Source organism: Candidatus Nitrospira salsa (assembly GCF_965152625.1).
Genome location: NZ_CBCUCO010000002.1, coordinates 516827 through 574497 on the forward strand (window position 1 = coordinate 516827; position 57671 = coordinate 574497).

Annotated in this window: 46 protein-coding genes and 1 tRNA gene (2 of these 47 running past the window's edge); 8 read left to right on the plus strand and 39 right to left on the minus strand. The window is 47.1% G+C overall.

What is annotated here, in order from left to right; genetic code table 11:
• The 9 genes from ACWQXP_RS04155 to lepA all read right to left on the minus strand — a co-directional run.
• Window positions 1-151, minus strand: the 5' portion of a protein-coding gene (locus ACWQXP_RS04155) for a trypsin-like peptidase domain-containing protein (RefSeq protein WP_454061583.1). The gene continues 1223 nt to the left of window position 1, outside the view; 151 of the gene's 1374 nt are visible here — the first part of the coding sequence; its start codon is at window positions 149-151; its stop codon lies beyond the left edge, outside the window.
• A 61-nt stretch (window positions 152-212) separates the two neighbouring features.
• A complete protein-coding gene (gene plsY / locus ACWQXP_RS04160) occupies window positions 213-824 on the minus strand; it encodes a glycerol-3-phosphate 1-O-acyltransferase PlsY (protein ID WP_454061584.1) in 612 nt (203 codons plus the stop codon).
• A 31-nt stretch (window positions 825-855) separates the two neighbouring features.
• Entirely contained in the window at window positions 856-1473 is a 618-nt protein-coding gene (gene pgsA, locus ACWQXP_RS04165) for a CDP-diacylglycerol--glycerol-3-phosphate 3-phosphatidyltransferase (RefSeq protein WP_454061585.1), read from the minus strand.
• An 85-nt stretch (window positions 1474-1558) separates the two neighbouring features.
• Complete coding sequence (gene kdsA / locus ACWQXP_RS04170) at window positions 1559-2398, minus strand: 3-deoxy-8-phosphooctulonate synthase (protein WP_454061586.1); 840 nt, start codon at window positions 2396-2398, stop codon at window positions 1559-1561.
• A 26-nt stretch (window positions 2399-2424) separates the two neighbouring features.
• Window positions 2425-4026, minus strand: coding sequence for a CTP synthase (locus ACWQXP_RS04175; protein ID WP_454061587.1), 1602 nt, complete (start codon window positions 4024-4026; stop codon window positions 2425-2427).
• A gap of 16 nt (window positions 4027-4042) precedes the next feature.
• Complete coding sequence (kdsB, locus tag ACWQXP_RS04180) at window positions 4043-4843, minus strand: 3-deoxy-manno-octulosonate cytidylyltransferase (protein WP_454061588.1); 801 nt, start codon at window positions 4841-4843, stop codon at window positions 4043-4045.
• Window positions 4833-5855, minus strand: a complete 1023-nt coding sequence (rfaE1, locus tag ACWQXP_RS04185) for a D-glycero-beta-D-manno-heptose-7-phosphate kinase (RefSeq protein WP_454061589.1) — start codon at window positions 5853-5855, stop codon at window positions 4833-4835. Before rfaE1 ends, kdsB begins: the two co-directional genes overlap by 11 nt.
• A complete protein-coding gene (gene lepB, locus ACWQXP_RS04190; RefSeq protein WP_454061590.1) occupies window positions 5816-6565 on the minus strand; it encodes a signal peptidase I in 750 nt (249 codons plus the stop codon). Before lepB ends, rfaE1 begins: the two co-directional genes overlap by 40 nt.
• Before the next feature lies 1 nt (window position 6566).
• Complete coding sequence (lepA, locus tag ACWQXP_RS04195; RefSeq protein WP_454061591.1) at window positions 6567-8381, minus strand: translation elongation factor 4; 1815 nt, start codon at window positions 8379-8381, stop codon at window positions 6567-6569.
• A gap of 92 nt (window positions 8382-8473) precedes the next feature.
• Here lepA and bioA point away from each other — a divergent pair, with 92 nt between their 5' ends.
• Entirely contained in the window at window positions 8474-9835 is a 1362-nt protein-coding gene (bioA, locus tag ACWQXP_RS04200) for an adenosylmethionine--8-amino-7-oxononanoate transaminase (protein WP_454061592.1), read from the plus strand.
• 451 nt (window positions 9836-10286) lie between these two features.
• On the opposite strand, the gene ACWQXP_RS04205 is transcribed toward bioA, so the two are convergent.
• The 7 genes from ACWQXP_RS04205 to ACWQXP_RS04235 form a co-directional block, all read right to left on the minus strand.
• Complete coding sequence (locus ACWQXP_RS04205; protein ID WP_454061593.1) at window positions 10287-11996, minus strand: ArnT family glycosyltransferase; 1710 nt, start codon at window positions 11994-11996, stop codon at window positions 10287-10289.
• Between the two features lie 538 nt (window positions 11997-12534).
• Window positions 12535-13881 (minus strand): tetratricopeptide repeat protein, encoded by a 1347-nt coding sequence (locus tag ACWQXP_RS04210; RefSeq protein ID WP_454061594.1) that lies wholly within the window; start codon window positions 13879-13881, stop codon window positions 12535-12537.
• A gap of 216 nt (window positions 13882-14097) precedes the next feature.
• On the minus strand, window positions 14098-14685 hold the full coding sequence (locus ACWQXP_RS04215) for an SET domain-containing protein (protein WP_454061595.1): 588 nt from the start codon (window positions 14683-14685) through the stop codon (window positions 14098-14100).
• Between the two features lie 31 nt (window positions 14686-14716).
• Window positions 14717-15289, minus strand: a complete 573-nt coding sequence (locus ACWQXP_RS04220) for an SET domain-containing protein (RefSeq protein ID WP_454061596.1) — start codon at window positions 15287-15289, stop codon at window positions 14717-14719.
• Window positions 15290-15492: 203 nt separating this feature from the next.
• Window positions 15493-16938: an oligosaccharide flippase family protein gene (locus tag ACWQXP_RS04225; RefSeq protein ID WP_454061597.1), complete on the minus strand. Its 1446-nt coding sequence runs from the start codon at window positions 16936-16938 to the stop codon at window positions 15493-15495.
• A 22-nt stretch (window positions 16939-16960) separates the two neighbouring features.
• Window positions 16961-18268 carry a phenylacetate--CoA ligase family protein gene (locus ACWQXP_RS04230; RefSeq protein WP_454061598.1) on the minus strand — a complete coding sequence of 436 codons (1308 nt, stop codon included), beginning with the start codon at window positions 18266-18268 and terminating at the stop codon, window positions 16961-16963.
• 20 nt (window positions 18269-18288) lie between these two features.
• Complete coding sequence (locus tag ACWQXP_RS04235; RefSeq protein WP_454061599.1) at window positions 18289-20799, minus strand: glycosyltransferase; 2511 nt, start codon at window positions 20797-20799, stop codon at window positions 18289-18291.
• A gap of 408 nt (window positions 20800-21207) precedes the next feature.
• Between ACWQXP_RS04235 and ACWQXP_RS04240 the strand changes: the two genes are divergently transcribed.
• The 3 genes from ACWQXP_RS04240 to ACWQXP_RS04250 all read left to right on the plus strand — a co-directional run bounded on the left by ACWQXP_RS04240 (window position 21208) and on the right by ACWQXP_RS04250 (window position 26149).
• Window positions 21208-21414, plus strand: coding sequence for a hypothetical protein (locus ACWQXP_RS04240; RefSeq protein WP_454061600.1), 207 nt, complete (start codon window positions 21208-21210; stop codon window positions 21412-21414).
• 330 nt (window positions 21415-21744) lie between these two features.
• Window positions 21745-21933 (plus strand): hypothetical protein, encoded by a 189-nt coding sequence (locus ACWQXP_RS04245; protein WP_454061601.1) that lies wholly within the window; start codon window positions 21745-21747, stop codon window positions 21931-21933.
• 334 nt (window positions 21934-22267) lie between these two features.
• Complete coding sequence (locus ACWQXP_RS04250) at window positions 22268-26149, plus strand: response regulator (RefSeq protein WP_454061602.1); 3882 nt, start codon at window positions 22268-22270, stop codon at window positions 26147-26149.
• A 29-nt stretch (window positions 26150-26178) separates the two neighbouring features.
• On the opposite strand, the gene ACWQXP_RS04255 is transcribed toward ACWQXP_RS04250, so the two are convergent.
• The 17 genes from ACWQXP_RS04255 to ACWQXP_RS04335 all read right to left on the minus strand — a co-directional run bounded on the left by ACWQXP_RS04255 (window position 26179) and on the right by ACWQXP_RS04335 (window position 48934).
• Window positions 26179-27672, minus strand: a complete 1494-nt coding sequence (locus ACWQXP_RS04255; protein ID WP_454061603.1) for an antibiotic biosynthesis monooxygenase — start codon at window positions 27670-27672, stop codon at window positions 26179-26181.
• A gap of 15 nt (window positions 27673-27687) precedes the next feature.
• On the minus strand, window positions 27688-28737 hold the full coding sequence (locus ACWQXP_RS04260) for a cobalamin B12-binding domain-containing protein (RefSeq protein WP_454061604.1): 1050 nt from the start codon (window positions 28735-28737) through the stop codon (window positions 27688-27690).
• 514 nt (window positions 28738-29251) lie between these two features.
• Complete coding sequence (locus ACWQXP_RS04265; protein ID WP_454061605.1) at window positions 29252-30184, minus strand: J domain-containing protein; 933 nt, start codon at window positions 30182-30184, stop codon at window positions 29252-29254.
• A gap of 224 nt (window positions 30185-30408) precedes the next feature.
• Window positions 30409-31497: a hypothetical protein gene (locus tag ACWQXP_RS04270; RefSeq protein ID WP_454061606.1), complete on the minus strand. Its 1089-nt coding sequence runs from the start codon at window positions 31495-31497 to the stop codon at window positions 30409-30411.
• 199 nt (window positions 31498-31696) lie between these two features.
• The gene (locus ACWQXP_RS04275; protein ID WP_454061607.1) at window positions 31697-33451 is read right to left on the minus strand and encodes a DEAD/DEAH box helicase; all 1755 of its coding nucleotides are present in this window, start codon (window positions 33449-33451) and stop codon (window positions 31697-31699) included.
• A 168-nt stretch (window positions 33452-33619) separates the two neighbouring features.
• The gene (locus tag ACWQXP_RS04280) at window positions 33620-34420 is read right to left on the minus strand and encodes an SAM hydrolase/SAM-dependent halogenase family protein (protein WP_454061608.1); all 801 of its coding nucleotides are present in this window, start codon (window positions 34418-34420) and stop codon (window positions 33620-33622) included.
• A 1-nt stretch (window position 34421) separates the two neighbouring features.
• Complete coding sequence (gene greA, locus ACWQXP_RS04285) at window positions 34422-34898, minus strand: transcription elongation factor GreA (RefSeq protein ID WP_454061609.1); 477 nt, start codon at window positions 34896-34898, stop codon at window positions 34422-34424.
• Window positions 34895-38164 carry a carbamoyl-phosphate synthase large subunit gene (gene carB / locus ACWQXP_RS04290; protein ID WP_454061610.1) on the minus strand — a complete coding sequence of 1090 codons (3270 nt, stop codon included), beginning with the start codon at window positions 38162-38164 and terminating at the stop codon, window positions 34895-34897. The genes greA and carB overlap by 4 nt, the downstream gene beginning before the upstream one ends.
• A 5-nt stretch (window positions 38165-38169) precedes the next feature.
• A complete protein-coding gene (locus ACWQXP_RS04295) occupies window positions 38170-39048 on the minus strand; it encodes a M48 family metallopeptidase (RefSeq protein ID WP_454061611.1) in 879 nt (292 codons plus the stop codon).
• A 30-nt stretch (window positions 39049-39078) separates the two neighbouring features.
• Entirely contained in the window at window positions 39079-40053 is a 975-nt protein-coding gene (gene sppA, locus ACWQXP_RS04300; RefSeq protein ID WP_454061612.1) for a signal peptide peptidase SppA, read from the minus strand.
• Between the two features lie 280 nt (window positions 40054-40333).
• Complete coding sequence (gene carA / locus ACWQXP_RS04305) at window positions 40334-41521, minus strand: glutamine-hydrolyzing carbamoyl-phosphate synthase small subunit (RefSeq protein WP_454061613.1); 1188 nt, start codon at window positions 41519-41521, stop codon at window positions 40334-40336.
• 25 nt (window positions 41522-41546) lie between these two features.
• Complete coding sequence (locus ACWQXP_RS04310) at window positions 41547-42104, minus strand: DUF4149 domain-containing protein (protein WP_454061614.1); 558 nt, start codon at window positions 42102-42104, stop codon at window positions 41547-41549.
• A complete protein-coding gene (locus tag ACWQXP_RS04315; protein ID WP_454061615.1) occupies window positions 42105-43391 on the minus strand; it encodes a dihydroorotase in 1287 nt (428 codons plus the stop codon).
• Window positions 43392-43489: 98 nt separating this feature from the next.
• Complete coding sequence (locus ACWQXP_RS04320) at window positions 43490-44416, minus strand: aspartate carbamoyltransferase catalytic subunit (RefSeq protein WP_454061616.1); 927 nt, start codon at window positions 44414-44416, stop codon at window positions 43490-43492.
• Window positions 44417-44430: 14 nt separating this feature from the next.
• Window positions 44431-44979 carry a bifunctional pyr operon transcriptional regulator/uracil phosphoribosyltransferase PyrR gene (pyrR, locus tag ACWQXP_RS04325; RefSeq protein WP_454061617.1) on the minus strand — a complete coding sequence of 183 codons (549 nt, stop codon included), beginning with the start codon at window positions 44977-44979 and terminating at the stop codon, window positions 44431-44433.
• Window positions 44980-45689: 710 nt separating this feature from the next.
• Window positions 45690-47468 (minus strand): hypothetical protein, encoded by a 1779-nt coding sequence (locus tag ACWQXP_RS04330; RefSeq protein ID WP_454061618.1) that lies wholly within the window; start codon window positions 47466-47468, stop codon window positions 45690-45692.
• A 125-nt stretch (window positions 47469-47593) separates the two neighbouring features.
• A complete protein-coding gene (locus ACWQXP_RS04335; RefSeq protein ID WP_454061619.1) occupies window positions 47594-48934 on the minus strand; it encodes a glutamate-5-semialdehyde dehydrogenase in 1341 nt (446 codons plus the stop codon).
• 259 nt (window positions 48935-49193) lie between these two features.
• Here ACWQXP_RS04335 and ACWQXP_RS04340 point away from each other — a divergent pair.
• Window positions 49194-49269 (plus strand) — tRNA-Phe (locus ACWQXP_RS04340).
• 181 nt (window positions 49270-49450) lie between these two features.
• On the opposite strand, the gene ACWQXP_RS04345 is transcribed toward ACWQXP_RS04340, so the two are convergent.
• A complete protein-coding gene (locus ACWQXP_RS04345) occupies window positions 49451-49729 on the minus strand; it encodes a type II toxin-antitoxin system YafQ family toxin (protein ID WP_454061620.1) in 279 nt (92 codons plus the stop codon).
• Between the two features lie 3 nt (window positions 49730-49732).
• Window positions 49733-49993: a type II toxin-antitoxin system RelB/DinJ family antitoxin gene (locus ACWQXP_RS04350; RefSeq protein ID WP_454061621.1), complete on the minus strand. Its 261-nt coding sequence runs from the start codon at window positions 49991-49993 to the stop codon at window positions 49733-49735.
• 308 nt (window positions 49994-50301) lie between these two features.
• Between ACWQXP_RS04350 and ACWQXP_RS04355 the strand changes: the two genes are divergently transcribed.
• Both ACWQXP_RS04355 and ACWQXP_RS04360 read left to right on the plus strand, forming a co-directional pair.
• Window positions 50302-50970 carry an SOS response-associated peptidase gene (locus tag ACWQXP_RS04355; protein WP_454061622.1) on the plus strand — a complete coding sequence of 223 codons (669 nt, stop codon included), beginning with the start codon at window positions 50302-50304 and terminating at the stop codon, window positions 50968-50970.
• A gap of 163 nt (window positions 50971-51133) precedes the next feature.
• Window positions 51134-52117, plus strand: coding sequence for a hypothetical protein (locus ACWQXP_RS04360; RefSeq protein WP_454061623.1), 984 nt, complete (start codon window positions 51134-51136; stop codon window positions 52115-52117).
• A 72-nt stretch (window positions 52118-52189) separates the two neighbouring features.
• Here the strand turns inward: ACWQXP_RS04360 and ACWQXP_RS04365 are convergent, their stop codons facing one another.
• A complete protein-coding gene (locus ACWQXP_RS04365; RefSeq protein ID WP_454061624.1) occupies window positions 52190-52945 on the minus strand; it encodes a transglycosylase SLT domain-containing protein in 756 nt (251 codons plus the stop codon).
• Window positions 52946-53415: 470 nt separating this feature from the next.
• On the opposite strand from ACWQXP_RS04365, the gene ACWQXP_RS04370 reads away from it, so the two are divergent.
• The gene (locus ACWQXP_RS04370; RefSeq protein WP_454061625.1) at window positions 53416-53961 is read left to right on the plus strand and encodes a hypothetical protein; all 546 of its coding nucleotides are present in this window, start codon (window positions 53416-53418) and stop codon (window positions 53959-53961) included.
• Window positions 53962-53995: 34 nt separating this feature from the next.
• Here ACWQXP_RS04370 and pelG read toward each other — a convergent pair whose 3' ends face one another.
• The 3 genes in view from pelG to ACWQXP_RS04385 are tightly spaced (at most 54 nt apart) and all read right to left on the minus strand, a layout consistent with a single transcriptional unit that may run on beyond the window.
• Window positions 53996-55366 carry an exopolysaccharide Pel transporter PelG gene (gene pelG / locus ACWQXP_RS04375; protein WP_454061626.1) on the minus strand — a complete coding sequence of 457 codons (1371 nt, stop codon included), beginning with the start codon at window positions 55364-55366 and terminating at the stop codon, window positions 53996-53998.
• Entirely contained in the window at window positions 55330-56877 is a 1548-nt protein-coding gene (gene pelF, locus ACWQXP_RS04380) for a GT4 family glycosyltransferase PelF (protein WP_454061627.1), read from the minus strand. The genes pelG and pelF overlap by 37 nt, the downstream gene beginning before the upstream one ends.
• A 54-nt stretch (window positions 56878-56931) precedes the next feature.
• Window positions 56932-57671 carry the 3' portion of a hypothetical protein gene (locus ACWQXP_RS04385; RefSeq protein ID WP_454061628.1) on the minus strand. The gene runs 286 nt beyond the window's last position, so only the last 740 of its 1026 coding nucleotides appear in the window; its start codon lies off the right edge, out of view; it ends in the stop codon at window positions 56932-56934.

Genomic DNA, 57671 nt, shown 5'->3' on the forward strand with positions numbered 1-57671 from the left:
CAGCAAGCGCAGCGATCGAATTCTGGATATCTTCCAGAACTTGTAGCCCTCGTATTTCGGATTCGCTTGGGTGATCGTTACCGAATGCGAAGCTTGAGGTCAGCAAGACGAATAGGCACGAAAAAATCATGAATGTAGATCTGTTTTTCATGAATCTCATAAGAATCCTTGTATATTTACCATTTGCATAATGTCTGATAAGTAATATTATGTCAACTAGAATGAATAGTGAGCTTACCTTCGGTTCCAGAAAGCAACCGACTAATATTGTCTTTATGTCGAAAAATTACAAGAAAACTAATTCCAAGAGAAAACAAGAGGAAGAAAAATGATTGTGAGAAGACGAAATATGTAAAGAGTGGAAGCGTTAGGAATGCCGTGATGGCACCACCAGATGAATACCCGAATCCCCAGACTGCGAGTAGCCAGACTGCGGTCATAGTCAATCCAAGGCCAAGATGAAGGCCTCCGATGGCTGCTAAGGCTGTAGCGACGCCTTTTCCTCCTTGAAATTTAAGGAAAATAGAAAAAATATGACCAAGTACCACGGCGGCTGCAGTAAATAAAACGACAAGTTCTACTTGAAGATATCGTTGAGCAAGCCAGGCAACAAGAAACCCTTTTCCGGCATCACCGATTAGAGTGATAATTCCAGCTTTCTTCCCTGATGCACGTAACACATTTGTGAATCCGATGTTGCCACTTCCAGTGGTCCTCGGATCTTGGGTATGGCATAGCTTGGCTGCCAAGAGACCAAATGGTATTGACCCAATTAGGTAGGCGCCAATGAGGCTTAGGATGATCTGTAGCCAATTTAGGTCCATTTATGAAAACCCATATGATCAGATTCGGCCTTCACAGGTATTGTGGTCCGACCTTTCGTAAAACCTCAACGATATATTTTGTGCCAGATACCACCGCGAAAAACAAAGCAGCCCACAGTAGCCATGTTCCCAATTCGTGTAGTGACACAAGTGGAAGATTTATGACGTCTTGAAGGATTAAGGCAATGATGCCAGAAATCTGAGATACCACTTTAATTTTTCCAAGTGAATCGGCTGCGACAATGAATCCTTCACGTGCTGCCACAGCCCGTGCTCCTGTCACGATAATTTCTCGCGCAATAATGGCAATCACTAACCACACTCCAACACGTTGAAATTGCACCAAAAGGACAAGGCCTGCTGCAACCAGTAGCTTGTCGGCAACAGGATCAAGCAGTTTTCCTAAGTTAGTAATCTGTCCACGGCGGCGTGCGACATATCCATCCAAGAGATCTGTAAGTGCCGCGACGGCAAAAACGAGGGCTGCCGCTAGAGTTCGTTCTTCAGTTGGGTCTGAAAATAAGTAGACAAAAACAGGAATGAGCAGTATGCGGGAAAGCGTCAGAGAGTTAGGTAAGTTGAAATACGCTTCTTTGGGTTGAGCATGACCAACGGAATGTTTAATCTTCACGGCCTCTGAGGATGACATAAATCCAACACATCTCCCTAAGGTCAAGCGATGATCTGCTCGAGGGAGCCGAGGACTAGCGTGGAGATCGCAGCAGCCTCAGGCGTTATGGTGTGGCTCCCTTTCTTGCAGCATGACAGATAGAGAGTAATTCTACCAGTAATGTTCGCAAGTCCGATAGGCGCACCATATTGGGGCCATCTGAGGGGGCAGAATCTGGGTCAGGGTGGACTTCCATGAAAAACCCATGGCAACCGACGGCTGCGGCTGCCCGTGCAAGCGGTGCGACGAATTCTCGTTGCCCTGAAGAATGGGTGCCACCTCCTCCGGGTAATTGCACGCTGTGGGTGGCATCAAACACAATGGGATATCCAAATTGTTGCATAATTGGAAGGGATCGCATATCGACAACGAGGTTGTTGTATCCGAAGGACGTCCCTCGTTCTGTTAAGAGTATATTTTGACTACCGCTTTCTTCAAGTTTTTTGACGACATTGCCCATTTCCACTGGCGCTAGGAACTGTCCTTTTTTCACGTTCACGACACGCCCCGTCTTAGCCGCCTCAATGAGTAAGTTTGTTTGACGGCATAAAAACGCTGGAATCTGCAGAACGTCAACGACCTCTGCTGCTGGTGAAACTTCATGAATATCATGAACATCTGTCAAAATTGGAACCTTCACTTCCTCTTTCACTTTTTTCAGTATGGCCAGCCCTTTGGCTTGGCCTAACCCACGGAATGAGGAGATCGACGTTCGATTGGCCTTGTCGTACGAGGACTTGAAAATATAGGGAATACCAAGATCTTTCGTAATCTCAGCGACACTGATAGCTGTCTCGATTGCCAGTTTCTCATTTTCAATGACGCATGGTCCCGCAATCAGGAAGTGGGGGCAGTCACCTCCAACTGTGAGCGATCCGATATGTATTTCTCGTTGTGTCGTCATGATGATAGATCGGAAGGGTTTAGAGGTTAACGACCAAATTTCCGTTGCAATGCGGCGCCAATAAATGCTGTAAAGAGCGGATGAGGGTGATGGAATCGAGAATGGAATTCGGGATGAAATTGTGTTCCGACAAACCAGGGATGATCAGGCAGTTCGATAATTTCAGCCAGAGTACTATCAGGAGAGCATCCGCTCAGCACTAATCCCTGGGACGTTAAGATCTCACGATAGGCCATATTAAACTCATAGCGATGTCGATGACGTTCATTTACGTCAAGTTGCCCATACACTTGATGAGCCAGTGTGTCTCTGACGATCCGGCAAGGAAATGCTCCCAAGCGCATGGTTCCTCCCAAGTTTTGCACATCATGCTGATCCGGCAGCAAGTGAATCACTGGATCAGGGGACGTGTCATCAAACTCTGAGCTATTGGCTTTCGATAAACCGGCGACATTGCGTGCAAATTCAATAACCGCACACTGCATCCCAAGGCAAAGGCCAAGGTAGGGAATTTTTCGTTCTCGCGCAAAACGAATCGCTTCGACTTTCCCTTCAATGCCGCGAAGCCCAAATCCACCAGGAATCATTATGCCGTCAGCGTCCTGCAAGAGACGGTCTGGCCCAAGTTTTTCCACGTCTCCTGATTCAACCCACGAAATTCGAATCCCGGCTTCATCCTGAAGACCACCATGGACCAAGGCTTCAGAGAGACTCTTGTAGGATTCTTTGGAATCGACATATTTCCCAACGAGTGCGATCAGGACTTCATGCTTGGGACGTTTAATTCTCTGTACCAGTGCATCCCAATCACGTAAATTCGGCGGCCCGGTTTCTAACCGTAATGATCGGACGATTAATTCATCCAGACCCTCTTTTCGTAAAACAATGGGCACTTCATAAACGGTTTCGACGTCTTTGGCGGTAATCACCGATTCTTTATCGACATTGCAAAACAAGGCAATCTTTTCTTTGACGGAAGGTGGTAAATAGCGGTCAGTTCGACAGAGTAAAATATTGGCCTGGATCCCAATTTCTCGCAATTTGTTGACAGAATGTTGTGTGAGTTTCGTTTTTAACTCACCAGCTGTTTTGATGAAGGGGACTAAGGTCAAATGCAGATACAGGACATTTTCACGACCTACGTCGAAAGGCATCTGACGAATCGCTTCTAAAAATGGGAGGCTTTCGATATCACCAACTGTTCCTCCAATTTCGACAATGACCACATCAACGTCATGGGAGAGATGTAGGATGGTTTGTTTAATTTCATCCGTGATGTGAGGAACGACTTGAACGGTTCCACCCAAATACTCGCCCTTGCGTTCTTTTTTAATAACCGAATCATAGATACGTCCGGTCGTACAGTTGTTTTCCTTACTTAAGCGAACCGAGGTAAAGCGTTCGTAATGACCTAAGTCTAAATCGGTCTCCGCCCCATCATCTGTTACATAAACTTCGCCATGTTGATACGGATTCATTGTGCCGGGATCGACATTGATATATGGATCAAGCTTCAGAAACGTAATTGTTAAACCACGACTTTCTAGCAACTGCCCAATTGATGCAGAGGCCAAACCTTTGCCAAGAGAAGAGACGACCCCACCAGTGATGAAAATAAATTTACTCATAGTGACTTGATCATTGTTATGTTGAGGCGGTGTATACCGATGATGGTGGACAACTTTGCGATTGTGATGTATGTCGCATGAACTGGGCTTCTGCGGCCTTCAATTCTTCCGGTCGATCGATTCGAAGCGATTCGTGCTTCGTTTCCCACACGCGGATGGTAATGCCATGTTCCAACGCGCGTAGTTGTTCAAGTTTTTCTGCATCTTCTAAGACGCCGGTTGGCAGATCGGCAAAGTGCAGCAGTGTCTCACGTTGAAAAATATAAATGCCGAGGTGGCTATAGTGTACGGTTGCTGTGTCCCCTGCATGACCGTCGCGGACAAAGGGAATGGGCAATCGGGAAAAATATATGGCGTGTTGATGGATATCCGTGACGACTTTTACCAGCGCGGTATCTTGCAATTCATCTGCTGTCGACAATTGCCGCCTTAATGTTCCCATCGTTTGATCACTGTCGAGGAATGGATCGATTAGATCACGGAGTAACGAAGGGTGTAAAGGAATTTCATCGGCCTGAAGATTAACGATAATAGAACAATCGAGCTGCGCGGCAGCTTTGGCCACGCGATCCGTTCCCGTTCGACAAGGCGTGTCGATAATCATGACCTGGCCGCCGAACTCTTTAACCGCATGCGCGATGCGCGCATCATCAGTGACGACCCGTACCTCTGAGACATTTGGAACCTGAGTTGCGGCTTCATAGGCATGTTGAATCAACGGTCGTCCAGCCAACTGGGCTAACGGTTTTCCGGGAAACCGGGATGATCCAAAGCGGGCTGGAATCAGTACACCGACAGAGTTGGGATTATGAGGCATGGCGCAATGCTTTCTTGAGTTGCTCTTGGGTCAGACTTGCGGTTCCCACCATGCCAACCACGACACCCGCTGCTTGATTGGCAAGAAACGCGGCATCACGAAATGAGGCACCTGTGCTCACGGCCAGAGCCATGGTGCTGACAACCGTATCACCTGCTCCTGTCACATCAAAGACTTGTCGAGCTTTTGATGGAATATGCACGGCTTTCTTTTTATCTTGGTACAGGCTCATCCCCTGTTCTCCACGCGTAATTAGTACGGCTTGACACCGGGTGGTTTTTTGGAGCATCTGGCCAATCTCATCAATAGACGGATCAGTATTTCCGACAACTCCTGCAGCCTGGTAGGCTTCGAGATGATTCGGCGTCATCACGGTCACCCCTTGATATCGGGAAAAATGTTCAACTTTGGGATCCACGAAAACCGGTATTTTATGACGTGTAGACGCTTCAGAGATCTCCTGCATGAGTGAAGCCGTCACGACGCCTTTGGCATAGTCAGAAATCACCAGACAGGTAATTTCTGATAAACGTGACAGGACATATCTAAGAACTTTCCGCTCAGTCGCCGATACCAGATCGCGGTGTTCCTCAATATCAAACCGTACGACCTGCTGATTGTGTGCGATGACGCGAGTTTTTCGTGTGGTTGGTCGAGCGGCATCGATGACCACGCCTCCACGATTTCGTCGATACACGCTGAGCGCTTTGAGTAACGCATGACCGCCCTCATCAGAGCCAATCACCCCGCACAGGTCAGCTTGTCCACCTAGTGACACGATATTTTGATAGACGTTGGCCGCGCCTCCTAGGCAGAGAGATTCAGATTCCACATGCACGACGGGAACTGGGGCCTCAGGAGACATTCGATTGACCTTACCCCAGATGAAATGATCCAAAATGAGATCGCCAAGGACCAGCACTTTGGCGCGCGAAAACCGTTGAATGTATCCTTCAAGCTTTTTCGTCATCGTTAAAGAATAAATTTTCCAATTCGTTCCCAGCGCACCCATTCAACCCACGAGCCTTGACCATTCCAAGACCAATAGCTCATAAATGCCTTGCCCTTGATTTTATCCACTTTCACAAATCCCCAAAATCGACTGTCTAAACTCTGGTCTCGGTTATCACCCATGACAAAGTATGATTTCTCGGGTACGGTGATCGGGCCGAAATTATCTCGTTGATTAATATGCCCATCGATGATTCCCGGATCGATACGTTGGGTGTAAGCCTCATCGCGAAGTGGTTGTCCGTTGATGTAGACCACCTTGTTTTTGGTCTCAATCGTATCGCCCGGTAACCCGATTATCCGTTTTATAAAGTCTTTTTCTTCATCCTCAGGGTACCGAAAGACAATAATGTCGCCACGTTGCGGATCGCCAAATTTCCACAATATTTTTGAGGAATAACAGGTGACAGGAGGGAAACTGACTGACACGGTGCAATCGGTTGGCCACTGCAGGCCATACGCCAATTTGCTCACGAGGATGTGGTCGCCGATTAACAATGTGGGAATCATCGACCCGGATGGAATTTTAAAGGCCTGAACCACAAATACCCGTATGAAAAAAGCTAAGATAATGGCAATGACAATTGCTTCCGCATATTCGCGGATGATGGATTTGTGGGAGCCTTCGTGTTCTTCACTGACCGATGATGGGGATGACTCTTTCAGCGAACCCTCACTCTGTTTTGGTGATTCCTCTGGGGATGGCGTCATCTTAATCACTGTCAGTTTTGAGGATTGCTAAAAACGCTTCCTGAGGTACTTCTACACGTCCTAATTGTTTCATGCGTTTCTTGCCTTCTTTTTGTTTTGCCCACAATTTTCGTTTTCGTGAAATGTCCCCGCCATAACACTTGGCCGTCACATTCTTTTTCAATGCGCCAACCGTCTCTCGAGCAATAATTCGGTTCCCAATTGCAGCCTGAATAGCGACTTCAAACATCTGTCGAGGAATGAGTTCTTTCATCTTTTCAGCTAATTGCCGGCCCCGTTGCTGAGCTTTGTCTTGATGGGTAATCACGGAGAGCGCATCAACATTTTCGCCATTCAGCAAGAGGTCTAACTTGACCAGCTTTGCGGGACGGTATCCGGTTACTTCGTAATCTAGTGAGGCATAGCCCTGGGTTCGTGATTTTAAGCGATCATAAAAATCTAACACCATTTCATTTAATGGCAACTCATAGGTCAACATGACTCGGGTCGGATCTAAGTACTGCATGCCTTGTTGCAGGCCACGTCGTTCCTGGCAAAGTTGCAAAATATTTCCCACATACCGTTCTGGTGTAATAATGGTGGCTTTAATAAACGGTTCTTCCATTTTTTCAATCATCGAGGGATCAGGGAGTTTGGCAGGATTATCAATGTTAAGGACTTCGTTCTTGGTCGTATAGACGCGATAAATGACCGTTGGGGCTGTACTGATCAGATCTAAATTATACTCGCGTTCCAACCGCTCACGTATGATTTCCATGTGCAGTAAGCCGAGAAATCCACAACGAAAACCAAAGCCTAAAGCCAGTGAGGTTTCAGGTTCGTATCCAAAAGACGAGTCATTCAATTGGAGCTTTTCGAGTGAATCGCGCAAATCTTCAAACCTGGCATTATCGATGGTATACAACCCGCAAAAGACCACGGGCTTGACTTCTTGGTATCCGGGCAGGGGTTCCTGAGCCGGTCGACTCGCATCGGTAATGGTATCCCCGATTTTCGTATCGGCCAGATCTTTCATGCCGGCACACAAATAGCCCACTTCGCCAGTACCCAACCGCTTCGTTTTGGTTCTTTTCGGAGTGAAGACTCCCACTTCATCAACTTCAAAGACCCTTTTATTTGACATCATTTGTATTTTCATGCCGGGGACAATTTCCCCATCGAGGACTCGTAATAAGACAATGGCTCCTTGATAACTATCAAACCAGGAATCAAAAATCAGGGCTTTCAATTCTCGATCCGAATGACCGGTTGGCGGAGGGATAGTCTGGACAACGGCTTCTAACACCTCTGGCACTCCCCGCCCATCTTTAGCGCTAATATAATGTGTGCTTTCAATTTCGAGTCCTAAGGTCTCCTGAATTTGCTGTTTGACTCCCTCAATATCCGCACTGGCTAAATCTACTTTGTTGATGACGGGAATTATGGTGAGATCGTTTGCAATGGCCAAATAGACATTTGCGATCGTTTGGGCCTCGACCCCTTGAGTGGCATCGACTAACAATAATGCTCCTTCACAGGCGGCTAAGCTGCGTGAGACTTCGTAGGTGAAATCAACATGTCCGGGGGTATCAATGAGGTTGAGAAGATATTCGGTGCCATCGCTTGCACGGAACTTTGTCGTGACGGCATGCGCCTTAATGGTAATGCCGCGTTCCCGCTCAAGGTCCATCGCGTCCAGGTACTGTTCCCGAAACTCTCGTTTCGTGATAGCTCCTGTGATTTCAAGGAACCTATCAGCGAGGGTGGATTTCCCGTGATCGATATGAGCGATAATGCAGAAATTACGGATTCGAGATAGCTGCGGTTGGTCTTTCATCTCTAATTGCTTGATTGTAGTAAGCATTTTCCAGGTTGTCAAAAGAGAATATCCCCTCCTATACTCGCCGAGTATTTCGAAGGTTTGACACGATGAAACGCCAGTACACCCACAAGCAACTCGCGACGCTCGACCATCAGGTTCTCTGGCACCCCTTTACGCAGATGAAAGAATGGGTTGAAGAAGACCCAATTATTATTGAACGTGGGAAAGGTTCCTACCTGATTGATACGCAAGGGCGTCGGTATATGGATGGAACCTCGTCAATTTGGGTCAATATCCATGGTCATCAACACCCAAAAATTGACAAAGCCATCCGTCGTCAACTTAAGCACGTTGCGCATACAACCATGCTGGGGCTTTCGAATCCTCCAGCTATCCAGTTGGCCAAAAAACTTATTGATTTGTCTCCTCCAGGCTTATCTCGTGTGTTTTATTCAGATGATGGGTCGACGGCAGTCGAAGTCGCTCTCAAGATGGCCATTCAGTATTGGGCGCAAGTCAAGCCAGCGCAACCGCAAAAGCGAACCTTCATTCATCTGAGTCAGGCCTATCATGGGGATACGGTAGGCGGGATGAGCCTCAGCGGAGTGGAGCTCTTTCACAAGCCCTTTTACGCGGTCCTTTTTCAAGCGCATGAAGTCCCCTCCCCTCATTGTTATCGTTGTCCGTTGGAGCTGACGTATCCATCTTGCCAAATAGACTGTCTCAGTCCACTCGAAGATTTGCTTAGGAGAAAGCACGAAGAGATTGCCGGTATTATTATTGAGCCAATGGTCCAAGCTGTAGCAGGCATTATCCCCTCCCCGTCTGGATATCTCAAAAGAATCCGAGGCCTCTGTACAAAATTTAATGTCTTACTTATTGCTGATGAGGTGGCCACTGGATTTGGACGCACAGGTCGAATGTTTGCCTGCGAACATGAAGACGTCACACCAGATCTTATGGCTATCTCGAAGGGCCTCACTGGAGGGTATATGCCTTTGGCTGCGACGCTCACAAATGAAAAAATCTACCAGGCCTTTTTAGGAGATTATCATGAATGGAAGACTTTTTTTCACGGCCATAGCTATACCGGCAACCCACTTGGTTGTGCGGCAGCCCTCGCAAATTTAGAAATTTTTGAAGAAGAACATGTACTTGGAAAATTAAAGAAAAAGATTAAGTTGCTAAGTGCTCTTCTTAAGGATATGAAAAAAGAAGCGTTGATTGGAGATATCCGTCAATGCGGATTTATGGTGGGCATTGAACTCGTGAAAGACACGAAAACCAAAAACCCTTTTCCACTCACAGAACGCATGGGTTATCGAGTGGCAAAAGAATGTCAAAAACGAGGCCTCTTAATCCGTCCAATTGGTAATGTCTTAGTTCTTCTGCCCCCTTTCAGTGTGACCACAAAAGAACTCAAGGAAATGGTGAAGATTCTTCAACGGTCTATTCGAGAAATTCATTAATATTCTATAGCTTTCTATATAGTGAAGCCACACGGTTTGTTGAATACGCAACTGTTCCTTGATCACTAGTAATGATACTTTTCGCTTTTATTGTTGCCATCCTCAAGCTGAGAGTCACGAAGCCTTTTCCACTGTTCCAACTCTCAATTCCTATTCGTCTCAACACGGACTGTATCGAGCCCCTCCCAACCTATAGGCAAATCCTGAAATGCTTCATCCTGCTTCGTCACCTCGATGAGGTGGAGTTCGACATCAGATTACACAATAGATCATTAAGTCGAACAATCCCATCGCTTTGCCAGAGGACTCTCCGTCGGAACCTCTCGCGATTTTCTCAGCGACGACAAAGTCGGTCAGGAAGTGGAAGAGAGCTATAAATGGTTGATTAAGAATACCGGGACCTGTTGGAATAATGTCTATCCTAACGCATGTTGCAGACTGCCTATTTTGTTCAACAACACCTCTTACTACTAGAAGCCATTCGGCATGGCTTGCCGATCTCTGGGATTTTTCGCCCGTTTTTGGGTATGACCCCAGAGCTCCAACGCCACAAGGCCATATCTGGAGCATTGGGAATACTCTGCCTCTCCAGATGATCTTCGATGTAACAAAGCACCTTGTGTGAAAACATCCCTAATGTTGGACTGGCAATATCTGGATTATTCCAAAATCGATCTTGACGCCACTTATACGTCATCACCCATCCCGACTTATGACTGTTCAGTATCCGTTTCAAATCCTCAAGATTTTTAAGTACAGGGGCTCCAAACGTATAATCAATCAGTTCTCCTTGTTCATTCGTCTGGTTTCCCTGTTCATTATTCAGCAAGTAGACATTATTCATAAAATACAGGGGGTGGGTTGCTCCATAATGACGAGAAAGTAACGGGTACCCAGAGACAATGACGTCTTCATCTCGTTGATGTTCAGAAATATATTGCATTGCGTTTTTCCATCGGTGATGTTGGACGTCGGTAACATGAGGAGACTGGTAGTCATTTGCGTAATCTTTTACGGTTCGCATAAACCATGGCATATTTATCAAGACTCCGAGAACCGCGAGGCACAACGCACCTGACCACAACAGATGCCAAAGGTGTTTTGGTACATACCGCTGATTGTTGAACGAATGTCCTGATGTCCATAGTGCAGTAAGAAGTTGAGCAATACCGACTCCGGCTGCCATATATATCAGAGGAAAGATATACATGATGTAACGATAACTTTTCATCGGTAAGATCAAACTATGCAGCAAAAGAGGGAGGAGAAGAGTACAGCAAAGAAACAGTCCAACTTTACTGTTCTTCAACAGGCAACAAAGAAGCAGAATCGTGAGACCGCCAAATACGATTGGGTATTCATCAAGAAGTAGCCAACGATAGTAGCTCCAGTTATCTGCATTTTCCTGTCCCCATGCAAGTGGACCATCAATCACCGCCGTCAGTTCTTCAACCGCGCTTGGAAGCAAGAGGCTAGCTGCAGATGCTCCAACCAGGAGCAAAAGACACGTTCCTATGTATTTTTTCCGGACGAGATTATGGGGTGCCCTTATAAAGATGGTGACAACACCCATCATGAAAATGTACAAAAGGAAGCCAGAGATAGCTGGGAAAATCAGTGTATGGATCTTCCACGCTATCAAAAATGTTCCCGCAGAACACAACAAAAACATTGGGCGAATTTGATAAGCTTCAATCCATCGCTTGATGGCGGAGGGTTTCGACTTTTCCAGATTTTTCGGTGAAATCGTTTCGAATCCTTCATAGAAAAAAAAGACCGTAAGTAAGTACAGCAGCTGAAACAGCATGTACATTCTCACTTCGCGAGAATGTGCAATTTCCATTGGCGAAAATGTCGTTAAGAAGGCCGCCACCAGACCGGCGAAGGCCGAATACCATCTCGTCGTCAACCAATACACGAAAAACACAACCAGTGTTCCCAGTATGGCGCTTGGGACACGTAAGGCAAGCTCATTAAACCCTCCATAAAATCCTGCCATCGCGACCAAATAGGAAAAAGGTAGACTTCGATCGTATTCAAATCCAGATGGCAACACCGGAGGTTTTCCCTGGATTAGCTCTTGCGCTGCATACACATGGAGGATCTCATCGATACCGAAATCCATAGCCCCGAGATGTGAAAACCGCAAAAGAGCAGCCATGCATATCAGCACAATACAGGCGGTTACCAGATAGACCCTGGAGGTGAAAAAAGAATTTTGGTCGGATTTTGACATTTGTCAGATCTCGTAAAACGGTCGTTGACTGACACGACTAACACAGGGCCTGTCACCGGTTTCAAATTCCGAAACGTTTTTCCCGGCGCCAGGGACACCATAAGGATATGATCACGGTCTCTGGGCGACCTCACTCAAGTTATGCTGCGGATTGCGCAGCGTTTGAGATCGTGGAAGGTTCTCTCTTCTAGCCCTACCCGTTCGCAGGCTGCATTCATCCATGCAGCAGTTCGTTGAACGGTTCCGTTTTACGATGGCACACGAAGGGGCAGGAGGGATGGTACCTGTCTCTCAGCTCGTTCGCTCTTGCCATCAACCTGAGAACATCCCCCGTCATATAAACCACAGGCGGCTATTTCATTTTCGTCTACCCAGATGTCAGGCGAATGTTCCCCTCATCGAAATTACCTAATCCCAGCGCTGGCCATCTGGAAACTCGAAGCGGTCATGCGCGCTTCGGTGGTCAGAACCGACGTGCATGGACCGCTGCCTCCTCTGTCGCGGTAAACGTCATGTAGCGAAAACCATGAGCAAAGGCTGGATCCCATTCGTCCATTTCCTTCAACGTGGCCGTGGCGCGGGCTTTGTTGCCCAGCTCCTGGTACAGGTACCCTTGTAGAGTTCGGAGCACCCCGTTGCCGGGATCGGCCCCTATCATCTCCTCGACGCGAAGCAGCGCTGCGCTTTCGAGAGAGTTGGCCTTTGCCGATTGGTGCAGCTCTTTGTGGACAAGTGCCGCGCTGTAGAGCCGGAACGGATCGTTGGGATGGGCCTTCACGTCCGCGTCCGACTGGACCATCGCTTTCTGAAGATATGTCCTCGCTCCTTCCTCGTCGCCCTGGGCTTTCGTTGCACGTGCGAGCAGAAGCCAAGTACGCTGATTCTCGAACCCCTTCCTCTCTGCATACTCGAGCACTCTCCGCGAATTCTGCCAGAGGCCATCCTTGGGGTAGCGGTCCATCGCAAAGCTATAGAGGTAGTATTGGAAGATGTTCCGGCTCCACATGCGTCCGTCCGCAGAACCGAGCTCTATGGCCGAGGTCCCAAGGGAGACCATGAGGATCGCGCCCCAGCCTGCGAGCACGGCTTGACGTCGAAGGGTTAGGCCCTGCGCTCGGGTGACCGACGCGGCAAGGGTCACGAGCAGGCCCAACGCGAGGAGATATTCCCCGAGTTCGTCGAGACGGTAGTGTTGCAGGTATTTAAAGCAGAGTGCGGAGGCAAGGAAGATCGGCGCCGCGCCGGCGGGAGGAAATGGCCACCGGGCGAGCCAGCTGCCCCGGCCTCGATCAAGGAGCCATGCTGGCACTCCAATTGCGAAAATCACGATCCCCGCGAACACCACTGATTTAATATTCCATTCTGATTTGCCCGGACCCATAAACAGGTTGTGCAGATTCGTTTCGCTCTGCGAGTTTCGGGACGTAATGAACTCCGGTCCCTCGAACGACAAGATCCGCTGACCCCAGCTGATCTCCTCTAGCGCGAAAAAGAGGCAGAAGAGCGACAGCGCGAGTACCGACACCGCAACCCACCGATCCTGCCCGACGAGTCGGATAAACGCCCTCACTCCGATGCCAGCCGCGAGTAGCGCGCACCAGAATGTCATCCATTCTACCCACTGATCCTCCGAGATGGAACGGATGAAAACGACAGGGAATGCGAAGAACAGGAGAGTGAAACCCGCGACGTGCAGGAGCCCGATCAGGACGAGGGCGACGCTCGCGTCTTCGCTCTCGCGCGAGCCGAGAACACGGACGACGCTCCACAGTGTGAGCACGACAGCGATGATCGTCAGGATCAGGATCAAGCAGGACGCCTCCACACGAGCAATGAAGCGCCGCCCCCGAGCAGCCTAGCGACGAGCTCGGAACATGTCAGTACTGAAAGCACCTTCAATCTTCGAATCACCTGAGTTTTTGTGCCCTTTTCTACTATATAGATTCAAATTTCTGCTAAGAGTTGATCATTCGCCTCGAGTACCGGAGTACGTATGTTCGATAATCTGTCAGGCACTTGCCAGAATTCATCGTTCCCGATGGCAACGGAACGATCTCCAGGCGTGCTTCACTGTTCGAGTCACCTCGACGAAATTCGCCAAACATCCTGTCACTGTGCCCCGCAGCCCGGATTGTTCCTCAATAAATTTCAAGACCCAACTCGGGAGATGGCCTCGATAGCGTTCCTGAAAGACTGGATCAAGGCAATCTCGACCAGTAAGCACTCCCCGACAATTATTGGCTCCGCACTGGCATACCCATTTCTCTTTCCACCACGGATGCGCCTCGGAGGTGGCATAATCGTAGGTGATTTCCTCGCCAGGCTGAATATCGCGTCGTGCGGCAGTCATCTCATCTCCAAGCCACCAGGTATTGGGCTCACAACTGTGGTTCATATACTGACTGTCGTCAAACGCGAGAATAAATCTATCCTTCCCGCATCGATAAGCAAGATGCTGCTGTTCTATTGGTCGCTGTCGCAACTCCTTAAGAGTGAGCTCAACATAGTCAGAGCTTGCGGTCCATAATACTGTCCCTGCGGGGATGAACGTGGTGGCAACAAGACCTTTACCTTCGATGGGACTATCGTAGGTCTGAAGGAATGTACTTTCCATACATTTCACCTATTCGTTAGTAGATCAATCCTTACGAACCTGTGCTGAAGGCTCCCTTCACTCGTCGAAACATCTCAACCAGCTTTGCAATGCTCCCCATTATCCAGCCGCGTAGGCCGGATTGCTCCGCGATAAATTCCAGCACCCAGCTCGGGAGGTGCCCTCGATAACGTTCTTGAAAGGCAGGGTTAAGACAATCTCGACCGGAAATGAATCCTCTACAGTTGTCTGCCCCACACGTGCATGACCATTTGGTCCTCCACCAGGGATGTACATCAGCTGTTGCATAATCGAACGTCACCTCTTCTCCTGGATGAATATCGCGCAATGCCTCAAGTGAATCATCGTCGGCCCACCAAGTAGTCGGATTACAACTATGATTCATATACTTCCAGTTATCTGTCGTGATGACCGAGGTATGGTTCTTGTAAGATAAGACCAATCCATGAAGTTCTTTAGGCAGCTGGAGAAGTTCTTCGTCCGTCACTCGCCTATCATCAGGATTTAACTTTGCGACCATCGTTCCCTTCTCAATGAGTTTGCTGGCGACAAGCCCAGCCCCTTCAATCATATTATTAGCAATTTCCACATCGTGATGTATCATCGCAATTTAACTCCGTTGAGATTCTTAGCTACTGGCATGGTGGCCATTCCTCTGACTGTCCTGGCCCACCGCCTCCAATTTTAGTATTCTCCATCTTGTCCTTTTCTTGCATCCAGGACTGAATATTTGCTTTGTACAACTGAGCCCAATATTCTTGAATATCTCACGAACTCTCGGACGAAGATCTGACATTGAGCTTCACTTCAGACCTCACGATACGCAACATATTTCCCCATGGTTTTCATCCTCGAGATAGCTTCAGCGTCTATAACATTCCATGTGACCAGCAAACATAGATACCCTCCTAAACACACAACTGCCATAAGCACAGACCCGAGCCCAGTTTCAGCCTGCCATAGGAGAAATGGTGTAGAAAGCCCGAGCGAACAAATTATAATTTTTCCAATTGAGAGCCAATCAATTCGTAAGGTCAGCAACCGCTTGACCGCAATCCACATCGCTAAGGTTGCAAGGAGTGACATCACGATATTTGTGATGACGACTCCCTGAATGCCATACCTTGGGATAAGAAACCAGTTGAGTCCAATGTGAGTGAGCAGCAAGCTAGCTGCGATTCGTAAAGAAAGAAAAGCGTTTCCACTTCCGCAAATGAAGGTATCCAATAACTCGTACAGGATATAAAAGAGAGTCGACATCAGAAGCGGTGCCACAGCGAACGCCCCGGTGAGATACTCAGAACCGTAGACCATTCCGAGAATGTCCTGCCCGATAAAAAACGTTATCACCACAAGAGGGGACACGAGTAAAAACACATAAGTCACACCTTTTTGCATATAGTGCGCCACAACTGAAGCATCTCCAACAGCGAGACATTGGGAGGCGATGGGAAACAGCATGGTAAATAGTGGTAAAAAAATGGTATCGAGAATACTTCGTAGAGTGTTGACGACCCCTAACAAACCAACATCCTCCGATTGTGTTCCCAGAATTTGCAACATTAAAAGGTCCGATTGATTCCAAATTTCTACCGTCAAATACGTGATCGCCAGCTGTGCACCGAAGATCGTAAGCTTGCGTGTTTCACACCGTTGCCTTCCTTCCACACCGCGACAGAATGTTGCAGACACCAGAAGCGTCACAACCGCCGCACAGACAATTCCAAGCACGGCCCCCTCTAAACCGAATCCAAAGAAAAGGAATGCCAGGATTCCGATTGCCTTGAAGACATTCGATGCCGCTAGCACGACTGCTTGTTTTGCAAATGCACGGATCCCATTGAGCGAGTGGATGTAGACATAGGCTAGCCCTGTGCATGGGAGTGAAAGTGACGCAAACTGAATAAGTGGTGCCAGATTGGGATTGCCAAGGAATTCGGCCAACGAGCTTGCTGCAAGATACAAAAGACCGCATAGCCCAAGTGCAATTCCGCTTTGAACAAGAAGCCCCTTCCTCAGGATAGTCCCAGCACTTCCTCTGTCTTCTGCTGTGAATTTCGACACGGCATTTGGAATACCGACGAGCAAAGACAGCGTGAGAATAGAGAGAAGGGCTAACACAACGGCAAAATGTCCATACGCTACGGGCCCAAGATACCTCGCCGCACATGTATGAACTGCCACCATGGACAGGAGGGCGACAATCTGTTGGGCCCCAAGATACACGGACCCTCGCGTGACGGTATCGCTCACTAAAGGCCAACCTCTTTCAGAATTAGGATTCAGCTTGAGTCAGGACCTTCGAAATGACTCTTTTAAACTTTGCCTGCCCTTCGACCTGAATCGAATCTACAAATTCAATAGATAAATTACATTCTCTTCCCAGGAACTCCTGGTCTTTCTGCCGGACCGCCTCCAACATTTCCTGATGAAGGTCATGATCCTTAACAATTCGAACTGTGAGTTGATCGATGCGTCCGTCATGAATCCTTTCGTGAATGACTTGGTATTCCAAGACCCCCTCGAACTCATCGGGCCTAAAGAAGTCCGGTTGAATCACGCGACCATCTCGTAAGACAATTTGGTCAGCTGTTCTTCCCAGAATGGGCTGAAGGCAGAGGGTTCCTGAGTGTTCTCCACACGTTTTGTCTTCAATACGGCATAGGTCGCCAAGGGAATATCGGATAAACGGCATGGCACGAGAAAAGAGATTCGTGATCACGACTTCCCCAACTTCGCCAGGCGTTACGAGCTGTCCATTTTTGATCACCTCTACGACAAGCAAATCTTCATTCACATGATAGGACCCGCAGTTCGGACACTGCCAGGCAATACATCCACCTTCAGTGGCACCATAGCAATCCACGACACGGCTTCCGAAGTTCTCTTCCAAAAGAGACTTCACCTGCGCACTTAGGATATCGCCTCGTGTAAAAATCAAACGAGGACGGATTTCTTTATACTTAGGCGTCTTGCTTATCTCCTTTGCCAGCGCTCCTAGAATTGTAGGACTTCCCCGAATAACCTCTAGCTGGCAATTTGCCAATTCCTCAAGTAAAAGAGGAACCTGCTTATACAAATCAACATAGCGAACCTGTAAGAACCCGAGATGCTGAAACCATCGAGTCTTATCTGAAAAATTATGATCATTCAGATCTTTAATGACGACTTGCCGATCCGTAATCTTCAGACCGAGTCGGAGCCAGGTTCGTATCCAAGCAAGGGCTTCAAACTCAAGATCTTGCCTGTGGGTCAGTATGTTCAGGGGCTTTCCGGTTGAGCCACCCGTTCGACGAACCACGCATGTTTGGAGATCAATCCCGGCGGCCCGAAACTCCTCTACAGGAGAAGCTTGGATATCTTCTCGCCGAATAATTGGAAGGCGATAGAGATCTTTGGCACTGAGGATGTCATCAGGAGTGATCCCCTTCTTGTCAAAAATCTTTCGATAAAATGGGACATGATCGTAGGCTTGTCGAACCATGGCTCTCAGTTTTCGAGCCTGATGACGTTTCAGTTCATCCGATGAAAGGTTCCGGCTCTGCCATAACTCAAAACACGTTTGAATGCTCGATAGGGACACGTTTCAACTGATCCTTCTTCTCAATTGTGGCTCATGAATGTCCTAAGGTGATCGGCATTGCTGGCCGCTAACTCTTTGGCCTTCGGAATCGTGCGGTCTAAATCTAAACGAACGTGATCCCTTTCATGCCAAAGAGTACAAATACGATCCAAAAGCAGGTTTGGGCCACCGGGTTCGTTTATTTTTTCCAATGGAAAAGTCCACTGCTCTTGCCCGATAAGTTTAAAAAAGTCACACCCTTTCGATTCGTAGTAAAGAGCAAGTGTCGGCACATGCAGAGAAGTCGATAAAATAGTGGAATGCATGGGGATGCCGACAAAAGCCTCGACCCCTTGGAGTATATGAGCAATATCTTCCACCCCGTTTGACGGCGTAAATATCGTGACCCGTTCTTTATGATTCATTTGTTGAGCCAAGGATTCGGCAATGACCACGTCTGTTTCCCAGGGCGCGTAGTACATGGGCACAAAAGTGATATTGACTCCGCATTCTTCGATAACCCGATCACAGAGATCCACCATAGTGGCAAGGAAGCGAGAAAATTCTTCTGATTCCAAAGTTTTACATCGCATAGAAGCCGGAAGAAACTGAAACGGAATAACCCGATTCGAACGATGATGAAGTGTGTAACGTAAGGCCATCCCAATGGTTGGCGTATCGCATATAGTGCGCTCATGTCTGACGGACGAATCCGAGTCTCGTACGGTCTGCTCCTCACTATAAGAATGAGGGGAAAGCGGTAAAGCGGGACCGGCTGAAGCCAACACGTTGCGTGTAGGGACCTTACTCTCGTGAAGGGTCGACACAGAATTTAGTACCGTCATCACCTGAGAAAGTGCCTGGTCCAAATTTTGTGAAATATGAGGGTAAGGGAAAAGGGTCAGAGCGGGATCAGCTGTGGCAAATATTTTATGTGTCGGTACGTTAATTCCCTGAAGGGTGAGCAGGGATTTAAGATCTCGAACCGTTATAACCTTCGTACAGCTGCAGGCCAGTCGCGTAAGTGCCTGATCGAGTTTTCGTGAAAGTGGTCCCACACCCTGGGCAAACCCCATGATCTTCTTTCCAAGTAAACGGAGCAAGGTCACGATCCCTGCCCAGTATAAAATTTTGATTTGGCTGCGGTTCCCTTGAAGAAGCTGACCACCACCCCACAGAACCGCATCGGCTCCGAAAAAAGAGCAGACTCCCTCAAAGCTGAACGGAGGGTGAAACTCAACATCGTCAAATCCATCGGGGAAACAAGGACCATGTCCCCAAACAACAATTCTGGAATCTGGAGAGACTTTTCGGATCATGCGGACTACACTGAGGCAAATGGCTGTATCACCAAGATTGTAACGGATATCACCAGCAACGATTAGGACATTACGTCTAGGGTCACGGGTTTCAGACACGGGTAATAAGGGAGCACTCGACTGAGTTAAAGAAACAAACAGATCATGGTAGCGAGTTCCTACTTGATCCCACGTGAAATTTTCCAATACTCGCCGACGTGCTTTGTCCGCTAACTCGGTCCGAAGGCTTTCGTCCTGCAGCAAGTCAAAAATCCGTTTCTGAATCGCAGAGACATCTTCAGGAGGAACAAAGAGTGCAGCATCTCCTAGAACTTCACGGCATGCTGCCAGATCCGTAGCAATGATAGCCGTACCGGATACCATGGCTTCCAGCAAGGAAATGGGGAAGTTTTCCGCGATAGAGGGGAAGACAAATATGGATGCCTTCTGATACAGGGCTAACAGATCCGGAGAATGGTTATCCAGCCATCCGTGAAATCGAATTGGATCCTGAACCGTTTTGGCTATTTCCTCAAGCGTCGATCGATAAGGACCATCTCCAACAATATCGACGGGACACCCAAACGATTGCCCCTCAAGAGCACGTAAGAGGTATTGAACACCTTTCCGCGGAAAAAGTCGGCTCACAACAAGGATGCGCTGTTCCTTTGTCGCAGGAGTTATCCATTCTTCAGAGATCCCGTTCGGTATAATCTTGATTGGATAGGGTTGACCATTGTTCTTCTGGATCAGTTCGGCAAGAGATTGGCTTGGCGAGGTGATGGTCTTGGCATTGCGAAGCACCACCTTCCAAAAGGGAATTAGAAAGCGATGGAGCTTACGGAATCGATCAGGATTATAACCCTGCACATCTGAGCCATGAGCGGTAATCACATAAGGGATGCCGGTGACTTTGTGAAGACAGTATGCGACAACTCCGGTGGGAAGGATAAAGTGTGCATGGATTAGATCATAGGTATTAGTTCGGATGAGGCGCAATGATTTGAAAAACGAGACGATAAGATAGGAGAGCAGTTCGTGAACATAGCAAACATGTCGAGCTGATCGAAGGCAGAGAACGCGAAAAATCCGAAGTCGCCCTTCCTGTTCAAATTTCGGCAGCCCTTTGAAACGCATCGTGACAACATCGGTATGGTGGCCTTTTCGTGCAAGCTCTTGGCAAATGGCGCCTGTGACAGGGCTTCCACCCCCGCCAATGGGTGGATACTCGTAATTCAGAACAAGTAGTCGCATCCTGCTCTCCTTCAACCGTTCTTGCTAAAAGCACGACGGCATATGATTTCGTGATCCTCAATCTGATTCATTAATGTAAGAAATGTTGAGGATTGGGAAATGAGATCTTTCCCTGATTTTGCTGAACGTATGTGTTCTTATTCGGTGATTTTCGGGTCACGCTTAACCAGAAAGTGTCCCTTAGGCACGATGGTTGAAGATAGGATGTCACGCCGACACGGTAAGATTGTCGATAGACTTTTCCCATTCCATTGCGGAGAGTGAGTAGCTAGCACGAAGAGGAAAACTTTCAGGTAACGACAGTGTTAAAAAATAGCTTGTTACTGCGCAATAGGACACATTTATGATCGATACTGCCTTTTGAGATTCAACATATGACTTCATCTTGTAAAAAAACGGAGTCGGCGTATGGGAACACAACGAATCCCACTATTCGTGTTGGCGATCGTCTTTGAGCAAGGGTTGAAACTCACTCAGACACGGTCAGCAAGATATTTTGTCGTTCAAAGTGCTTTTGGTTTTAAATTTTTTCAGACCAGTACCGCCGCTAACGTGTTTTTCCTGAATTTGATGAAAATCAAAATGGCGGAGGAGTTGATTCTGGTAACGACGTGAATGGAAACCTCAATACCCGAAGGTTCGATAATGTTGTTTTTCAGATCTCAGTTAATGAGGTTGGCAGTTGGGAGGCTGGATAGTAGACGACAAGAGAAATCTAGGCCTTCTTAGCAAAGGCGTATGAACGACAAAGGGCCTACCACTATCTAATGTCGTATTTTTCGTTTTGGATAAACGGCTTGACGAAACTTGGGCTCATATTCATCAAGGGTTTCCATGACATAAAGCAATTGCAAAACAAAAAAGTTCTACAGACGATTTATTGTGTTGATACTACGGCTCCTGTTTCCTTGCTGATTCCAAAGATTCACTGTCTCGAGAGTTGCTATGCCTGAGTCCGTCAGTCTTATAGCGGTCTCGATTCATGGGACTAAGAGACGAACAGAGATTACCCAAGACCTTGACTTTGTTTTTGAACAGGCCTTGATCGATGCTCGAACCATGATATCTGAGTTGAGATCTCTGAATTTTCAGGGAAATGCGTTGATTGTGGCATTAAATGGTTCGTTCGGGTGAGGGGGCTCTTCCCAACCTTGAGGGCTCGTCCCTGCTCACCTCGCTCGTCTGCAAGTGTAGCGAATCACTCGACACCCTCGGCCTCAAGAGCTTGGGTAGAACCACATCCATAGGTGTATGCCACTCTTCCGCAATCTTCAACATTCACAAGCCGTTTCGCCGGTTACTTTGGAGAATGCAAAAAAATCGTCATCTCGGAAAGACACGCAATATTCAATCTCTTGGCTTCATAACGCTAATTCAAGTATGTTTTGGGGGTATTCTATAAATTTCCTTACAACAAACACTAAAAAACACCATGAATGGACACGATACACAATCAAATGACGACAATGTGAACAAGTCACCCAGTTGGTTGTCGGGCGGCGGTCATATGGGAGAGGTTGTCAGGAATAAAAATTGGGCAACAACTCCTCTGGGGTCCATTAATGCCTGGCCGCAAAGTTTACGAACCACCGTCAGTCTTTGCATAGCCTCAAACTTTCCTATTTCCATCGCATGGGGACCGCAGCGGATACAGATCTATAATGACGGATATTGGCCAATTTGTGCAGACAAACATCCCTACTCAATGGGCCAGGACTTTAAAGAATGCTGGTTTTCGGCATGGCCTGTCATAGGAGAAGCGTTCGAGAGAGCTAGCAAGGGCGAAACCTGCTTTCTCGTCAATCAACGAATGTTTCTTGATCGTCTGGGATATCTTGAAGAAACCTTTTTTACTTTTTCATTTAGTCCGATTCAGGATGAGTCCGGAGGTGTGGGCGGTTTATTTCATCCAGTCACAGAACTGACGCAACAGTCTCTGGCTGAACGCCGCCTAAGGATTTTGCGAAACCTGACTGATCGAAATACCAACGCCAGCTCGACGAAAAGTGCCTTGCACTCGCTTATGGACACCCTGAAAGAGAGTTTCCTCGATGTGCCGTTTGCGTTGTTCTATCGATTGAAAAACGATGGCAAGGAGGCACGATTAGTGCAATGCTACGGACTGGACAAAAGGCGGGACCTTCGGCCCAAAAGCCAGGACCTCAGGACATCGACTAATGCCGTGTGGCCACTGGCAAAGACCCTTCAGCAAAACTTCATCTTAATCGACGATCTTATTCCACGATATGGATCGATAGCTATTGGACCCTATAAGGAACCCCCAGGATCTGCGGTGATACAGCAAATCCTATTGCCAGGCATGACGAAACCCTTTGGGTTTCTTATTACCGGAATTAGTTCCAGACGACCCTGGGATGAAGCGTATCATACCTTTTATGAAATGTTGGGAGAGGCCGTATCGAATATACTCGGCAAGGCTCGGTCTTACGAACTGGAGTACAAACGGGCGGAGATGCTGGCTGAATTAGATAGAGCCAAAACGGCATTTTTCAGTAACGTGAGCCACGAATTTCGCACACCGCTCACCCTCATGTTAGGGCCGGTTGAAGAATTACTCGACAAAAATGATGACACGATTTCCTCATCCACACGGAGTCTGTTGCAGGGCGTCTCACGCAATGGATTACGACTCTTGCGGTTGGTCAATAGTCTCTTAGAATTTTCTCGAATTGAAGCAGGGCACCTCCACGCATCCTACGAACCAACGGATCTCGCGGCCTACACGGAAGATCTTGCGAGTTCGTTTCGTTCTGCGACCGAACAAGCTGGGCTGCAATTGCTTGTCGATTGCCCGCCTCTTCAGGAATCGGTCTTCGTCGATAGAGAAAAATGGGAAAAAATCGTTTTAAATCTGTTGTCAAACGCCTTTAAGTTTACATTTGAGGGAATCATTACGGTGACGTTGCGGCAGATTGGCCAACAAGTTGAACTGTGTATCCAGGATACCGGCGTGGGTATCCCTCCTAACGAAATAAACCAGGTATTCGATCGTTTTCATCGAGGTGAAAACGTCCAGAGCCGCACGCACGAAGGAACTGGTATTGGACTCTCACTGGTGAAAGAACTGGTCAAACTCCATGGCGGGACCATCAGAGTCGAAAGCAGGCTGAATGACGGAAGCTCGTTTTTCGTGACTATTCCCCTGTCGACTGAGCATTTACCAACTGATTGTATTCAGTCTGCCAGCAGCGCTTCGACACCTAAAGTCTCAAACGCTTCCTCATCATTTGTCGAGGAAGCGCTGCAGTGGCTGCCTTCTGAGAGACGCTCCGAGACGAAGAGAAAAGGGGAGATAAACGAACGACTTTCAAAGATAAATCTCTCATCAGGAAAGAATGAAAATCATACTAAAATGGAGGCATCTCGCCCACAAATCCTTCTTGCGGATGACAATGCAGACATGTGCACTTACGTGTCACGTATCTTATCGACAGAATTCGATGTCACTATCGTTACAGATGGAAAATCTGCACTCGCTGCGATCATGAAACACCCGTTTGATCTGATCATATCTGATGTGATGATGCCACATCTCGATGGGTTCGAGCTCTTGGAAAAATTGCGAAATGATGCTTCCGTGCGAACGATTCCAGTCATTCTTCTTACAGCCCGAGCAGGAGAAGAATCACGGGTGGACGCACTAGAACGGGGGGCTGATGATTATCTGGTGAAGCCCTTCAGCGCACGAGAATTGAAAGCAAGAGTTGACGGAAACTTAAAATTACAACGACTGAGAAGAGAAGCTTCCTCAGAAACACACAAATTCATTTCTTTAGTCGAAAATAGCACCGACTTTATTGGCATGGCAGACTTACAATACAGGCCGATCTTTATTAATTCTGCTGGGTTGTCAATGGTCGGTCTTGACACGGTAAATGAAGCACAACTGAAATTTGTAAAAGACTTTTATTTCCCTGACGATCATCCATTTATTCTCAATGAATTTATCCCACAAGTGTTGCGAGAAGGACGAGGTGAAACGGAGATTCGGTTCCGTCATTTTAAGACAAACCAGGGCATATGGATGCTCTGCAACATCTTTCAACTGCAGGATATCGAAGGAAACACCATTGGTCTTGCCACTGTAAGCCGAAACATCACCGAACGAAAAGAAAAGGAAAGGCAATTAAACGAATGGAAGGACACCTTAGAAGTCCGGATAGAAGAACGAACACGTGAATTGGTTTCTTCTCAAAATCGATTACGTTCCCTTGCCTCTCAGCTCAGTTTGACCGAACTGCGTGAGCGAGCCAAGCTCGCTAATGATTTACATGATTATCTCGCCCAATTATTAGTCGTTGGTCGGATGAAGCTAAGTCAGGCCAAACCCCTGTTAGACCAATCTCCAGAAGTCGAACAGATTGTTTATGAGATTGATCATGTCTTTGAACAAGCTTTGACCTATTCTCGAACCACCATATCTGAGCTAAAACCTCCAAATTTTCAGGAAAAAGGCCTGATTCAGCCCTTGGAGTTGCTATCGGAACAGATGAAAAAGCATGGGCTGTTGGTCACACTTTCGACATCGGACGACAGAATTTTCCTGCCTGAAGGTCACGCTGTGGCCCTGTTTCAATCGATCAGGGAATTGCTTTTTAATGTGCTTAAACATGCAAATGTCGATCAAGCGACCATCAACGTGACAACACCCAATGAAGATGAAATTCATGTGACGGTGGAAGATCGTGGAACGGGATTGGGTCCGAATGCCATGCAACGAGCTCTCGATCCCGGTCATCTAGGATTGTTTGCCGTAGAGGAACGGATTGAAGCGCTAAATGGATTCGTTGATATTTTTTCAAAAGAGGGTCACGGCACACGTGTCGTACTCGTATTACCCATCGCCCCCTCCACACCAGCGTCAGCCACGACCAACCATTCCAACACGACTATTCTTGAAGCGGCTGTCCCCCATGGCCAATCGCTTCTGTCTTCATTGAAAACTTCCGTGTCGGATCGCATTCGTGTCCTTGTGGTTGACGATAATACGCTCGTCAGAAATGAACTGCTGAGAGCTCTCAAAACATATTCTGATCTGGAAATAGTGGGAGAAGCCGAAAACGGGGAAGTTGCCGTCAGGCTGAGTCTACACCTACAGCCGGATGTGATCATCATGGACATCAATATGCCCAAGATGAATGGCATTGAAGCCACACGACAAATTTTTCACCAATCGCCGCATATCAAAATACTCGGACTCTCTATCAATCATGAACAGACCATGATCAAGGCCGTCCTTGAAGCTGGTGCTGTGCAATACTTGAATAAAAACGGAACGATCGAGGAAATTCATACGGCGATTTGTTCAGCGTATTCGAATAAGGGTTAATTCGATCATCTCTCCACGATATTTGACCATCATGTCAGTCTGTGAGAAGTGTTCTCAAAGTTTATTGTTACAGTCGTGCCACTGTCCGGAGCGGAAAGCACGTCGAGTTGCCCTTGCAATGATTTTATCTGTTCTTGATAAAAAAATAGTCCAAGATGTCCAGGTTCCTGTTCACGATCCATATTGTGCGGATCAAACCCTTTTCCGGCATCGGTGATTCGAATAAGAAATTTGCATTCCGATTCACATATCCAATGGATTGAGGCTTCGTTGACTTCAGCATGTTTCAGGACATTGAATAGGACCTCCCGAACTGACTTATAGATCATGATTCTCTTGTGTTCTGATATCTGCACCGATGGAATGTCTTCAGGGATCGACACGATTAACCCAAAACGCTGCATATCTTTTGCTAACCAACGCAGCGTTTGGAACAACCCCAGATGTTGTAAAGATGTTGGATAGAGTTCGGAGATGAGTGTTCGAGTGTAAAGCAAGGATTGATCGATTATTTCCTCGACATTTTTCAGCATATGAGAAGGCTGCGGAGGCATGGTTTTTTGATCAATTTGATTCAACTTAAGTTTACAGGTGACAAGCAATTGGGCGAGAAAATCATGCAAATCATTCGCTATTTTTTTTCGTTCACGATCTTGGACCAGTGATAACTCCAGTAAGGTCGAACGTAACTTGTCTTGATATTCGGTTAATTCCTTCGTTCGATCTTCCAAATCATGATCTAATTGCCGGTTCACTTGTGATAACTTTCCGGAGATCTTCTCTTTCTTTCGCATCGTGACGGTCAACTCATTCTGAATACTCATGAGTTCTTCAAGTGCGTTTTGGTTCGAGGTTTGCGGCTCTTCCCCAATAAGAGTAAAAGAATCAGACGATTGTCTCTGAATCAAACAGTCGAACGTGTGAGGCATTGTTAAAGAATCCACAAAATTCAGACGGAGTCGTTCTTTCAAGATATAACGTTCGGAATCAAGAAGGCGTTGAAGTCTGTCCTGGTCGGAAATGGTTAAAAAGTCCCACAGCCTGGTTCTCTTCAATTCTTTCTCTGTAGTTTTCAATAATGCAATCATGGCATCGTTGTAAATCTGCAGATATCCCTTCGCATCAACAATACAAAAGACAACGGATTCTGTACTCATGAGAAATGACTCCAGCAGTAACGAAGAATCGAATATGGACTCCTGGAGGGTGTGCTGATGCGTTGGACTATTAGAAAGACGGTGTAGTTCAAGGATCTGCGTAAAGGCCGGATCAAGCTTCAGACCACTGGGAAGTATTCCGTGGGAAAGATGGTGCTCGGGACTTTTATGCCATGCGTGGAATGTCTCACGATCAATCCAACGCGTGACTAAATGAAACATACTGGTGTCTCCGGACGCGGTAAAGACTTCCATACCCAGAAAACCCGGCACGCTTTCAACCAAGCCTGGACGCTTTCCAAAGGCTTCCATCACCTCTGGCTCGAGTCCATTTGCAACTTTAAATCGTGAGATGACTAACACCATACAGGATATCTAATTTCATAAACTGGTCAGTAAGGTCCGTAGATCAGAGGCAAATCCATCGGCGCCGATTTCACGATATACAGTCGGCCGTAACCGAAATGCGGATCCGCCTACCAAAACACGGGGTGTTCCATGATCTGATGCACATCTTCGAATTTCTCCAATGAGGTCTTTGACAGGGGCTAAGTTCACAAACATGGTGACAGAAATCCCCACAAGTGCAGGTCGATATTCCTGAACCATCTGAAGAATAGATTTTTGAGGCAAATTGCTACCCAAAAACTGAATATCCCACCCATGTGCTTCAAGTATATCGGCAACCATACGCGCGCCGACTTGATGAAACTCTCCTTCCACTCCCGTGATAATGCCTTTCTTGAGAGAGACGGCCACAGACTTCCCACTCTGAAATATTTGTGCCATGATATACTGGGTGATCGCAGTCGCCACATGTTCTTGTGCCACTGAAATACGATTGACTTCCCATAAATGGCCAATGGTATATAAGGATTGCTGAAAGACTTCTATGTACAGGTCAAGAAGCGAGAACCCGTTCGCTAACACTTCAAGCGCCACCGTTTTTGCGGCATGGCGATCTCCAACTAGCAGGGCCTGAAGAAAGACTTCTTGATGTATGACAAGCGGTGATGTCGAAGTGGATGAGGAATGATTGTTGCTTGGAAGAAATTCTGGATCAGGTTTCCGAAAGAAGGGGCGTACCATCTTCTTTTCTGGCTCGGATAGGTGGGTAGCCAAGACAGTCGCCAGTTGATTAAAAAATACTTCAATAGTCTCATGAGCAATATTCCGTGACTTCAATACATTGCCTGTCCACTGTACGTAATGTTGGAACGAAGTCGTATCTCCAAATTCAATAGCATTTCTTAAAAATGATAAATGATAGTGCAAATCCTTTTCACAGTGGGATTTCCCCAGCTCCCCATATTCCTGGAGTATCGATGGGTGAAAACAACAGTTTGTGGTCAGTTCTTTGAGAATTTTGGATTCGAGAAACTTCAACTTGTCTGCCAGCATGTGGCGAGCATGTTCGTCAGTATCTTTCATATGAATGAAATTACCCTCTACTCTTTATGAAAGATTAGGCCTCTGAGAACCGAGTCATAAAATTATGCATACCGATGACTTATTAACTCGATATAAAAAAGAAAGGATTCAAGATGAAAAAGACTATAAACGAATATCTCAAAATTTTCCATAAACATCAAGAGACGAGTCAATCATATAGGCCTACAGTCCTCACACACAATAGGGAATAGTAAGCTAGAAATATCTACTCCTCTGTGTCGAAAACATCGAGCATCGTGACGGTTTTCGTGGTTCAATGGGTTGCTCAACGAATAGAACATGCCTTCATGGAGGATACGCTTCAGGAAGTAAAACTCCAGTTCAAATCCTAAGTAGTTGGGAAAGCGTAGAGATATTGTAAAACGAGACGTTGAATGATTTCTGTTCTTTGTAGGAAGTAGACCACAGTCTGGGTTGGTCATGAATTTCTTTTGAATACGAGGTCAGCATCCTAAGCCATCGGGAGGCGATTCCTTATCTTTCGGTCGATTGTCTATGAAACTGTTGACTCGTTGGTTGGGTGAGACCGTAGTGGAAAGGGTAATTCTTTGGGAGCTTTTTTCTTGGCAGGTTTTCTGGAAAGATCTGGGCGGGCTTTGAGAATCCAGGCGATGGCCTGTTCGTTATAGCTTCTGAGCTGGCTATGAATCACCCAACGAATGCCGTTGACTGAATCAACATAGTGATTAAAATCATCCTGAGTCATGACCCCCGGTGTAAATTCTAATAACGTTCGAAGCAAGTTACTTTCACAGCCGGAGACTTGCTCTTGAAATGCCGGAAACACAAAGTATTTGCCCAAATCAGACCTGTGGCACAAAACTCGTGCCAATTGATTATAATTTCTTTCCTTTTCCTCTTTTTCATTGACCCCAATAATCTCTTCTCCATAGAGATAGACTTTTTCGTAGGTAATTGCGTATTGCGCTGTTTGTAGGAGTGTTTCAAATAACTTGGTCTTTACGTTCAACAGTTGTTCATCAAATGCGAGAGAAACGATACTTTTCGCCATTTCTGGACGTGTACTGAGAAGATCAATCATTCGATTAAAACAGGATTCCTGAACTTTTCTATCTAAGTAGTCAATGATCGATTCAATTGTTTGGATATCTTCTCTGGTAATCAGTGTGCAATCGCGTTGTATAATTTCTTTCGCCTTTCTGACTCGACTCCTGACCAGCTCGATTTTTGATCCACCATTAAACATATTCGCATTATCGTAATCCGCACGTTTGTCTTCGTTGCTGAGTACCGCATAGGCTTCATTGATGATGAACATCCGTTCTTTTGCGGCTTGACGTTCCCATTGCGGCACAAGATCTTCATGATTTTCTTTGACAAACTTTCGCCAGGCACTCTGTACTTCCTTAAGGAGTGCATCTTCGGGAACGCCGAGAATTTGGTAGTAGTTTTTTCCGTCAATCATTTTTTTGGTAATGAGCAGACAAGAGAGCAGCTTGTACTCATCTGGAAGGTTGGCCAGGTTTGATTCGTCATGTTATTAGACTTTTGCAGCATTTTCACGTGTAAGGTTTCAATGTTCAATATGGATAAAAAGGTTGATTCCATCGTCGACCAACTTCAAAGAATTTAATATGCCGATGATGGAAACATCCGGCTGAAATCTGAAGCTCAATCATGTATTCAGATTTATACTTTTGCAATTTTAATTTCCTGGGTGTCTTTCATATTTTGAATTTCATGCTCTAGGTCAACTTCATCAGGATTGTCTTGAGATTGCTCAAGTAGTCTATTCATAAGGTCTTGCTGTTCTAATACAACTGAAGAACCATTTTCATGTTGAATAAAAGCTGCCCAAGGTACCGTCTTTGTTAATGGAAACAAGATGTCTTCAGAAGGAGAAATGTCAATATTCAAGCAGGAAATAAACACCACTCGTTTGCCATGATAGCCGTCGGCATTCACTAATGTACGAAAAGAACGGTCAAATTCGACCTGGATATTTGCTTGAGCGGCTGTTAAGAGAGGATATGGTGAGGACACAATCCAAGGCATCGGGCGTAAGAGATTTTCTTCAAGAAGCCCATGAGTTTCAGAGTCTCCAGCACTGTGCCATTTAAAATTAAATAATTCAGGAAGAAGTTTATTTCCTATAGATCGACGTTCGTGACTCGACCATGTCGCGACTCCCATGAGTTCACAAAATTCTTGAGAGGCAGAGTAACATTGCGATGTGCTATAGGACTTGATTGGTCGAAACTCCCCAGGCCGTTGAGTTCCTACAATTTTCTCCATGTTGAGAAACAAGCCATCGGTCTTATCTTCATTTAAGATTTGATTGTCGATCGTGACACGTAAATCTTTCCCATGACGGTCCAGAAAGATATTGTCATTCGCAAATGTATATTGCTTGAGATACCATTCAAGCACATCATAGATTTTTCCACAGGAAGGAGTTTTTTCGCAATCTTCCGTGTGTCTCCGATGATAGGTCCCAAAGATACGGCTGGACGGATCGTATCCCACATGGCTCGCATGAATGATCAGTAAATCTTTTCCGTGCTCGGCATGAGGCCCATGTCGATCGGTAGAAACCGTTCCTCCGACCCGTCCGTGATTAAAGGGAAAGGTGCCGAAATGCTTGGCAATAAGAATAATGGGATACCCCTGGTTTTCGTCAGAACAGAAAGCCCGAGATGGTAAAATTTTCCCCGGTTCAAAACCCAGTGATCGACAAAAGTTATAGACTCGTCCGACGAAGCTGTCGTATGTCAACATATTGTTCTCAAGGAGAAAGTCTTCGAGAGTCTTTTTTATATCGGTATTGGAAAAATACATCTCGTCGAATGGTCTTCTTTATATGAGAACTTTGAGTACGATTCTAACAAAGAACGGAGTCATAGCTTGATTGTATGCACTGAGCAGTGAGAAACCCAGCAAAAATTATTCGTTAGCTAAGAGATTTGAAGGGTCCGTATTATTCTCGATTGAGCCGGACCGTGACCTTCTGGCCTTTTAGTCGTGTGCGACCGAACGCCCTAATAATGCCCTTGGCTAGTTCTTCCGGAACTTTCACTTGTGAAGATTGTTCTGAAATTTTAATCGGACCGATTACATTCGAATTTAACTTGGCTTCATTGGCAATCGCCCCGACAAGATCTCCTGGTCGAATGCCTGCTGCTCGACCTGCACCAAATTGCAATGTGACCATGCCGGTTGATCGAACCGTACGATCTCGTCTACCGACGGATCTTTCTGATCTTCCCCGCGGCTTTTCAGTGCGAGGGCGGTCCGGCATCTCTCGTCTCCCGCGTCGAGATCTCTGCGGAACATCGTGAGCGTGGCCTGATAGAGAAGGGATCTCTTCGTCCTGTTGTTCTCCCTTCTTCAATCCTGCAGCCAGTTGAATCGCAGCAGCGGCCACATCTACTAGATCAAACTTTTCGGTGAGTGTGTTGACAATGCTTGTAAATTGATCAAAACGTTTGGCTTTGAGAGTCTCTTGAATTGAGCTCTCAATGCGTTCCAATCGTTTGGCTTGGAGGTCGGCTACCGTTGGAAGCGATGCCATTTCGATTGTTGTTTTGGTACGTCGTTCGATGTTCTGCAGTAACCAGCGCTCGCGCGGTTCGATGAACGTAATGGCGGTACCGGCACGTCCTGCCCGGCCAGTTCGTCCGATGCGATGAACATAAGCTTCGGGTGAAGACGGCACATCGTAATTCATAACATGTGACACGTGTGAAATATCTAACCCGCGTGCGGCGACATCGGTGGCCACGAGCAGTTCAGTTTTTCCCGAGCGGAACGAGTTCATGACGCGGTCTCGTTGGACCTGACTCATGCCCCCGTGAAGACCTTCACTTTGATAGCCACGACTATTCAGTTTAGAGGTGAGTTCATCAACTTCCAGGCGGGTTCGGCAAAAGACGAGTGCCGACTTTGGGCTGTCCATCTCTAAGGTTCTCGCAAGGGCAGCAATTTTGTATTGTCTGGAAACCAGATAGCCAATCTGATGTACACGGGGAACCGCCCCGGTTTTGACTTCTTCTTTTTCGATCCTAATTTCAACCGGATCTTGTAAATGACGTCGTGCAATGGATGCAATTCGGGCTGGCATGGTGGCAGAGAACAATGCGGTTTGCCTCTCTGCCGGTGTTTGCTGAAGAATGGCGTCCAGATCTTCTGCGAACCCCATATTGAGCATTTCATCGGCTTCGTCCAGGACGACAATTTTCAGGTCTTTGAGCTGAAGAGTCTTGCGTCGAATATGATCCAACGCCCGGCCTGGCGTCGCGACTACGACATCGACGCCACGTTTCAGTTCAACCAGTTGTGGTCGAATGGCTTGACCTCCATAGACGGCAAGGATCGTCACATGCTGCTCTTTCCCATAACGCTGAACGGCTTCGCTGACTTGTATGGCTAACTCCCGTGTGGGAACCAGAATCAGTGCAAAGGGATGTTGCTGTCGTTGAGCATGAGCCAATCGTTGAAGGAGAGGCAGTGTGAAAGCTGCCGTTTTCCCGGTTCCTGTTGCCGCACGACCGAGGAGGTCCCGTCCGGCTAAAAGCGGAGGAACGGCTTCTTGTTGAATAGGTGTAGGTTCTTCGTAGCCGAGGGTCTCAAGCGTGGTGAGGAGTGCCGCTTCAAGACCGAGAGTTGCAAATCCTGGGGAAAATCCCTTTATGGTTGGAGGCGTGGATGTGTGGGGTGAACGACGTTTTTTCATAACCTGTCTTTATGCCTTTATCATCTCCTCAATTGAACCTTTTCTCCCACTGAAATGACGGAGACACGAAGAGGTCTATGAGTTGAACGTTAGAATAATTTAGAAAAAATAAACAGAAATATTGTCAGTGAGAAGAGACGCATGCGCGCGCCACGATCTGTACTGTCGTTAGCGTACTTCAATTCGTTGGCCGACTGTCCCGTGACAACTATTGGCGGCATGACCTTGCTTGATGAAGACCTCCAGTTGTGCATTGCTGTTGATGAGTGCCTCAGGCATGCCCAAGGCCCCTTCGGCATAATGCGTTTTCATCCCTTTTATGGTGACATCGCCTAACTGAATGCCTTGAATTTCCTGCTTTGTCACGGAACGAAAGGTCTCAAGGTCAGTTGGTGTAATATTTGATATGAGATTGCCAAAGTGGTCGATATACACAACCTTACCAACTAACTTTCCATTTTCCATTTTGGGTTCAGAATTGGGAAGCGTGACGTAATCATGTATAAGCGGTCCGTAAGATCCCGGCATTTGCCCTTTCGTGAGCCAGGCAGCAGCAGGCGAAAATAAATCACGCCCATCAAATGTTGCCCCTTCCGAATCCAGTCGGTATTGTTTATTTTCAATCGCGCGAACTTCGACGGACCGTTCTTCTTCAAAAATATAACTCAAGACTCCATTATCCGGTGCGAGGAAAAAGTATCGTGAGGTGGAGACCAAAATGGCTCGACGAGCACTGCCCACGCCTGGATCGACGACGACAACATGAATGGTCCCATCCGGGAAGTAGTGATAACACGACTTAAGATGGAATGCGGCCTCCTCTACTCCGTGAGGCGTAATGTCATGCGACAAATCAACCATTCGTACTTGCGAGTTAATGCCATACATCACCCCTTTCATGCTTGGCACAAAATAGTCGCGATGGCCGAAATCTGTTAAAAGGGTAATCAGTGATGTTGCCGATGCCATGTTAGATCTCCTCAAACCAAATTTTTTGAATTTCGTATTCGACGGTCCCCGCAGGACGTTTGATTTCAACGATATCGCCGACCTTATGTCCTATTAAGCCGCGGCCAATGGGGGATTGAACGGAGATACTTCCCGATTTGAGGTCTGCCTCTTCGAGGCCGACAAGCCGATACTGCTTTTCTTCGTTTGATTCAATCTCCACGAGTTGAACTGTGGCGCCGAACACGACGGTGTCGCTTGGCCCCGATGTGACCTCGATGACCTCCGCTTCACTTAATTTATATTCAATTTCGGCAATCCGCGTGGCAATGAACTGCTGTTCCTCTTTTGCGGCTTTATATTCAGCATTTTCGCGAAGGTCACCATGTTCCCGCGCCTCGGCAATGGCTTGGATGTTTTTAGGACGATCTTCTTTCCGAATACGATTTAACTCATCCTTTAGGGCTTCATAGCCTCTAGGAGTCATAGGAATTTTCATAAATGAGTACCCTTTAATGCGGCTTGATATTCTTGAAGTGGACGAACTCTGAGTTTACCTTTTCGCATCGCTTCAATGCCTAAGACTGCCGCCTTGGCTGCGGGAATGGTGGTGAAATACGGGATACCCTGATAGAGCGCCTCCTTTCGAATGGGGGCTGAATCATCCTGTGAAGACGCACTCCCGACCGTGTTCACGACGACGCATATTTGACCATTCTTAATGACATCGACAATATGTGGCCGACCTTCTTTGATCTTATTGACGGACTCTACTGCAATATCATGTTCTCGTAAAAAAGTGGCTGTTCCGTTGGTCGCTTGAAGCGTAAAGCCCAATCGACATAACCGTTGTGCAATCTCTAAAGTTCCAGCCTTATCACTGTCTTTGACACTTAATAGAACAATTCCAGATTTGGGAAGAGAATTTCCTGCCGCGGCCTGAGATTTGGCAAAGGCCCAACCAAAATCACCATCGATGCCCATGACCTCCCCGGTCGAACGCATCTCAGGACCTAACAATACATCTACGACACCGAGTTTCGTGAAAGGGAACACCGCCTCTTTCACCGACATATGTGTTAGCCTTGGAGTGTCAGTAAATTGTAATTCTGCTAAGGTTTGTCCCAGCATGACCTTGGTCGCGAGCTTTGCTAATGGCACCCCGATGGTCTTACTGACAAATGGGATCGTACGTGATGCACGAGGATTGACTTCTAAGACAAAAACCTGATCATCCTGAACGGCAAATTGGATATTCATGAGTCCAATAACATTCAGCGACTTCGCCAACGCAATGGTCTGTATTGTAATTTCCTCAATGATTGCAGGTTTTAACGAGTATGGTGGTAAGGAGCAAGCGGAATCTCCGGAATGAATCCCAGCCATTTCGACATGTTCCATAATGCCGGCAACCACCACCTGTTGACCGTCAGATATCGCATCGACATCAACTTCAATAGCTCCATCCAGATAGTGATCAATCAATAAAGGGTGTTGTTCAAGATTGAAGGCATGCATATGGAGATATCGAGCAAGCGAGTCGGCATCGTAAATGATCTGCATCGCACGACCACCTAACACATAGGAGGGTCTCGCCATGACTGGATACTGAATAGTTTCCGCAATATGATGGGCTTCCTCGTGACTCTGAGCCATCCCGCTTCTCGGTTGTCGTAAGTTCAATTCATTGATTAACGCACCGAATCGTTTTCGATCTTCCGCCCGATCAATGGCATCTGGGCTGGTTCCCAAAATCGGGGCGCCAATTTTGTCTAACGACCATGAGAGTTTTAACGGTGTTTGCCCGCCAAATTGCACGATGATGCCAAAGGGGTTTTCAACTTCGAGAATGTGTGACACATCCTCCATGGTCAGCGGTTCGAAATAGAGACGGTCTGAAATGTCGTAATCCGTGCTTACTGTTTCAGGATTGCAGTTGACCATGATCGTTTCAATGCCTTCTGCTTGAAGAGCCATGGCAGAATGCACACAACAATAATCAAACTCAATCCCTTGCCCAATTCGGTTTGGACCGCCACCTAATATAATCACTTTCTTTCGATCCGTGGATCGCGATTCACAGGCCGTTCCATAACTTGAGTAGAGGTAGGGGGTGTGGGCCTCAAACTCTGCTGCGCATGTATCGACGCGCTTATACGTGACACGAAGAGGCGAATCGGGTTGGCGAGCTAATGCTTGAACCGCTTCCAATGGTTGCTTCAGCAGCTGGATGAGGCGCTCGTCCGCAAATCCCAGTTGCTTCGCTCGTTTGTACAGATCCGCCGTGATTGAAGGGCGCGTGTGAACAATGTCACATTCAAGCTCCAAGAGCTGACGAATTTCTTCAAGGAACCATGGATCAATATGCGTGATGGCATAGAGTTCATCAGCGGACAAGCCAACTCGGAATCCATCAGCTATCTGCCACAGGCGATCAGCGGTTGGAGTTTGCAGTGCAGCACGAATCTCTGTCATCACTTCTTGATCCGTCTGAGCTGATTGATTCGTTTGATAGAGTCCATCCAATCCATATAATGAACAGAGCCCGAACCGGTCAGTTTCCAAAGAACGAATAGCTTTTTGGAGGGCTTCTTTAAATGTTGCCCCAAGCGCCATCGCTTCACCGACAGACTTCATATGTGTCGTCAGTGTTGGATCGCTTCCTTCAAATTTTTCGAAGGTAAACCGAGGAATTTTGACCACCACATAATCAATTGTTGGTTCAAATGACGCCTTCGTGACCCTGGTGATGTCATTAGTGATTTCATCAAGGGTGTAGCCGACCGCAAGCTTTGCGGCAATTTTCGCAATGGGAAAACCGGTCGCTTTCGATGCTAAGGCAGAACTTCGCGATACTCGCGGATTCATCTCAATGACGATTTGATCACCGGTTTTCGGATTGACGGCAAATTGAATATTGGACCCACCCGTCTCCACACCGATTTCTCGAATAATGCGAACCGCAGCATTTCGCATTCGTTGATACTCTTTGTCGGTCAAAGTCATGGCCGGGGCCACAGTAATGCTGTCTCCCGTATGCACACCCATGGCATCAAAGTTTTCAATTGGACACACGATGACGACATTATCCTTCAGGTCACGCATGACCTCTAATTCATATTCTTTCCACCCGATCAGTGACTGTTCGATCAGAGCCTGTTTCACCGGGCTTGTCACAAGTGCCCATTCAACAAATTGTTCATATTCCTCGCGATTATACGCGATATTTCCACCGGCTCCGCCAAGGGTGAAGGATGGACGGACGATGGCCGGAAATCCAATCGTTTCTATGAGTTGAATCGCTTCGTGTCGAGAGCGAATGGATCCGCTTAGAGGAACTTTGAGGCCAATACGTTGGATGATTTCTTTGAAAAGTTCGCGGTCTTCCGCTTTCTGAATGGCATCATAGGACGCACCGATGGTTTGGACTCCGTATTTTTCTAATACACCTTTTTGAAATAATTCAACGGTCAGATTGAGTGCCGTTTGCCCTCCCATTGTTGGCAGCAAAGCATCCGGACGATCACGCTCTAAAATGCGTTCGACCACTTCACAGGTAATGGGTTCGATATAGGTTCGATCCGCAAGGTCCGGGTCGGTCATGATCGTGGCTGGATTACTGTTGATCAGAATGACTTCAAAGCCTTCTTCTTTTAACGCTTTGCAGGCTTGTGTCCCGGAATAGTCAAACTCGCAACCTTGGCCAATCACAATGGGGCCAGAGCCTATAAGCAGTATTCGGTGAAGATCAGTTCGTCGTGGCATATAAGTTAGAGTCGTGAGTCTTGAAGGTTTTTCGATTTACGTTCAATGTCACTGTCTGTTTGTGTCTCAGGGTTGTCAGGATGATAATATTCCAGCGCCCTCGGTAGCCAGGCTTCGATCTGGTTAATTCGTGTGACATCCGATGGATGGGTTGAAAGAAATTCCGGGACTGCCGCATTTGATCGAAAGCAAAATTTCCCAATCATTTTCCGTGGACATCCACTCATCCGTTCCCAAAATGGCACAGCCTCACGCGGATCGTAGCCGGCTTTGGCCATCAGTTGTAGGCCTATATAATCGGCTTCTGATTCTTGTTTACGCGAGTTGGGCAACGAAACTCCCACTCCATAGGCACTCATGGCCCCGATAGCAACGCCCGGGTCGATTCCCCCCACCGCCGCACCTGCAAGTGTGCCGATTTGTGCAATCTGCTCGAGGATCCCGCTACTATACCGCTCGGCCCCATGGCGCTGTAAGGCATGCGCGACTTCATGCGCCATCACCGTGGCAAGTCCTGCCTCTGTTTTGGTGTACGGAAGCAGCCCAGTAAAGATGGCAACCTTTCCACCTGGTAATGCAAACGCATTGATTTGTTCGTCCTCTTGAATCACGGCAAATTCCCAGTGATACGAGGGTTTGTTGGCTGCGGCGGCAATACGACGTCCCACACGATTGACCATTAACGTGATGTCTGGGTCGGTGCTGAGCGGCGCATTGGCCAGCACTTCTCGAAAAGCTGATAAGCCTAGTGCAATTTCTTTTTCTTCGGATATGTAAATAAACTGGTCTCTGGCGGTTCCAGGGGCCTTTTGACAGCCATCAAGCACAAACCCCAGCATGACCAAAACCGTAACCCCGATATATGAGGCTATTTTCCTATCCATAATCGATCCTCTATCTTTAAACTTCTCGTCTCATGGCATCCACATATACATAAACTGCGGGGTGCTACCATTCAAAAGCGTGAGAAGAGACGAAGGTTTCAGATCTGGAAATTTTTGCATCTCTCCGCCCCCCAGCATCATGCTTGAATAAATATTATGTTTATACCCTCCAGCTCGATGGTAGGTGACGACCATCGCCTCCTTTAGTCCGGCCTGTTGTTTGGCGAGTGCAATGGTATCTTCCAAGTATCCAATGTCGTCAATGAGTCCGATGTCTTTTGCTTGCATCGCTGTATATATTCTACCATCGGCTAGACGTCGAATTTCTGATTCATCAAGATTTGGGCGTCCGGTTTTCACAACCGTCACGAATTGTTCATACATTGAATCAATCACCCCTTGGAAAATCCCTTCTTCTTCTTCCGTCATGGCACGAAATGGAGCACCCATCGACTTATTGGGTCCGGAGGTGATCGCTCGAGGTTCGACCCCTATTTTCTCGAGTAATCCCTCGGCATTAATGGTAACCATAATCACGCCAATGCTTCCGGTAATGGTTGAAGGATGTGCCACAATTTTGTCAGCCGCCGCCGCGAGGTAGTATCCACCAGATGTTCCGAGGTCGACAATAGATGCAATGACTGGAATGCGATGGATTTTCTTAAACTGCTGAATTTCGTGATAAAGAATATCTGAAGACGTAACCGTGCCTCCTGGGCTGTTAATCCTGAGGATAATCGCCTTCACCTGCTCATCTTCACCCGCTTTTGTCAGTTCTTCTTTGACACGTGCTGGAAGGCTTGGACGATCGAATAATTGATCGACAAACCCTGAGGGTTTCGCTGATGTCAGCATACCTTCGACCGTAATCATGACGATTTTCTGCTCGCCATCACCCGCAACCTTGGACTCCTGTAATGGTCCAATCGATGGGAACAGAGATGGCTGACTAATGCAGCCCGTCAAACTGAGGCACAGGCAGAGAATGATGAAAAATTTAACCATGCGTTTCCTTTAACTAATACACCATTAAATTCGATAACGATCACTAGGACGTCTGTAACCAGGATTTTTAAAAGGCAATGGAACTGAACCATACCCTGAACATTAATTGTATCAAAAACTTGGCTGTCCCGTGTCCTAGGATTCCCTCTGATCAGCCTTGCTACTGCAAAAGTTCATCACACGTAACAGGCTTGCCTTCTGATGGATTGCGACATACATCACATAAGTTATGAGTTTCTGCACAAATACCTAGCTGAGCATTTAAGGACATATTGGTACGTCATGTCTTCTGGTGTTGCATTAGTTTTTCCAAAAACTGGCGAAAGAGATAAGCTGAGTCATGTGGACCAGGTGAGGCTTCAGGATGATACTGCGTTGACATAATCGGCGTATCCAATCCGAGCATGCCTTCACAACAGCCATCATTTAAACTTCGATGAGTAATTTGAACCTGTCCCCAATTTGATTGAAAGATTTCTGGTTCCTGACTGTCGAGGTCATGCGACCCTGGCGGCCCGACCGAAAAATTGTGATTTTGTGAGGTAATTTCAACTTTTCGGGTACGTAGGTCGAGAACCGGATGATTGGCCCCATGGTGTCCGAATTTTAATTTATGTGACTCCATTCCTAAGGCCAGTCCGAGAATTTGATGTCCCAGGCAAATGCCAAAAATTGGACGCCATCCAATCAATGCCCGGACAGTTTCCACCGCATACGGAACCGCATCTGGATCTCCAGGGCCATTTGAAAGCAGAATGCCATCAGGAGCCAGAGACTTCACCGCGTCCGCAGAGGTCGAGGCTGGCACAACATGCACGTCACAGCCGACATCAACCAATCTTCGAAGAATATTTAGTTTCACGCCAAAATCAAACACGACGATTTTATAGGAGACCGACTGTGTCTTTTCACTCGGCTGTGGCTCTGCTGAAATTTCCGTCGGCCATGCCCCTGTCCCGTCTTTCCACGAATAACTCTCTCGACAGGTGACGTGAGATACAAGGTCTTGCCCGACAATGGATGGAGCGTGGCGAGCCTTCTCAATTAACTCGTCAGGATTCAAGGTCAGGTGAGAAATCAATCCTGGTTGAGAGCCATGGTCACGGATGTGTCGAGTGAGGGCCCGTGTGTCAATGCCTTCAATTCCCACGATCTTCTGGCGGATCATGTAGTTCGAAAAAGATTCTTCTGCTCGCCAATTACTTGCGATTTGCGAGGCTTCGCGAACAATGAATCCTTCAGCCCACGGGCGTAATGATTCCTCATCCTCGCCGGCCATTCCATAGTTGCCAATCTGTGAACAGGTCATGACCACTATCTGCCCCTTGTAGGAGGGATCTGTTAACACTTCTTGATAGCCAGTCATCGCCGTATTAAAAACGACTTCTCCCGATGTCTCTCCAGTATAGCCGAGTGCTATTCCTTCAAACATGGTTCCATCTGCAAGTGCTAAGAGTGCTTTTTTCATATGATATATGTCTTCGTCACCGGGATTATGATGAGATATTTTGCATGTGTTCTCTTGAGGTATACCATGATACGAGGACACGGCGAAGTTTTGACACTAATAAACCGGCAGCCAAACCGACATTCACAAGATACAGGGCGCGAGAGATCATATGCATCCGAAAAAACTGATCGTACGCGGTTTTCTTTTCAAGCTCACTCACGGCTTCAAAGGCTTGCTCTTGAAGAGCAATTGTTTTGGGTCCGACAACGCCCATGATCACACTCGTGGTCATGGCCATTCCGAGTAGCAAGATCACTTCTGTCCGAGTGACAGGAAAGAGCATCTGTGATGATCCTGTCGCCTGCCAATATCGAAGACTCACCATCACAACCAAAAAGAGAAGAATACCAAGAGTCAAAAGGCTATATCCATCAAAGACGCGGCGCAAAAATCGTCCACCTTGTTCCATGCCAAAGGAGTTAAACACGGCGGGAATGACCACGGCGATAATCATGAGCAGACCACCGACCCAAATCATCAGTCCCAAGACTTCGCAGATATATCCGACAAATTGCCAGCGAAACTTCTCACGCGTAACCATTTAATTTGATTCATAGACAACTGTTCCGCCCACAATTGTCTTGATGACTTTCCCTTTCACATTCCAGCCGGTAAATGGCGTATTCTGGCTTTTGGAGTGAAATTTTGCAGGATCGACAACCCACGTAAAGGCAGGATCGATCAGCACCACATCGGCATCACATCCAACTTCCAATGTGCCTTTTTTCAAGCTAAAGACTTTTGCCGGAGCGCTGGTTAATTTTTCTATGGCCTGTTCAAGAGTCAGGACCCCCTCATCAACCAAGGCCATGGTTAATGGCAGCGCAGTTTCGAACCCCAGAATACCAAATGGCGCTTTGTCAAATTCGAGCTGTTTTTCTTGTGCGGCGTGCGGAGCATGATCCGTCGCAATACAATCAATCGTTCCATCTGCAAGACCAGCTTTGAGGGCCTCAACATCATGGGCCGTACGAAGAGGCGGATTCATTTTTGCATTTGTATTGAACGCTCGAGTGGCCTCATCCGTTAATGAGAAATGATGTGGACAGACTTCAGCGGTGACCGGAAGTCCTTTGGCTTTGGCCTGGCGAGTTAGTTGGACCGAACCCGCCGTACTCAAATGCGCCAAATGGAGCCGCGACCCGGTTAACTCGGCCAAGGCAATATTACGTGCAACCATGACGTCCTCTGAGGCATTTGGAATGCCCGGCATCCCTAATTCCGTCGATACAAAACCTTCATTCATGCAGCCGCTGTCAGTGAGATGCAGACATTCGCAATGGTCAACTACGGGAAGATCAAAGGCCTTGGCATATTCCATGGCCCGCCGCATGACTTGGCTATTCATCACCGGACGGCCATCATCTGAAATGGCGACGCATCCCGCTGAATGGAGTTCACCGATCTCGGCTAGTTCAGCGCCTTCGGACCCTTTGGTAATTGCTCCAATGGGAAACACGTGAGCATTGCCCGCCTTTCTGGCCTTACTCAAGATGAACTCAGTGACTGTTTGACTATCATTGACCGGTTGGGTATTTGGCATACAACAGACAGACGTAAACCCCCCTGCCACGGCTGATGCTGTTCCGGTCTCAATGGTTTCTTTATATTCAAACCCCGGTTCACGTAAATGGGCATGAAGATCGACAAAGCCCGGAGCTACGACCAGTCCGTTGGCATTGATCACCAGCAATTCTGCTTTCTCGTTTTCAGGGTCAACCAGATTTTCCCCGATTGCCTGAATTTTCCCATCACGAATCAAGACATCGCTGATCTCATGATGCCGCCCAGGGTCAATAACCATTCCTCCCCAAATTAAGACATTCATAGTGTCACCAACTGAAAATCCCGAAATATTAAAGGTCAGTAAGAAATGAAATCGCCAATGATATCGTCGTACGGTTTATGTTCTTCTGGGTGCATCTCTTATTCATGCCCTGTCCCTGAAAGTAAATACATGAGGCCCATCCGAACGGCCACCCCGTTGGCCACTTGATCAAGGATGACCGCAGACGGACTGTCGGCAATTTCCGGCGCGATTTCGACACCGCGATTCAGCGGTCCGGGATGCATCACCATCACATCCGGTTTAGCACGTTTGAGCTGTGTTGGAGTGAGACAATAGAGCCGTGCATACTCACGTATGCTAGGCAAGAGGGCTTGGCCAAGCCGTTCGAGCTGAAGACGGAGCATAATGATCACATCAGCCCCTTCCAACCCTTCACTCAAACTCGAAAATATCGAAACCCCGAGACGGTCGAGGTGAAGCGGAATCATGGTTGGGGGAGCCACAACTCGAACGGTCGCTCCTAGTTTTGTTAAGGCATAAATGTTTGAACGGGCGACCCGACTATGAGCAATATCGCCAACAATGGCCACGGTCAAGCCTTGGATCTCTTTTTTACGTTCCTTAATCGTGAAAAGATCTAAGAGCGCCTGGGTCGGATGTTCATGCCAACCATCTCCGGCATTGATCACAGACGAACGAACACCCTTCGAAAGCGTTTCAGCTGCACCTGGAGATGAATGACGAAGCACGATAATATCGGCTTGCATGGATTCAATGTTTCGGGCGGTATCGAGTAAGGTCTCGCCCTTGACGATACTGCTGGTCGACGGTGAAAAGTTAATCACATCAGCACTCAGTCGTTTGGCAGCGAGCTCAAAGGAAGTTCGAGTGCGAGTGCTTGGTTCAAAAAATAGATTCACGACCGTTTTGCCACGTAAGGCCGGGACTTTTTTAATCTGTCGCCCACTGACCTCCTTGAAAGACTCAGACGTCTCCAGAATCAGATGGATTTCATCAGGTGTGAGCGAGGATAAGCTCAGTAAATCTTTGTTTTTTATTCCCATCGCATACGTCTCATTTACAACGTCACGATTGCCACTCGATCCTCTTGCCCGACTTCATCAAAAAATACCTGGACTTGCTCATCTTCAGATGTCGGAACGCTTTTCCCAACATAGGTTGCACGAATGGGTAATTGCCGATGGCCTCGATCGACCAATACGGCTAATTGAATTTCTGCCGGCCGTCCGAGGTCGATCAGGGCGTCCATGGCCGCACGTATTGTTCGTCCTGTGAACAACACATCGTCGACTAGCACAATCTTCATATCTGCAATGTTGAAGGGAATTAACGTCCTCTTCACTTCTGGTTGATCGCGGCGAGTCGAGAGATCATCGCGATAGAGGGTAATGTCCAGTTCCCCTAGCGGCACATCACTTTGTTCAATATCATGAATACGACTAACAAGCCGTTGAGCTAAATACACACCACCTGTACGAATGCCGACAAGGGCCAGACCCTGTGCGCCTTTATTGCGTTCTAAAATCTCGTGACTGATTCGTGTCAATGCTCTGCCCATTTCCTGCTGATCCATCAGGGTTCGTTCATGGTGTGAGGGTGGAATCATAGTCGTATAGAGTCTTGTGAATCTGGCACAAAAAAAAACCTCCTCACGTCAATCATGAGAAGGTTTCTGTCAGCTAAAAGGGCAGATGGCCCACAGGTCTTTTCTCTCCTTACTCACCTCACAGGATGAGTGTTAAAGGTTGACCTATCCTATTCGCCAGAACGTACCCTGTCAAGGTGTATGGGAATGTTGAAAAAAGCCTCCAGCGGCGTTCTCGCCCTTTTGCCGTCCAAACGCCACGAAGTTCTCTGTGAGGGGGTCTGCGTTGCGTCAGTGAGTTGATTCGGCAGCGTATGAAGAGGCTGCGCGAGAGTGCTGTGCTCACGTATTGTCAGTACGCTCCGCTCGTCACTTGGGCACCTATAATCGTTCTTGCAGGTGGGAGTTCCTCTGCAACAAAAATGAGTGTCATGTGGTACTACTCCAAAGATAACCGTGCCGAGGGCTGCGGTCTTGCTGGCTTGGCTCGCATTTCCCTGTCGTGGTTGCGCATGGCCCTGTCCCTCGCAGATTGAAGTGTTCGTGGGAGCGCAACAGGCCGAAGATGAGCCAAGACTTTTTTGAACATTCCCTCATAGTTATGATTCTGAGTTTGCGAGAAAAATCTGTGGCCTAAGATGTGAGGTATTTAAAATTTTCTATCTAGGATCGGGATATGTGGGAAACATTTGACGGTTATTTTCTGTTCTGGTATACGGCTTTTTGATTGTTTATTTTTGAAAGATACATATCATAAGGTCTTGATAAAGCTTGGCTTTGGGGAGAATGGCTTGATGAAGTCGAAAGGTAGGAAGCTGTTGAACATACTCCGTATAGGCCATGGTCATGTGAAGCTTTCTGGCATATTCCTGGAAGATAGGCAGTCCTGAAATAATGAGTGTTCCGCCAGCAGTCAGTTGATTCATGTAGGAAGCAAATGTTTGTTCCAGAAGCGTTGGCTGTTCAAAGAGTTCAAAAGGCGTCCAGCGGTAGATGAGGTCGTACGACTGTTCCGGCGTTGCTTGAAGGTGTTGCTGATGCGTTAAAATCTGAATGGTCGAAAGAAGTGCCCATTGCTGTGTTCGTGCGCATTGATTCCAAAGGGCTTGCGCTTGCTTTTGGGCAAGGTGCCCCCACCGGTACAACACCGTCGAATTTTTCCTTTTATCCAATTGAATGCAGGCACTGAGAGCCGCATCACATCCATCGATGAGAACATGTTGAGCAGATTGGATCGAGGTCTGTAACTGCGGATTGTCCTCTCTCAGGTCATCCACGTAATCAAAGAGAAATGGCTGACTTTCCTGCTCGCCGATCACATGGTCGTCTTCGGGATATAGCAGCACCGCTGAATAGGCTTCTAGAGCAGTTACCTGAGGTACGTCATTTGGAAAGACGGAACGCCAAGAAGGGACCGAAGCTGGATAGTCTTGAGGCTGTGAAGTATCAGAAATACCCCATGTGTCGTTGACTGGTACAGCAAGACGCTGAGCTTCGTCCTGAAGAATGAGGCTTTTGTCGAACGTTACAACGCTTCGTCCGCAAGGAGGTAGTCCTCTTGGTTTTGGGAAAAAGTAGGAAAGGCCGGTAGGGTCCGTCGATTGAGTAACCTTGACGACTTTCCCTTGAATAACCGTTATACCGAGATGGTTCGGTGGATCAAGATATCTGAGTGGAGGATGAGACGACGGTAGCCACGTGACTTCTTCCGACCGCGATGGATCTAAGAACAACCGTAACGGGTCTATGCCTCCCGGGGCCCAAGGTGTAAAAAACTGGCTGAAGAGACGAAAGGCTCCTTCTGATGGATAGGGAGGAATGCCTCGGTATTGAAGCGGTAAGGGATGGTGAGGATTCTGATCGTCATACAAGCTTCGGATTAACTCAAACGCCGCACTCCCGGTTCCCGGCAAAAGAGACAGAAAGAGTTCAACGACGGGAAGATAATCGATCTGTTCCCAATGCATGGCGGTCATGCAGGACATGAATTGAGGCTGGTCAAAACAGCCATCCGGTAAAATGTAAAAGGCATCTTTCCGCTGAGTAATGGTAGCCTGCCCCGATGGGTCAATCACGATGTCTTCATCACGATAAAAAAACTGTATTTGTTCCAGTGAAACATTCATCGCACGAGCGGCCATAGTGCGTAAGTCATCCTTGGTGATCGTTTCCCATCCCGGTCGTGATGACAAATTGAGATGCGTGTCGTACACCAAATGCCCAGGCTTGATTCCGACCCATTGCCCCCAATCCAATTGCATGCGCGCAGAAACGAACCGGTCTTTTCCCTGTGCATCTGGAGCCCACTCACATTCATGAAGTGGATGTCCTTCGGGATCAGTCAGCAGTACCCTTCGACCAGTTGGCCCATAAAAAACTAGGTGCCCACTCGGTTGAGTTTGAATACGTCCTCCAGCCTTAGCAAAATCCTCTGCGTAGGAACGATTGCCTAGAAGCAGAAAAAGATCAGGTTGACTCAGAACGGATGTGATAATCGAATCATGTGCCATCAGGATGAGATTGGTCTTGTTGAGGATGAACGAATTGGCTGTGCATTATGACATTGCACAAAGGATGTGAGAAGAGCGACTTATTCTTCTACGAAAGACGAGATACGCTTCACGAATGACGAATTCTATTCCCGAATTTGCCCTGATCCATAGACCACATATTTGGAACAGGTCAGATCTTCCAGGCCCATTGGGCCTCGCGCATGTAACCGGGTTGTACTAATCCCCATTTCTGCCCCGAGACCAAACTCATACCCATCATTGAGTCGGGTCGACGCGTTAACCATGACGGCACTTGCATCGACTTGCCGAAGAAACCGAAGTGCTCGACTATAGTCATTCGTCAAAATGGATTCGGTGTGGCGTGAGCCATACGTCTCAATGTGGTCCATAGCTTGATCCATATCTTTGACCACCCGTATTGCGAGGATGAGCGAGAGGAATTCTTTTCCGAAATCATCGTCTTGCGCCGGCTTGGCATTCGGCAAGACTTCACAGGTTTTCGGGCACCCCCGAATTTCTACGCCAGCCTCTGTCAGAGCTTTCCCCAACGGGACCAAAAATGTTTTGGCGATTTTGTCATGAACCAGCAGGCTTTCAAGGGAATTGCAAGTTGAAGGTCGTTGAACTTTCGCATTCAAACAAATGTTTTGCGCTTGAATTAAATCGGCATTCGCATCAACGTAAATGTGGCAAACGCCCTTGTCATGCTTGATCACTGGAATGGTGGAATTGGTCGTCACGGTTTCCATTAACGACTCCCCGCCCCGAGGAATGATCAAATCAACGAACGTATCACTTTTGAGAAGATCGAGTACGATCTCACGGTCAGGACGGTCAATAAAGCTAATGGCTCCCTCCGGAATCCCGGTGTTGTTGGCAGTCTCAACCAAGACCTTCGCAATGGCCGTATTGGAATGAATTGCCTCTGAGCCTCCACGCAGTATGCACACATTTCCCGACTTCAAGCACAAGGCTGCGGCATCTGCTGTGACATTTGGGCGAGACTCATAAATGATGCCAATTACGCCAATTGGGACACGGACTTTCCCCACCCGCATGCCATTTGGGCGTTTTTTAAAGCCGACCGATTCACCAACGGGATCGCGCAAGGCAACAATCTCGCGAATCTGCTTCGCCATGCCGGTAATACGTTCCGGAGTCAGCTTGAGACGATCCGCCATCGCTGCACGAGCTGGATCATCGCCAAAGTTTTCCAGGTCTTCTTCATTGGCTTCGAGAATGGCTTCAGTCGCTTCTTCCAAAGCATCCGCCATCGCTTCCAAGGCTTTATTTTTGCTGGCAGCCGTCAATATGCTGAGTGGACGGGCTGCCGCACGCGCAGTTTCGAGAAGAGTCTGGAGATACTCTTCGTTACTAACTTCCTCTTCTTCCTCTACGGCTTCTATATCATCCTGGTCTTCAGACTGTTCATCAGGAACTTCAAGTTCTTCTTCAGTTTCCATATTGCCCTATTCTTGACTAATATTTGTCAGGTATCGATGTGAGGGAATAGACGTTGAGAATACCCCGCTATATAAAGGACCGTCAAGCATCACATCCTTGGAATAACATTAGAACGAAGCACTCAACAGCACGGTGCATTTTCGATTTCCTATATTTCTATGCTTGATTTTGCCCACACAATCCTGCATATTACGAATCAGTTTTCGACGAGTGAGCCTGATTCCTCATTTTATCTCCTCGCAATTTGTCATTCCTCGTGCCGAGGTAGCTCAGTTGGCAGAGCACAGCCCTGAAAAGGCTGGTGTCGACAGTTCGATTCTGTCCCTCGGCACCATATTTCTTCTTTCGCAAATCCAGCGGGCTCACATTTCAAATGAAATGACCTGGCTTTTCCAGGACTCTCATATTCTCCTCAGGAAGTAGTTTGCCTCGCGCCATTTCAAATAACCTCCGATGTTGGAGTTGTTCCTTTGCGACTTTGAATCGTAACCACCATTTTGATGAGCGACCAGTAATTAGTTGCTGAACAAATCGGCATGACTACCCATTCGAATATATTCGATGACCTTTTCTTGTTTATTAATCCGGTAAATGAGCAGCCAGTCAGGTTCAAGATGGCATTCACGATAATTGTTCCAATGGCCCATGAGCTGATGGTCTTTGTTTTTATCTGGAAGTGGCTTTCCGGTTATCAATAATTCATGGACCGCTTTGAACTTATCCATGTCTTTGTGTTGCCGTTGACATCGACGCGCATCACGCCGAAATTTTGTTGACCGAGTAAAACGGTACATGGATTAAATGCCAAGGTCTTTATATAATTCTTTGGTGCTTCGAAATTTCTTTCCTCCCCCTTGCGTCAGTTCCTCCATCGCTTCAAGTGTTTCATCATTCGGTTGCTTCGCAGTCGGTCGAAATGGCAGTCCTCCAACATTCACGGATTGTTGTAAGAACATGCGAATAGCATCGGCCGTGCTTAAGCCAACGGCTGAAAATACAGCCTCTGCTTTTTCCTTGAGTTCTGGCTTAACCCGAGACTGTACAGTTACATTTGACATTGCCTCATACCTCCTACAAAATACACATTGTATTGCAAATTATATCATATAGAATGCAATTTGCAATCATTTTGTTCATTTCAACTGCAAAATGAACTATGCTCTATCGCTGTTTGTGTTTACCTCTTAGGTTGAAGGGCAATATATTTCAACGCAGAGTTCATTGTTATAGCCGCTTCATATACCTTCCGCATGTTTGAAGTGCATAATTGCGCTGAGTTAGTTGATAGGCCAAGCTGGAACTTAATTGGATTCGTATAATCTACTGTTCGTACTAGTGCGCCTGTAATGGGAAAGGATTGCTGCGCGTGTGTGGTCGATATACACAAAAAGAAAAAGTCGATAATCTGCTGAAGCTGCTTCAGGTGATCCGGAAGCCTCTGCTCACACCTCGCTACAATATTTCGCCAAGTCAAATGGCGGCGTGTGTCAGACATGCTCCGGAAAATGATCACCGCGAATGTGTCATGATGAAGTGGGGATTGATTCCTGCTTGGGCTGCGAATCCAAGCATTGGAAGTAAGTTAATCAATGCGCGAGGGGAAACGGTGGCAGAAAAACCATCGTTCAGGAAAAGCTTCAAATCCCAACGGTGCTTAATTCTCGCCGATGGATTCTATGAATGGAAGCAAGAAGGAAAGGTCAAACAACCGTATTACATACGCTTTAAAGACCACCGACCCTTTGCCTTTGCTGGTCTCTGGGAACGGTGGACGAAGGCAGGGCCCACCATCCAATCCTGTACCGTCATTACAACCACTCCCAATGCCCTCATGAAACCGGTGTACCATCGCATGCCGGTGATTCTCTCTCCACAAGATTATGCGACATGGCTTGATCCATCAATACACGACCCTGCTGACTTATTGGTATTGCTTGCGCCGTTGGCCTCGGATGAAATGGAAGCCTTTCCCGTCAGTACGCTTGTGAATAATCCACAGAATGATCGGCCAGAATGTATCGAACTTCTGAGATAATGAACCTTGTGGGAAGCCTTTCGATGACAAGGCCTGTTCCGTAGGTTTTAGCCTACATATTTACCTCAATTTTCGGGCAAGGTAACATAGAACGTTGATGTGACTGTGTGATCGGATGATACTCGTATTTCTCCATTTATTTCATTCTTAACGGAGTACTCTCATGAAGAAATGCCTTGGGTGTCTCTTTGCTGTCATCGTGTTCGTGACGAACCCATCATTGTTGTTGTTTGCGCAAGGGCCTGAGTTTCCGCCTCCAGCTGTTCGGACCGTCGTCGCTGAGGTATTGCTGACTGAAGGTGAGTTTCTTATTGTTCGTGGACCGTTGGGAGAAATCCGTATCGTCGTGAAGCCAGATACGAAAATGTCGGAAACTTTTGAGTTTGGTGATCGTATCAAGGCCCTTATTCGACCGGATGACTCAGCCATTTCCATTGTCCGTGCTGGACAAGATGAGCCGATAGGGGTCACTGCTGAGGCACCTGCTGCCTCCTCGTCTGACTCAGCACAATCAGCAACGTCTTCATCTACTCCGGAATCAACGAATCAACAGGCTTCAGCTCAATCTGACGATGTCCCTGTTACAATTGAACCTCAAAACAGAATTATTGTGGCTGATATTCTCATGGTCGATGGAGACTTTTATATCGTGAGAAGCGAATATGGTGAAGTCCGAATTGAAGTCACTCCAGACACGAAGACGACTGAGAAGTTTGTTTTTGGTGATCGCATTAAAGCCAAGATTCTCCCTAACGATAAAGCGATCTATATGAAACGCGCAAAACCAGACGACCCTCTTGGGTTTCAAGCGCAGAAGCCCCGTATTGCCCCTCAAACCTCACCGGCACAAGGTGCTCCGAACGCCACGCCAAAGCCTGAGGCCGCTCTGCAAGAGAATGTCGGTCCTCCCCCTCCTCCCTCTGGTACACGAAAGATTGTGGCAGAAATTCTCATGATCGATGGAGATTTTATTGTGATCAGAGGGGAAAGAGGTGAAATCCGAATAGAGGTCACCGAGAAAACCAAAAAGAGTGAGAAATTTCAATTTGGTGATAAGATTCGTGCGATTGTTCTTCCCAATGATCGTGCGGTCTCAGTCGAACGAGCCGGTCAGGATGAGCCAATCGGTATCACCGAACAGAAATGATAGAACAAAGGGTCTGGCATGAGACGGCTTTTGTGGAGTCGTCTCATCATGTAAAAAAGTAAAAAAACGAGTTTAGAGTTTTTCGGGGAGCGAGGCTTGTTGTTGCTCAAGAAACTGGAGAATTTCACGATAAGCGCGGATACGTTTGACGTAATGGACCGGTTCCCATCCGCGTGCATATCGATTGGGTAAGGTTTTGTAGTACTTCTTTTTGGCTAATAATGGAAGAACCGTTTCTAAGTGGTCCCAGCGAGTCTTGTCCTTTTTTAATCGAGTAGCTAACAGTTGTGCGTCTTTAATATGCCCCATTCCAACATTATAAGCGGCTAGCGCAAAATACATGCGATCTGGGTCTTTAACATTACTTGGTATGTTAGCGTAGAGACGTGCAAGATACCGGGCTCCTCCACTAATACTTTTTCGAGGATCCAACCGATTGGTGATGCCGAGATCAGAGGCGGTGTCGAGTGTCAACATCATAATTCCACGAACCCCGGTTGGACTCACGGCATTACGATTCCAGTGCGACTCTTGATAGGCTTGTGCCGCAAGCAGAACCCAGGGAACCCCATACTTTTTTCCGGCAAGATAAAACTCTTCCCGATATTGCGGCAATCGTGTCTTGATATGCCGTAAAAATTTCCGCTCTTCAAATGTCGATAAACTTGTCTTGAGCCGTGTGGGAACTTCTTCCTTTAACGTGGCCTGTTGTTCCCAGGAAGGCGTTTGCCAGAGAAGGATAATTCCGACGGTGAGGGCTGCAACGGCACTTGCAACCTTCGTCAATTGGTTGATGGCAACCATGACGGCATGTCGTTCATAATTCACTGATCAGCCACCCCTTCGAGTTTGATCTCAGTTAGGCCGTTGCTCGGGTTATTTTACCCAACTCATCAACCATGTTTCCACTCTTTAATGGTCTCATGGAATGATCACCCGTGCAAGATTCATCAATCAAGCAAATGAAGCGTATTCCTGAGAACGAAGAAGAACCTCTCGTATTGGCAAATCGTTAATGAAAACAGCACATTTGCTGTGTGATGACAACTTCCAATAACTTTCCTCATCACATGCCTCTGAGTTTTTTGGGTACTTTAACGGCAGCGGCTCTTTTTTTCACTCGCCAATATCCACTCTATGTACTTTCTGTGGGTCCGCACTTTCATTTTCCTTGAAGTTTTACTTGTCCTACCTAAACGTGCCATTATTTAATTTTAATGTCTTGTTTAGGTGTTTCGTTGGCGAATCTCAGGGAAACTTTAAGCTCATCAGGATTACCTTTAAAAATAAGGGTGAAATTGAATGGCCATGAATTTTTAGCATCTGGGAATGGCCATGAAGTGACGCAACAGTTTCAGAAGTTTCTTGATCTGATTGCCGAGCTGCACAAAAGAGAGTCGGGTCATGGCAAATCGACTGCATCGAATAAGCCTATTTCTGAACGAAACCATTTATCCCAAATATCTCCAACTCGTGCCTCTCTTCAGCAAATCTTTGACAATGATCATCGTTCCTCTGCTCTCATCTATCGCCTGCCTCCTCCTAATGCCGAGAATCTGGCGGATGTCACTCTCATGTTACTCATCGGGTATCAAGAACTTCGACAAATGCATGAAGTTCCGGCAACGGTGCTTAATCAGGCCTTGGTCCGTTCATCATTGAAAATTTCAAGACTTGATCGAGTCTTAAAGCCCTATATACGAGAACGATTGGTTGTGAAGCGGGGGCGAGGTAAGGGGGGATACTATCGTCTGACTGATCTGGGAATACGAAAGGCTTCAGAAAAGATTCGTGAGCATGTCGCACTCCTGCCTTCCGCCAGTCATCTCAGTCGTTTGTCATGAATCTTATCGATTATCGAAAATCAGACATGCAAGGTTATTGAAGCATGAATGTCTCATATTCTAACTTTTGGAGTTTTTTGTCTAAGAGATGCATTCCCAGAATGACGACAACAAGCAATGAGACGGCAAACCCGTAGCCATAGTACGGGAGCCCCATGTAGAGAGACCAGGTTGTCAAAATCACATTGGCAATTAAAAACAGACTTGAAAGCCCCAGGGCAATCAGACGTTTGTCTAAATAGAACATCACGTTGAGAATTCCTAAGAACAAGACCTGAAGACCGGCTGCGACGATATCGACATACAGCAACGATTCATACAATTCTGATATTTCCAGCCAACGTAAGATTGGCGGACCAATGGCCCAAATGAGCAAGGACACGACAAACTGAATTTTCATGATCTCAAACAGACCGAGACGAATGGTCCGTACCATTTCATTTTTGGCATGTTGAATATGATCGAGCGAGGCCCCTCCCCGAATGGCATCGTAAAATTCCTGATATCGCTCAACGAAATCCGTCTCCATACGAACGAGAAAACTGGCCATGCCTGGTAAAATCGAAAGATAAGCCAAGAAAATGGGCAAGTCATAGATTGGTGAATTTCGAATTGGCCCAATGATCAGTTGACTGGTCTCCGGATAATACCAAAATAAAAATTTGTCGATCCAGATAGCGAGATTATAGACCAACCCCAACCAGATCAAACTGACGTACATTCTTCCCTTTTTCAGAAAGTCCCATGCGAGGAGTGTGTCGGAAGAATAATTCCGAACAGTCAGACCTAACATGCCAACTAAGATAAAAAACTGTCCGATAAAGAACCCAAAAAGCAGCCCTTCTAGCCCAAAAGACCGCATGGCGAGTGCTGCTCCAATCGTAAGCCCATAGCCAAGCCCATACAGCAAAAGCACGGCTTTATATTCTTTCATACTGGACAAAAAGATCGTGGCGATCCAGATGTTTCCCAAGACCACAAAACTGCCAATCATGAGCACTTTGTACAGGACCGTTTGTTCCGGAAATAACCAGGCGATGACGCCTGTTGCAAAGATCCCGCAGGCTATCGTGACAAGGCAGAGCACGCCGTGAAAGTTACTCAGCACTAATTCGTCTTTTTGTTCATACAGACGATCAGCCACATATCGCGTAAACGAGGTTTGTAAACATCCGGTTAAAATTAAACTGAAGGCAATGAGGTAGGTGACTGAGAGTTGAAATTGAATAATGAGTGTTTCCGGAGCGATGACGGAGAGACTCATGACCCCAATGACTAATATGCCAATAATGGATAAGATCCAAGGGCCAGAACTAATCACGCCTGCATAGGCGTAGGCCTTCAGTAATGACCAGTAACTATCCTTTTTTAGGATTTTTCGGAGTTCAAAGCCGATACCTGCCATGAGTCAAACGCTTTCGTGTAAATCGACTGATATTGCTCAATCATTTGTTGTTGCGTATAGAATGTTTCAACCCGCTCTATGCCGGCTCGCTGAGAGGCCTGCCAACGTTGTTCATTCGACAAGAGATTCAAGGCGGCTTCTGCTAACGCTGTGGGATTCGCCATACTCACAACCGCACCGGCTGAGCCTGCCACGTCGTCTGCAAGCCCCTCCCCTTCAATCAGTTGCCGGCAGGCGCCAACGTCAGTTGTGACCGCCGGAATCCCTGCGGCAAACCCTTCAAGGACAACAAGAGGCAGCGCTTCGCTAATCGAGCTTAAAATCAGGAGTCCAATTCGAGGAAGGATTTCATCGACTTTTTGAAATCCAAGAAATTTGACATGATTAGAGAGGCCTAAACTTTCGGTTAAATTTCGGCAGTCCTGGACGTATTCTTGGTCTTCATCTTCCGGTCCGGCAATCCAGCCTTCTGCCGACGGCATGCGGTTGACGACGGTCCGCATCGCTCGAATAAACGTCTTAACATCTTTAATGGGGACGACTCGTCCTATCAGGCACAAGACGGGTGGCGGGTGAGTTGGCCGACGTGAACGCAGTGCCTGAAAACGCTCAATGTGAATGCCGTTTGGGATCGTGAGGGTACGAGACTCCTCTGCACCGTCATGTATTTGACGTTGTCGGTTGACTTCATATAACGAAATAATGGGGTCGGCAGCATCGTAGCAAAGTCTTCCCAACACTTCGAAAAATCGTATCCAAAGTTGTTGGAAATATCCTAAATGTTCTGATCGTTTTTCCAGTTGCGTGCGATTGTCTTTAAACGACGACATCTGAAATAAATCAATGCGACGCTCTTTGGTGTAAATACCATGTTCCGACAGAATGAGCGGCCGGCCAGTGCGTTGCTGTAATAATGCTCCTAAAAAACCCGCATAGCCAGTTGACACCGTATGATAGATTTTCGCCGGAATAAGATTAGCGGCGACTTTTCCCAACATCCAAAGCGGTTCATGCATTTTCCGTACGGTCCAAAAATAGTCGACGAATGACGGGTCCGTACAATGCTTCCGATACACGTCGCACAGGTATGTCCATGCTGTTTCACTGTATAAAAATTGTTCTTGAAGTCTGTGTGGATCTTTGGTTAATAGGGTCATCATGTGCTGAGTCAACTGCATTCCTTCTGGACAGGTTTCCGGAGCTCTCAGACCATTGTGTAATTCTTCAATAAATTGAATCAGCTTTGGATCGCCTTCGATGGATTCGATTGAAGGTTGTCCATGATTGGCATGGACAAAATGGCATTCAAGATGGACGACCTGCGGAGGTAGCTCGTAACGCATTTCATCATATTCTTCCGGCTGGCCTCCGATAAACACGAGTCCAAATCGATAATCAGCAAACGCTTGAATAATTTGATGCACCCAACTGGACACGCCGCCACTCACGTAGGGGTAGGTCCCTTCTAACAACAGTGCGATGTCAACCTCTTCGGCACGCGGGAGGGTCACAACGATAGGCCTTTTTCGTATGCGTGAATGATGATGTCTTCCATCTCGACGAATTTATGATGATGCATATTCGCGAACGAGGCGTTTTTCGAAATCCCAATATTTCAAAATTGGATTCAAAATTGAAATTTGGGAAAGTGTTTGACTGTGCGTAAAGAGGTGTGAAAGTTCTGAAAAGTCCTTTTTGAAAAAGGCTAACTCGGCAAGATAGGGAATGACCCGGGCTTCAGGAATGCCATGCTCAAGAGCTTTTGTGAAGGCTTGCTGAGCGAGGTCGTGTTCTTGAGAACGCAATGCAAGTTGACCTTTCAAAGCCCACATGCCGGCATCGTCTGGATAGGCAGCTAACACTTGGTCGTTGTATTGCGTCGCTTGCCCTAACGCATATGTCAAAATATCTCCTTCCACGACCTCCTTATACACCAGTTCCCAATAGGCATAGGTTAACTGACGAGCGTGAGTCAGTTTGTCGGATGTCTCATCGGTTTGTTGATACCATTCAAGTTCTTGATTGATCTTTTCATTAATGGATTTTTCTTTTTTATCTAAAATCCCAAACGCGACGAGTCGAATGTCGTCAGCTTGATCTTGTAAGGCTTCGCGAACAGTCGTATGAATCTGATGTGATTCAAAGCTCTGCAATTTTCCCAACGCATCGAGTCGAGTTTCTGTACGAAGTGCTGAAGCTTGAAAACGTGATTGGAGATCTCCGCTTCCGTACTGAAGCATTTCGACCAACCCGGCATCGGCAAACTTCGAATCTTGAATTTCTTGGATTTCATTGTTCTTCTTGC

Bases quoted from the DNA above. Each gene is read 5' to 3' on its own strand.
- ACWQXP_RS04315 (WP_454061615.1), bottom strand. From the start codon at position 43,391: ATGAATGTCTTAATTTGGGGAGGAATGGTTATTGACCCTGGGCGGCAT.
- carA (WP_454061613.1), bottom strand. From the start codon at position 41,521: ATGAAAAAAGCACTCTTAGCACTTGCAGATGGAACCATGTTTGAAGGA.
- bioA (WP_454061592.1), top strand. From the start codon at position 8,474: ATGAAACGCCAGTACACCCACAAGCAACTCGCGACGCTCGACCATCAG.
- ACWQXP_RS04245 (WP_454061601.1), top strand. From the start codon at position 21,745: ATGCCTGAGTCCGTCAGTCTTATAGCGGTCTCGATTCATGGGACTAAG.
- ACWQXP_RS04320 (WP_454061616.1), bottom strand. From the start codon at position 44,416: ATGGGAATAAAAAACAAAGATTTACTGAGCTTATCCTCGCTCACACCT.
- sppA (WP_454061612.1), bottom strand. From the start codon at position 40,053: ATGGTTAAATTTTTCATCATTCTCTGCCTGTGCCTCAGTTTGACGGGC.
- pgsA (WP_454061585.1), bottom strand. From the start codon at position 1,473: ATGTCATCCTCAGAGGCCGTGAAGATTAAACATTCCGTTGGTCATGCT.
- ACWQXP_RS04330 (WP_454061618.1), bottom strand. From the start codon at position 47,468: ATGGCACATGATTCGATTATCACATCCGTTCTGAGTCAACCTGATCTT.
- ACWQXP_RS04255 (WP_454061603.1), bottom strand. From the start codon at position 27,672: ATGGTGTTAGTCATCTCACGATTTAAAGTTGCAAATGGACTCGAGCCA.
- ACWQXP_RS04345 (WP_454061620.1), bottom strand. From the start codon at position 49,729: ATGTACCGTTTTACTCGGTCAACAAAATTTCGGCGTGATGCGCGTCGA.
- ACWQXP_RS04265 (WP_454061605.1), bottom strand. From the start codon at position 30,184: ATGATTGACGGAAAAAACTACTACCAAATTCTCGGCGTTCCCGAAGAT.
- greA (WP_454061609.1), bottom strand. From the start codon at position 34,898: ATGAAAATTCCTATGACTCCTAGAGGCTATGAAGCCCTAAAGGATGAG.
- lepB (WP_454061590.1), bottom strand. From the start codon at position 6,565: ATGACGCCATCCCCAGAGGAATCACCAAAACAGAGTGAGGGTTCGCTG.
- pyrR (WP_454061617.1), bottom strand. From the start codon at position 44,979: ATGATTCCACCCTCACACCATGAACGAACCCTGATGGATCAGCAGGAA.
- ACWQXP_RS04205 (WP_454061593.1), bottom strand. From the start codon at position 11,996: ATGGCTGCTCTTTTGCGGTTTTCACATCTCGGGGCTATGGATTTCGGT.
- rfaE1 (WP_454061589.1), bottom strand. From the start codon at position 5,855: ATGGGTGCGCTGGGAACGAATTGGAAAATTTATTCTTTAACGATGACG.
- ACWQXP_RS04235 (WP_454061599.1), bottom strand. From the start codon at position 20,799: ATGCGACTACTTGTTCTGAATTACGAGTATCCACCCATTGGCGGGGGT.
- ACWQXP_RS04275 (WP_454061607.1), bottom strand. From the start codon at position 33,451: ATGAAAAAACGTCGTTCACCCCACACATCCACGCCTCCAACCATAAAG.
- ACWQXP_RS04270 (WP_454061606.1), bottom strand. From the start codon at position 31,497: ATGTTGACATACGACAGCTTCGTCGGACGAGTCTATAACTTTTGTCGA.
- ACWQXP_RS04175 (WP_454061587.1), bottom strand. From the start codon at position 4,026: ATGAGTAAATTTATTTTCATCACTGGTGGGGTCGTCTCTTCTCTTGGC.
- ACWQXP_RS04260 (WP_454061604.1), bottom strand. From the start codon at position 28,737: ATGAAAGATACTGACGAACATGCTCGCCACATGCTGGCAGACAAGTTG.
- plsY (WP_454061584.1), bottom strand. From the start codon at position 824: ATGGACCTAAATTGGCTACAGATCATCCTAAGCCTCATTGGCGCCTAC.
- ACWQXP_RS04220 (WP_454061596.1), bottom strand. From the start codon at position 15,289: ATGATACATCACGATGTGGAAATTGCTAATAATATGATTGAAGGGGCT.
- ACWQXP_RS04350 (WP_454061621.1), bottom strand. From the start codon at position 49,993: ATGTCAAATGTAACTGTACAGTCTCGGGTTAAGCCAGAACTCAAGGAA.
- ACWQXP_RS04335 (WP_454061619.1), bottom strand. From the start codon at position 48,934: ATGGAAACTGAAGAAGAACTTGAAGTTCCTGATGAACAGTCTGAAGAC.
- ACWQXP_RS04360 (WP_454061623.1), top strand. From the start codon at position 51,134: ATGAAGAAATGCCTTGGGTGTCTCTTTGCTGTCATCGTGTTCGTGACG.
- ACWQXP_RS04295 (WP_454061611.1), bottom strand. From the start codon at position 39,048: ATGGATAGGAAAATAGCCTCATATATCGGGGTTACGGTTTTGGTCATG.
- ACWQXP_RS04215 (WP_454061595.1), bottom strand. From the start codon at position 14,685: ATGGAAAGTACATTCCTTCAGACCTACGATAGTCCCATCGAAGGTAAA.
- kdsB (WP_454061588.1), bottom strand. From the start codon at position 4,843: ATGCCTCATAATCCCAACTCTGTCGGTGTACTGATTCCAGCCCGCTTT.
- pelG (WP_454061626.1), bottom strand. From the start codon at position 55,366: ATGGCAGGTATCGGCTTTGAACTCCGAAAAATCCTAAAAAAGGATAGT.
- lepA (WP_454061591.1), bottom strand. From the start codon at position 8,381: ATGAAAGACCAACCGCAGCTATCTCGAATCCGTAATTTCTGCATTATC.
- ACWQXP_RS04240 (WP_454061600.1), top strand. From the start codon at position 21,208: ATGGGAACACAACGAATCCCACTATTCGTGTTGGCGATCGTCTTTGAG.
- ACWQXP_RS04310 (WP_454061614.1), bottom strand. From the start codon at position 42,104: ATGGTTACGCGTGAGAAGTTTCGCTGGCAATTTGTCGGATATATCTGC.
- ACWQXP_RS04280 (WP_454061608.1), bottom strand. From the start codon at position 34,420: ATGGCATCGGCAACATCACTGATTACCCTTTTAACAGATTTCGGCCAT.
- kdsA (WP_454061586.1), bottom strand. From the start codon at position 2,398: ATGACGACACAACGAGAAATACATATCGGATCGCTCACAGTTGGAGGT.
- carB (WP_454061610.1), bottom strand. From the start codon at position 38,164: ATGCCACGACGAACTGATCTTCACCGAATACTGCTTATAGGCTCTGGC.